Annotated in this window: 68 protein-coding genes, 3 tRNA genes, 2 rRNA genes and 1 other annotated feature (2 of these 74 only partly in view); of the genes, 69 read left to right on the top strand and 4 right to left on the bottom strand. The window is 32.6% G+C overall.

Features of this window, described 5'->3' with window-relative positions:
* The 4 genes from MTX53_RS00880 to MTX53_RS00895 form a co-directional block, all read left to right on the top strand.
* Positions 1 to 2,401: ribosomal RNA gene (locus tag MTX53_RS00880) — 23S ribosomal RNA — on the top strand; it begins 507 nt to the left of the window's first position.
* Between the two features lie 62 nt (positions 2,402 to 2,463).
* A 5S ribosomal RNA gene (gene rrf, locus MTX53_RS00885) occupies positions 2,464 to 2,580 on the top strand.
* 6 nt (positions 2,581 to 2,586) lie between these two features.
* Positions 2,587 to 2,662 (top strand) — tRNA-Phe (locus MTX53_RS00890).
* Between the two features lie 9 nt (positions 2,663 to 2,671).
* Positions 2,672 to 2,745 (top strand) — tRNA-Cys (locus MTX53_RS00895).
* A gap of 70 nt (positions 2,746 to 2,815) precedes the next feature.
* Here the strand turns inward: MTX53_RS00895 and MTX53_RS00900 are convergent.
* Complete coding sequence (locus MTX53_RS00900; RefSeq protein ID WP_244834309.1) at positions 2,816 to 3,760, bottom strand: magnesium transporter CorA family protein; 945 nt, start codon at positions 3,758 to 3,760, stop codon at positions 2,816 to 2,818.
* A gap of 249 nt (positions 3,761 to 4,009) precedes the next feature.
* Here MTX53_RS00900 and MTX53_RS00905 point away from each other — a divergent pair, with 249 nt between their 5' ends.
* A complete protein-coding gene (locus tag MTX53_RS00905) occupies positions 4,010 to 4,483 on the top strand; it encodes a hypothetical protein (protein WP_244834311.1) in 474 nt (157 codons plus the stop codon).
* A gap of 28 nt (positions 4,484 to 4,511) precedes the next feature.
* Here the strand turns inward: MTX53_RS00905 and MTX53_RS00910 are convergent, their stop codons facing one another.
* Positions 4,512 to 5,681, bottom strand: a complete 1,170-nt coding sequence (locus MTX53_RS00910; protein WP_244834313.1) for a M20 family peptidase — start codon at positions 5,679 to 5,681, stop codon at positions 4,512 to 4,514.
* A 135-nt stretch (positions 5,682 to 5,816) separates the two neighbouring features.
* Between MTX53_RS00910 and MTX53_RS00915 the strand changes: the two genes are divergently transcribed.
* The 6 genes from MTX53_RS00915 (at position 5,817) to MTX53_RS00940 (ending at position 9,183) form a co-directional block, all read left to right on the top strand.
* Complete coding sequence (locus MTX53_RS00915) at positions 5,817 to 5,990, top strand: sigma factor G inhibitor Gin (protein ID WP_244834315.1); 174 nt, start codon at positions 5,817 to 5,819, stop codon at positions 5,988 to 5,990.
* 22 nt (positions 5,991 to 6,012) lie between these two features.
* Positions 6,013 to 6,657 carry a dTMP kinase gene (gene tmk, locus MTX53_RS00920; RefSeq protein ID WP_244834316.1) on the top strand — a complete coding sequence of 215 codons (645 nt, stop codon included), beginning with the start codon at positions 6,013 to 6,015 and terminating at the stop codon, positions 6,655 to 6,657.
* A gap of 56 nt (positions 6,658 to 6,713) precedes the next feature.
* Positions 6,714 to 7,046, top strand: a complete 333-nt coding sequence (locus MTX53_RS00925) for a cyclic-di-AMP receptor (protein WP_244834318.1) — start codon at positions 6,714 to 6,716, stop codon at positions 7,044 to 7,046.
* A gap of 19 nt (positions 7,047 to 7,065) precedes the next feature.
* Positions 7,066 to 7,995, top strand: a complete 930-nt coding sequence (locus tag MTX53_RS00930) for a DNA polymerase III subunit delta' (protein ID WP_244834319.1) — start codon at positions 7,066 to 7,068, stop codon at positions 7,993 to 7,995.
* 3 nt (positions 7,996 to 7,998) lie between these two features.
* Positions 7,999 to 8,904: a stage 0 sporulation family protein gene (locus MTX53_RS00935; RefSeq protein WP_244834320.1), complete on the top strand. Its 906-nt coding sequence runs from the start codon at positions 7,999 to 8,001 to the stop codon at positions 8,902 to 8,904.
* Between the two features lie 108 nt (positions 8,905 to 9,012).
* Positions 9,013 to 9,183: a 4Fe-4S binding protein gene (locus MTX53_RS00940; RefSeq protein WP_244834321.1), complete on the top strand. Its 171-nt coding sequence runs from the start codon at positions 9,013 to 9,015 to the stop codon at positions 9,181 to 9,183.
* A gap of 55 nt (positions 9,184 to 9,238) precedes the next feature.
* Here MTX53_RS00940 and MTX53_RS00945 read toward each other — a convergent pair whose 3' ends face one another.
* On the bottom strand, positions 9,239 to 9,889 hold the full coding sequence (locus MTX53_RS00945) for an MBL fold metallo-hydrolase (protein ID WP_244834322.1): 651 nt from the start codon (positions 9,887 to 9,889) through the stop codon (positions 9,239 to 9,241).
* Between the two features lie 169 nt (positions 9,890 to 10,058).
* Here MTX53_RS00945 and MTX53_RS00950 point away from each other — a divergent pair, with 169 nt between their 5' ends.
* From MTX53_RS00950 to MTX53_RS00965, 4 genes are read left to right on the top strand one after another with little or no spacing between them, the layout of a single operon-like run.
* Positions 10,059 to 10,514 (top strand): CtsR family transcriptional regulator, encoded by a 456-nt coding sequence (locus tag MTX53_RS00950; RefSeq protein WP_244834323.1) that lies wholly within the window; start codon positions 10,059 to 10,061, stop codon positions 10,512 to 10,514.
* A gap of 13 nt (positions 10,515 to 10,527) precedes the next feature.
* Positions 10,528 to 11,103, top strand: coding sequence for a UvrB/UvrC motif-containing protein (locus MTX53_RS00955; protein ID WP_244834324.1), 576 nt, complete (start codon positions 10,528 to 10,530; stop codon positions 11,101 to 11,103).
* Positions 11,087 to 12,103 (top strand): ATP--guanido phosphotransferase, encoded by a 1,017-nt coding sequence (locus MTX53_RS00960; RefSeq protein ID WP_244834325.1) that lies wholly within the window; start codon positions 11,087 to 11,089, stop codon positions 12,101 to 12,103. Before MTX53_RS00955 ends, MTX53_RS00960 begins: the two co-directional genes overlap by 17 nt.
* A gap of 25 nt (positions 12,104 to 12,128) precedes the next feature.
* Positions 12,129 to 14,567 carry an ATP-dependent Clp protease ATP-binding subunit gene (locus tag MTX53_RS00965; RefSeq protein ID WP_244834326.1) on the top strand — a complete coding sequence of 813 codons (2,439 nt, stop codon included), beginning with the start codon at positions 12,129 to 12,131 and terminating at the stop codon, positions 14,565 to 14,567.
* Between the two features lie 49 nt (positions 14,568 to 14,616).
* On the opposite strand, the gene MTX53_RS00970 is transcribed toward MTX53_RS00965, so the two are convergent.
* Positions 14,617 to 14,775: a hypothetical protein gene (locus MTX53_RS00970; RefSeq protein WP_244834327.1), complete on the bottom strand. Its 159-nt coding sequence runs from the start codon at positions 14,773 to 14,775 to the stop codon at positions 14,617 to 14,619.
* Positions 14,776 to 14,945: 170 nt separating this feature from the next.
* Here MTX53_RS00970 and radA point away from each other — a divergent pair, with 170 nt between their 5' ends.
* The 54 genes from radA to rpsD all read left to right on the top strand — a co-directional run.
* Positions 14,946 to 16,313, top strand: a complete 1,368-nt coding sequence (gene radA, locus MTX53_RS00975; RefSeq protein ID WP_244834328.1) for a DNA repair protein RadA — start codon at positions 14,946 to 14,948, stop codon at positions 16,311 to 16,313.
* Positions 16,314 to 16,329: 16 nt separating this feature from the next.
* Positions 16,330 to 17,394 carry a DNA integrity scanning diadenylate cyclase DisA gene (gene disA, locus MTX53_RS00980; RefSeq protein ID WP_244834329.1) on the top strand — a complete coding sequence of 355 codons (1,065 nt, stop codon included), beginning with the start codon at positions 16,330 to 16,332 and terminating at the stop codon, positions 17,392 to 17,394.
* 59 nt (positions 17,395 to 17,453) lie between these two features.
* Complete coding sequence (locus MTX53_RS00985) at positions 17,454 to 18,572, top strand: PIN/TRAM domain-containing protein (RefSeq protein WP_244834330.1); 1,119 nt, start codon at positions 17,454 to 17,456, stop codon at positions 18,570 to 18,572.
* A 14-nt stretch (positions 18,573 to 18,586) separates the two neighbouring features.
* Positions 18,587 to 19,303: a 2-C-methyl-D-erythritol 4-phosphate cytidylyltransferase gene (gene ispD / locus MTX53_RS00990; protein ID WP_244834331.1), complete on the top strand. Its 717-nt coding sequence runs from the start codon at positions 18,587 to 18,589 to the stop codon at positions 19,301 to 19,303.
* 279 nt (positions 19,304 to 19,582) lie between these two features.
* Positions 19,583 to 21,292, top strand: coding sequence for a proline--tRNA ligase (locus MTX53_RS00995; protein WP_244834332.1), 1,710 nt, complete (start codon positions 19,583 to 19,585; stop codon positions 21,290 to 21,292).
* A 42-nt stretch (positions 21,293 to 21,334) separates the two neighbouring features.
* Positions 21,335 to 22,735 carry a cysteine--tRNA ligase gene (gene cysS, locus MTX53_RS01000; protein ID WP_244834333.1) on the top strand — a complete coding sequence of 467 codons (1,401 nt, stop codon included), beginning with the start codon at positions 21,335 to 21,337 and terminating at the stop codon, positions 22,733 to 22,735.
* A gap of 51 nt (positions 22,736 to 22,786) precedes the next feature.
* Entirely contained in the window at positions 22,787 to 23,203 is a 417-nt protein-coding gene (locus MTX53_RS01005; protein WP_244834334.1) for a ribonuclease III domain-containing protein, read from the top strand.
* 12 nt (positions 23,204 to 23,215) lie between these two features.
* Positions 23,216 to 24,052, top strand: coding sequence for a 23S rRNA (guanosine(2251)-2'-O)-methyltransferase RlmB (gene rlmB / locus MTX53_RS01010; protein WP_244834335.1), 837 nt, complete (start codon positions 23,216 to 23,218; stop codon positions 24,050 to 24,052).
* A 15-nt stretch (positions 24,053 to 24,067) separates the two neighbouring features.
* A complete protein-coding gene (locus tag MTX53_RS01015; RefSeq protein WP_244834336.1) occupies positions 24,068 to 24,577 on the top strand; it encodes an NYN domain-containing protein in 510 nt (169 codons plus the stop codon).
* Positions 24,578 to 24,659: 82 nt separating this feature from the next.
* Positions 24,660 to 25,280 (top strand): RNA polymerase sporulation sigma factor SigH, encoded by a 621-nt coding sequence (gene sigH, locus MTX53_RS01020; protein ID WP_244834337.1) that lies wholly within the window; start codon positions 24,660 to 24,662, stop codon positions 25,278 to 25,280.
* 73 nt (positions 25,281 to 25,353) lie between these two features.
* Positions 25,354 to 25,429: transfer RNA gene (locus MTX53_RS01025), tRNA-Thr, on the top strand.
* A 56-nt stretch (positions 25,430 to 25,485) separates the two neighbouring features.
* Positions 25,486 to 26,679 (top strand): elongation factor Tu, encoded by a 1,194-nt coding sequence (gene tuf, locus MTX53_RS01030; protein WP_244834338.1) that lies wholly within the window; start codon positions 25,486 to 25,488, stop codon positions 26,677 to 26,679.
* Positions 26,680 to 26,866: 187 nt separating this feature from the next.
* A complete protein-coding gene (gene rpmG, locus MTX53_RS01035; RefSeq protein ID WP_244834339.1) occupies positions 26,867 to 27,016 on the top strand; it encodes a 50S ribosomal protein L33 in 150 nt (49 codons plus the stop codon).
* Positions 27,017 to 27,063: 47 nt separating this feature from the next.
* Positions 27,064 to 27,294 (top strand): preprotein translocase subunit SecE, encoded by a 231-nt coding sequence (gene secE, locus MTX53_RS01040; protein WP_244834340.1) that lies wholly within the window; start codon positions 27,064 to 27,066, stop codon positions 27,292 to 27,294.
* Positions 27,295 to 27,329: 35 nt separating this feature from the next.
* A complete protein-coding gene (nusG, locus tag MTX53_RS01045; RefSeq protein ID WP_244834341.1) occupies positions 27,330 to 27,851 on the top strand; it encodes a transcription termination/antitermination protein NusG in 522 nt (173 codons plus the stop codon).
* 70 nt (positions 27,852 to 27,921) lie between these two features.
* Complete coding sequence (rplK, locus tag MTX53_RS01050) at positions 27,922 to 28,347, top strand: 50S ribosomal protein L11 (protein WP_244834342.1); 426 nt, start codon at positions 27,922 to 27,924, stop codon at positions 28,345 to 28,347.
* A 56-nt stretch (positions 28,348 to 28,403) separates the two neighbouring features.
* Entirely contained in the window at positions 28,404 to 29,093 is a 690-nt protein-coding gene (rplA, locus tag MTX53_RS01055) for a 50S ribosomal protein L1 (RefSeq protein WP_244834343.1), read from the top strand.
* A 43-nt stretch (positions 29,094 to 29,136) separates the two neighbouring features.
* Positions 29,137 to 29,265, top strand: a sequence feature (ribosomal protein L10 leader region).
* Positions 29,266 to 29,298: 33 nt separating this feature from the next.
* Positions 29,299 to 29,799 (top strand): 50S ribosomal protein L10, encoded by a 501-nt coding sequence (gene rplJ / locus MTX53_RS01060; protein WP_244834344.1) that lies wholly within the window; start codon positions 29,299 to 29,301, stop codon positions 29,797 to 29,799.
* Between the two features lie 29 nt (positions 29,800 to 29,828).
* Positions 29,829 to 30,194, top strand: coding sequence for a 50S ribosomal protein L7/L12 (gene rplL, locus MTX53_RS01065; RefSeq protein ID WP_244834345.1), 366 nt, complete (start codon positions 29,829 to 29,831; stop codon positions 30,192 to 30,194).
* A gap of 363 nt (positions 30,195 to 30,557) precedes the next feature.
* A complete protein-coding gene (gene rpoB / locus MTX53_RS01070) occupies positions 30,558 to 34,283 on the top strand; it encodes a DNA-directed RNA polymerase subunit beta (RefSeq protein ID WP_244834346.1) in 3,726 nt (1,241 codons plus the stop codon).
* A gap of 21 nt (positions 34,284 to 34,304) precedes the next feature.
* Positions 34,305 to 37,847: a DNA-directed RNA polymerase subunit beta' gene (rpoC, locus tag MTX53_RS01075; protein WP_244834347.1), complete on the top strand. Its 3,543-nt coding sequence runs from the start codon at positions 34,305 to 34,307 to the stop codon at positions 37,845 to 37,847.
* A 233-nt stretch (positions 37,848 to 38,080) separates the two neighbouring features.
* Positions 38,081 to 38,458, top strand: coding sequence for a 30S ribosomal protein S12 (rpsL, locus tag MTX53_RS01080; RefSeq protein WP_244834348.1), 378 nt, complete (start codon positions 38,081 to 38,083; stop codon positions 38,456 to 38,458).
* A 140-nt stretch (positions 38,459 to 38,598) separates the two neighbouring features.
* The gene (gene rpsG, locus MTX53_RS01085) at positions 38,599 to 39,069 is read left to right on the top strand and encodes a 30S ribosomal protein S7 (RefSeq protein WP_244834349.1); all 471 of its coding nucleotides are present in this window, start codon (positions 38,599 to 38,601) and stop codon (positions 39,067 to 39,069) included.
* 134 nt (positions 39,070 to 39,203) lie between these two features.
* Positions 39,204 to 41,234, top strand: coding sequence for an elongation factor G (gene fusA / locus MTX53_RS01090; RefSeq protein ID WP_244835436.1), 2,031 nt, complete (start codon positions 39,204 to 39,206; stop codon positions 41,232 to 41,234).
* A gap of 41 nt (positions 41,235 to 41,275) precedes the next feature.
* Entirely contained in the window at positions 41,276 to 42,469 is a 1,194-nt protein-coding gene (gene tuf / locus MTX53_RS01095; RefSeq protein WP_244834350.1) for an elongation factor Tu, read from the top strand.
* Between the two features lie 326 nt (positions 42,470 to 42,795).
* Positions 42,796 to 43,104 carry a 30S ribosomal protein S10 gene (rpsJ, locus tag MTX53_RS01100; protein ID WP_244834351.1) on the top strand — a complete coding sequence of 103 codons (309 nt, stop codon included), beginning with the start codon at positions 42,796 to 42,798 and terminating at the stop codon, positions 43,102 to 43,104.
* 66 nt (positions 43,105 to 43,170) lie between these two features.
* The gene (rplC, locus tag MTX53_RS01105; RefSeq protein WP_244834352.1) at positions 43,171 to 43,800 is read left to right on the top strand and encodes a 50S ribosomal protein L3; all 630 of its coding nucleotides are present in this window, start codon (positions 43,171 to 43,173) and stop codon (positions 43,798 to 43,800) included.
* A gap of 25 nt (positions 43,801 to 43,825) precedes the next feature.
* Positions 43,826 to 44,446 (top strand): 50S ribosomal protein L4, encoded by a 621-nt coding sequence (gene rplD, locus MTX53_RS01110; RefSeq protein ID WP_244834353.1) that lies wholly within the window; start codon positions 43,826 to 43,828, stop codon positions 44,444 to 44,446.
* Positions 44,446 to 44,742: a 50S ribosomal protein L23 gene (gene rplW / locus MTX53_RS01115; protein WP_244834354.1), complete on the top strand. Its 297-nt coding sequence runs from the start codon at positions 44,446 to 44,448 to the stop codon at positions 44,740 to 44,742. Before rplD ends, rplW begins: the two co-directional genes overlap by 1 nt.
* Positions 44,743 to 44,802: 60 nt before the next feature.
* The gene (gene rplB, locus MTX53_RS01120; RefSeq protein ID WP_244834355.1) at positions 44,803 to 45,636 is read left to right on the top strand and encodes a 50S ribosomal protein L2; all 834 of its coding nucleotides are present in this window, start codon (positions 44,803 to 44,805) and stop codon (positions 45,634 to 45,636) included.
* A gap of 65 nt (positions 45,637 to 45,701) precedes the next feature.
* The gene (gene rpsS, locus MTX53_RS01125) at positions 45,702 to 45,977 is read left to right on the top strand and encodes a 30S ribosomal protein S19 (protein ID WP_244834356.1); all 276 of its coding nucleotides are present in this window, start codon (positions 45,702 to 45,704) and stop codon (positions 45,975 to 45,977) included.
* 20 nt (positions 45,978 to 45,997) lie between these two features.
* Complete coding sequence (gene rplV / locus MTX53_RS01130) at positions 45,998 to 46,333, top strand: 50S ribosomal protein L22 (protein WP_244834357.1); 336 nt, start codon at positions 45,998 to 46,000, stop codon at positions 46,331 to 46,333.
* Between the two features lie 24 nt (positions 46,334 to 46,357).
* A complete protein-coding gene (gene rpsC / locus MTX53_RS01135; RefSeq protein WP_244834358.1) occupies positions 46,358 to 47,026 on the top strand; it encodes a 30S ribosomal protein S3 in 669 nt (222 codons plus the stop codon).
* A gap of 17 nt (positions 47,027 to 47,043) precedes the next feature.
* Complete coding sequence (rplP, locus tag MTX53_RS01140; protein WP_244834359.1) at positions 47,044 to 47,478, top strand: 50S ribosomal protein L16; 435 nt, start codon at positions 47,044 to 47,046, stop codon at positions 47,476 to 47,478.
* Entirely contained in the window at positions 47,478 to 47,690 is a 213-nt protein-coding gene (gene rpmC, locus MTX53_RS01145) for a 50S ribosomal protein L29 (protein ID WP_244834360.1), read from the top strand. The genes rplP and rpmC overlap by 1 nt, the downstream gene beginning before the upstream one ends.
* A gap of 23 nt (positions 47,691 to 47,713) precedes the next feature.
* Positions 47,714 to 47,968: a 30S ribosomal protein S17 gene (gene rpsQ, locus MTX53_RS01150; protein ID WP_244834361.1), complete on the top strand. Its 255-nt coding sequence runs from the start codon at positions 47,714 to 47,716 to the stop codon at positions 47,966 to 47,968.
* Positions 47,969 to 47,996: 28 nt separating this feature from the next.
* Complete coding sequence (rplN, locus tag MTX53_RS01155) at positions 47,997 to 48,365, top strand: 50S ribosomal protein L14 (protein ID WP_244834362.1); 369 nt, start codon at positions 47,997 to 47,999, stop codon at positions 48,363 to 48,365.
* 15 nt (positions 48,366 to 48,380) lie between these two features.
* The gene (gene rplX / locus MTX53_RS01160; RefSeq protein ID WP_244834363.1) at positions 48,381 to 48,695 is read left to right on the top strand and encodes a 50S ribosomal protein L24; all 315 of its coding nucleotides are present in this window, start codon (positions 48,381 to 48,383) and stop codon (positions 48,693 to 48,695) included.
* A 22-nt stretch (positions 48,696 to 48,717) separates the two neighbouring features.
* Positions 48,718 to 49,260, top strand: coding sequence for a 50S ribosomal protein L5 (gene rplE / locus MTX53_RS01165; protein WP_244834364.1), 543 nt, complete (start codon positions 48,718 to 48,720; stop codon positions 49,258 to 49,260).
* A 12-nt stretch (positions 49,261 to 49,272) separates the two neighbouring features.
* Positions 49,273 to 49,458, top strand: coding sequence for a type Z 30S ribosomal protein S14 (locus MTX53_RS01170; RefSeq protein ID WP_244834365.1), 186 nt, complete (start codon positions 49,273 to 49,275; stop codon positions 49,456 to 49,458).
* A gap of 31 nt (positions 49,459 to 49,489) precedes the next feature.
* A complete protein-coding gene (gene rpsH, locus MTX53_RS01175; protein WP_244834366.1) occupies positions 49,490 to 49,888 on the top strand; it encodes a 30S ribosomal protein S8 in 399 nt (132 codons plus the stop codon).
* A 46-nt stretch (positions 49,889 to 49,934) separates the two neighbouring features.
* Positions 49,935 to 50,477 carry a 50S ribosomal protein L6 gene (rplF, locus tag MTX53_RS01180; RefSeq protein ID WP_244834367.1) on the top strand — a complete coding sequence of 181 codons (543 nt, stop codon included), beginning with the start codon at positions 49,935 to 49,937 and terminating at the stop codon, positions 50,475 to 50,477.
* 18 nt (positions 50,478 to 50,495) lie between these two features.
* On the top strand, positions 50,496 to 50,855 hold the full coding sequence (rplR, locus tag MTX53_RS01185) for a 50S ribosomal protein L18 (protein WP_244834368.1): 360 nt from the start codon (positions 50,496 to 50,498) through the stop codon (positions 50,853 to 50,855).
* 16 nt (positions 50,856 to 50,871) lie between these two features.
* Positions 50,872 to 51,369, top strand: coding sequence for a 30S ribosomal protein S5 (gene rpsE / locus MTX53_RS01190; protein ID WP_244834369.1), 498 nt, complete (start codon positions 50,872 to 50,874; stop codon positions 51,367 to 51,369).
* Positions 51,370 to 51,380: 11 nt separating this feature from the next.
* Positions 51,381 to 51,560, top strand: coding sequence for a 50S ribosomal protein L30 (rpmD, locus tag MTX53_RS01195; protein ID WP_244834370.1), 180 nt, complete (start codon positions 51,381 to 51,383; stop codon positions 51,558 to 51,560).
* Positions 51,561 to 51,579: 19 nt separating this feature from the next.
* Positions 51,580 to 52,020 (top strand): 50S ribosomal protein L15, encoded by a 441-nt coding sequence (rplO, locus tag MTX53_RS01200; RefSeq protein ID WP_244834371.1) that lies wholly within the window; start codon positions 51,580 to 51,582, stop codon positions 52,018 to 52,020.
* Between the two features lies 1 nt (position 52,021).
* The gene (secY, locus tag MTX53_RS01205) at positions 52,022 to 53,302 is read left to right on the top strand and encodes a preprotein translocase subunit SecY (protein ID WP_244834372.1); all 1,281 of its coding nucleotides are present in this window, start codon (positions 52,022 to 52,024) and stop codon (positions 53,300 to 53,302) included.
* 26 nt (positions 53,303 to 53,328) lie between these two features.
* A complete protein-coding gene (locus MTX53_RS01210; protein WP_244834373.1) occupies positions 53,329 to 53,979 on the top strand; it encodes an adenylate kinase in 651 nt (216 codons plus the stop codon).
* A gap of 367 nt (positions 53,980 to 54,346) precedes the next feature.
* Complete coding sequence (locus tag MTX53_RS01215) at positions 54,347 to 54,628, top strand: KOW domain-containing RNA-binding protein (RefSeq protein ID WP_244834374.1); 282 nt, start codon at positions 54,347 to 54,349, stop codon at positions 54,626 to 54,628.
* 7 nt (positions 54,629 to 54,635) lie between these two features.
* Positions 54,636 to 54,854, top strand: coding sequence for a translation initiation factor IF-1 (gene infA / locus MTX53_RS01220; protein ID WP_244834375.1), 219 nt, complete (start codon positions 54,636 to 54,638; stop codon positions 54,852 to 54,854).
* Positions 54,855 to 54,884: 30 nt separating this feature from the next.
* On the top strand, positions 54,885 to 54,998 hold the full coding sequence (gene rpmJ, locus MTX53_RS01225) for a 50S ribosomal protein L36 (RefSeq protein WP_068912571.1): 114 nt from the start codon (positions 54,885 to 54,887) through the stop codon (positions 54,996 to 54,998).
* 194 nt (positions 54,999 to 55,192) lie between these two features.
* Positions 55,193 to 55,561: a 30S ribosomal protein S13 gene (gene rpsM / locus MTX53_RS01230; protein ID WP_244834376.1), complete on the top strand. Its 369-nt coding sequence runs from the start codon at positions 55,193 to 55,195 to the stop codon at positions 55,559 to 55,561.
* Positions 55,562 to 55,577: 16 nt separating this feature from the next.
* Positions 55,578 to 55,973 (top strand): 30S ribosomal protein S11, encoded by a 396-nt coding sequence (gene rpsK / locus MTX53_RS01235; RefSeq protein WP_244834377.1) that lies wholly within the window; start codon positions 55,578 to 55,580, stop codon positions 55,971 to 55,973.
* Positions 55,974 to 55,999: 26 nt separating this feature from the next.
* Positions 56,000 to 56,561, top strand: the 5' portion of a protein-coding gene (gene rpsD / locus MTX53_RS01240; RefSeq protein ID WP_244834378.1) for a 30S ribosomal protein S4. Its footprint extends 59 nt past the window's final position; the window shows 562 of its 621 coding nt (coding positions 1-562); its start codon is at positions 56,000 to 56,002; its stop codon lies beyond the right edge, outside the window.

Raw genomic sequence — 56,561 nt, forward strand, 5'->3', positions numbered from 1 at the left:
TGAAAAGAACCCCGGGAGGGGAGTGAAATAGAATCTGAAACCATGTGCCTACAACCGATCAGAGCACCTTATGTGTGTGATGATGTGCTTTTTGTAGAACGAGCCAACGAGTTACGGTATGTAGCAAGGTTAAGTACTTAAGGTACGGAGCCGAAGGGAAACCAAGTCTTAATAGGGCGACTAGTTGCATGCTGTAGACCCGAAACCGGGTGACCTATCCATGGCCAGGTTGAAGCGAGGGTAAAACCTTGTGGAGGACCGAACCACGTTGCTGTTGAAAAAGCATGGGATGAGCTGTGGATAGCGGAGAAATTCCAATCGAACTCGGATATAGCTGGTTCTCCTCGAAATAGCTTTAGGGCTAGCGTCGGAAAATGTGAGTAGTGGAGGTAGAGCACTGAATAGGCTAGGGGGCATAGAGCTTACCGAACCTTATCAAACTCCGAATGCCATATACTATCAGTCCGGCAGTCAGACTATGAAAGATAAGTTCCATGGTCAAAAGGGAAACAGCCCAGATCGTCAGCTAAGGTCCCAAAGTGTAAGTTAAGTGGAAAAGGATGTGGGATTTCTAAGACAACTAGGATGTTGGCTTAGAAGCAGCCACTCATTAAAAGAGTGCGTAATAGCTCACTAGTCAAGAGATCCTGCGCCGAAAATGTCCGGGGCTCAAACTTACCACCGAAGCTACGGGTTCATACTTTAGTATGAGCGGTAGAGGAGCGTCGTAATTGGGTTGAAGTCGTACCGTAAGGAGCGGTGGACTGATTACGAGTGAGAATGTTGGCATTAGTAGCGAGATGTAGGCGAGAATCCTACAGGCCGAATATCTAAGGTTTCCTCAGGAAGGTTTGTCCTCTGAGGGTTAGTCGGGACCTAAGCCGAGGCCGAAAGGCGTAGGTGATGGACAATTGGTTGATATTCCAATACCACTACCATCGTTATTATCGAGGGTGTGACGGAGAAGGATAAGATGTGCTAGCTATTGGACGCTAGTCTAAGCATTTAGGGAGTAGGAACAGGAAAATCCGTTCCTATAATTCTGAGGTGTGATGGGGAAGGTTCCTTGTGAACCGAAGTATCTGATTCCATGCTTCCAAGAAAAGCATCTAGAGAGAGAAGTAGTGCCCGTACCGCAAACCGACACAGGTAGATGAGGAGAGAATCCTAAGGCCGACGGAAGAATTGCAGTTAAGGAACTAGGCAAATTGACCCCGTAACTTCGGAATAAGGGGTGCCTGCGAGAGCAGGTCGCAGAGAATAGGCACAAGCAACTGTTTAACAAAAACACAGGTCTCTGCTAAAGCGTAAGCTGATGTATAGGGGCTGACGCCTGCCCGGTGCTGGAAGGTTAAGGGGAATACTTAGCGCAAGCGAAGGTATGAACTTAAGCCCCAGTAAACGGCGGCCGTAACTATAACGGTCCTAAGGTAGCGAAATTCCTTGTCAGGTAAGTTCTGACCCGCACGAATGGCGTAATGACTTGTGCACTGTCTCAACTGCAAATCCGGCGAAGTTGTAGTACGAGTGAAGATGCTCGTTACCCGCGATTGGACGGAAAGACCCCGTAGAGCTTTACTGTAGCTTAGCATTGAATTTCGGTATTGTCTGTACAGGATAGGTGGGAGACTGGGAATTCAGGTCGCCAGATCTGAATGAGTCGTTGTTGGGATACCACCCCGACAGTACTGAAGTTCTAACTGGATGCCATGAAACTGGTGACAGGACATTGTTAGGTGGGCAGTTTGACTGGGGCGGTCGCCTCCTAAAATGTAACGGAGGCGCCCAAAGGTTCCCTCAGAACGGTCGGAAATCGTTCGAAGAGTGCAAAGGCAGAAGGGAGCCTGACTGCGACACATACAGGTGGAGCAGGGACGAAAGTCGGGCTTAGTGATCCGGTGGTACCTCGTGGGAGGGCCATCGCTCAACGGATAAAAGCTACCTCGGGGATAACAGGCTGATCTCCCCCAAGAGTTCACATCGACGGGGAGGTTTGGCACCTCGATGTCGGCTCGTCGCATCCTGGGGCTGAAGTAGGTCCCAAGGGTTGGGCTGTTCGCCCATTAAAGCGGCACGCGAGCTGGGTTCAGAACGTCGTGAGACAGTTCGGTCCCTATCCGTCGCGGGCGTAGGAAATTTGAGAGGAGCTGTCCTTAGTACGAGAGGACCGGGATGGACTGACCTATGGTGTACCAGTTGTTTCGCCAGAAGCATAGCTGGGTAGCTAAGTCGGGACGGGATAAACACTGAAAGCATCTAAGTGTGAAGCCCACCTCAAGATAAGATTTCCCATAGCGTAAGCTAGTAAGACCCCTTGAAGACGACAAGGTTGATAGGTCAGGGGTGTAAGTATAGTAATATATTTAGCTGACTGATACTAATAGGTCGAGGGCTTGACCAAATTAAAAAAGTTGTAATACATGATTTATATGCAATTTTGAAAGAACAAATCTTTCAAAAATATCTGGTGATGATGGCGTAGAGGTAACACTCCTTTCCATACCGAACAGGACAGTTAAGGTCTATTGCGCTGATGGTACTGCATGGGTGACTGTGTGGAAGAGTAAGACGTCGCCAGGTGAATGTGGCTTGATAGCTCAGTCGGTAGAGCAGAGGACTGAAAATCCTCGTGTCACTGGTTCGATTCCAGTTCAAGCCACCATTATTTTATGGCGCTATAGCCAAGTGGTAAGGCAGAGGTCTGCAAAACCTTTATCCCCAGTTCAAATCTGGGTGGCGCCTCCAGATTAAAGATGATTTATCTTAACCCAAGATAGATTGTCTTTTTTTTGTTTTAAATTAAAAAAGATATGTTTTATTTGAACATATCTTTTTTGTATAATATAAATGCTGTAAATGCACATATACCTACTGTTATTAATGCAACTTTTATGAATGCATTTGGATCTGTGGCTGTAAATGGAAGTATAATATTCATTCCAAAAATACCACTCATTATTGTCGGAATTGACATTAATATTGTAACAGAAGCAAGAACTTTCATTACTATATTTAAATTATTAGAAATTACTGATGCAAAAAAGTCCATTGTACTAGCTAAAATATTACTATATATATCAGTCATTTCTATTGCTTGTTTATTTTCTATAATAACATCTTCTAGTACATCTTTATCTTCTTCATATTTCTGCATTAGATCAAGTTTTAACATTTTTTCAAGAGTCAGTTCATTAGATTTTAATGAAGTAGAAAAGTATACTAATGATTTTTCTAATGAATGAAGCTGGATAAGCTCTCTATTTTTCATAGATTTATGAAGTCTTTTTTCTATCATTAGGCTTTTCTTATCAATTTGCCTTAAATATATTAAATAATAAGTTGAAATTTTACTTAATATCTGCAATATAAATCTTGATTTTTTAAAAGTAAAAAATGATTTCACTTTTGAATGTATAAAATCAGTTAAAATTTTACTGTTTTTTAAACATACAGTTATTATTTGCTTTTCTGTATGAATTATAGCTAAAGGATAAGTATCGTATGTAAGTGAATTCTCTTCCATTTCTGTAAAGGGAATATCTACTATTAACAGTGTTACATTATCTTCTGATTCAATACGAGAAGTTTCCTCATCATCTAATGCAGCATTTAAAAAATCTAACGATACTCCTGTTTTTTTGGATATGAGGATTAACTCTTCATCTGATGGTGCAATAATGTTAATCCACGATCCATTTTCAATTGTATCAAGTACTTTAAGTTTATTATTATCAATTTCATTTTTATAAATTCGTATCAATATAAACACCTCTGAATTAAATTACTATACTATACTATATATTATACTATAATAAATTTATCGTAAATTAATATTTTTAAATAAATACATGCAAAAATTAAAGAAAAACAGATAAATAACTAGATATTTCAAAATAAATTGACTATATCGGTGCTTAATACGAAATATTATAAAATTTAAGAATGGATAAAAGAATAAAGAATGAGTATAATCAATAGTATTGGAAAGAAATAGTTGGGGGATACGATAGTGCATAAAGAAATAGTTACTAGAAAAACAACTCCTGTAGTTGTTGCAGTTTTATTTGTAATTGTTGCCTTACTTTACGTATATGAGGGAGTATGCTATCTTAAATTTACACATGTTACTATGCTCAAGATTACTATATACTTTATGATTTCAGTTTTAATTATATTTGAAACTTTGAAATCACGAATATATTATAAATATGCTGTTATTGCTAATAAACTCATCATAAATAGAGTATTTTGTAATAAACAAAAAAATATTGAGAGCATAAATTTTTCAGATATAATTTATGTTGGTACAGATATTTCATCGTGCAAAAAGTTTTCAGCAAAAAATAAAGGTAAATATTCTTTTTTACTTGATAGAAATAAAAGATACTACTGTGTATATGAAAGCAATAATGGATATTATAGCTTTGAATTTACACCAAGCACAGAACTATTAAAATACATAAAGATTGACAAAATAAAATAATACAAATAAGAGTGCATTTAATGCACTCTTATTTTTTTATTGTATTATAAAATTCTGTTTCAACTTCCGATAAAAGATTCTTATTTTCTATCAAATCTATTGATGTGCATACAAGTGCAAGAGCTGCTCTATTACATCTTTCAAAAGCAAAATCGGTTATTGTACTTTTAGCAAAATCTAAGCTTCCATATTTTACAGTACTATTATCTTCTATAATACCTATATATGGATGAATACATGGAACTTTATGACTTACTGTACCTATACTTAGCCCTGCATAAATATCTTTAGGAGGTTTAATGTCTATAATGCCACTTTGCTTAAGATTATGACTAAATAGACGATTTAAAGTCCTATTGCTTATAAGCTCTTCATTCGGACATTCATATAGAGAAAATTCTGATCTCAGATTTGTTATAGATGATATAAATGTACTTATTTTTCTTATAAGATTATTACCATATTCTGCGCTTTCTGTGTCTTTGGCACGAATATAGAATTTTGCTTCTGCACTGCATGGAAGCAGAAGTGGAGTATATCCTCCATTTGATAAAATTGTGTTTATTTCAAGACCTTTTGGATAAGTTTTTTCTAAAGATTTTACTGTTGTTAAAAGAAGTAAAATAGCATCTAATGAAGTATATTTATTTTTATTCATAAAGCTTAAACCACAATCACTTTTAAATTTTACTGATAAAGGTATAATTGCAGAACATGAACCACTTTCACATGTTTCAACATCTGGATGAACAGCCATTACAACATCTATATCATCAAATACACCTTGTTTTGCAAGGACTTCTTTAGTACCTCCTAAATATTCTCCAGGACATCCAATTAGTATTACAGAACCATTCTTTATTATATTTTCAATGCTATATCCAAGAGTTAAAGTAGCAAGCAGAGAGATTGAAGTAAGCATATTATGGCCTGTAATGTGTCCCATATTATCTACTGCGTCATATTCACAGAGAAAACATATTTTAGGATGACCATTTCCCTTCGTTGCAACAAAAGAATTATCAATATCTAAATAATTCTTTTTTATATTAAAATTATATTTCTCTAAAAGAGAGCATATATAGTTACATGATTTTTCTTCCTTGTAGCTGTGTTCAGGATTATTATATAAAAATTTACATAAGTCTTTTATATCATCACCACAAGTTGTCAAAAATGATATTATTTCTTGCCTCATAATTTGCCTCCCAGAATAGAATGTTTAAAATTATTTTCTCCATTTTTTAAGAATTTATGCTTTTTTAGATTAAAGTATTTTTTTATGGTAATAATATATTATGTAAGATTAGTAAAGGATGGTGGGAATTAGAATATGAAAAAGACTGGTAATTTATGTTTTATATGTAGAAAGAAAAAAAGTAATGGTATAATAATAAATGGAGATTTTATCTGTAGAGATTGTGAGAAAGATTTAATTTCTAAAACGCCATATGATGATGGCTACGATAAAAATAAAGATAAAATAAAAGTGATTTTATATAACTAAAAGAAAATGAGGTAATATTTATATGAGTAATGGTTTTTTTATAGTTTTTGAAGGTGGAGAAGGTTCAGGAAAAACTACTGCCATTGAAAAAGTTGAAAAGTGGCTTAGTCAAGAGCAAGGATATGATGTTATTGTTACGAGAGAACCTGGAGGGATAAAAATTTCAGAAAGTATAAGAAATATTATTTTAGATAAAAATAATACTTTAATGGATCCTAAAACAGAAGCTCTTTTATATGCAGCTGCAAGAAGGCAGCATTTAGTAGAAAAAATAATTCCAGCACTTAAGATGGGAAAAATTGTTTTATGTGATCGATTTATAGATTCTTCTCTTGCGTATCAGGGTTTTGCAAGAAATATAGGAATAGCGGAAGTTTATAATATAAATAAATTTGCAATAGGAAGTTTTATGCCTGATATATCAATATTATTTGATATTGATCCAAAAGAAGGATTAAGCAGGATAAAATCTAACTCTGAAAGAGAAGTAAATAGACTTGACTTAGAAAAAATTGAATTTCATAAAAAAGTAAGACAAGGCTACGATATTATTTATCAGAATAATAAAGACAGAATGGTAAAAATAGACGCTTCGAAGTCGCCTTTAGAAATAGTATCAGAAATAAAAGGTATAATAGAATCTAAATTATTTAAAGATAGAAAATAGCTTTTATTTTATGGTAAAATAGTATAAATGAAATTTATATTTAAGGGGCGTAATTTATGAAATTAATAATAGCTATAGTTCAGGATGATGATGCAAGCGATGTTATTGAAACATTAACAGATGAAAATTATAGAGTTACTAAGCTTTCTACAACAGGAGGATTTTTAAAATCTGGAAATACTACACTTATGACTGGTGTTAAAGAGGACGAGGTTAAAAATGTTCTTAAAATAATAAAAGATATATGTAAAGAAAGAAAGGAAATGATGATAACTCCTTCTTCGCTTTCATCAAATGAAGGGGCATTTATGAATCAATATCCTGTGCAAATAAATGTAGGTGGAGCTACAATATTTATATTAGATGTAGATCAGTTTATAAAAATATGATTTTTAGGAGATTAGAATATTGAGGGAAATAATTGGTCATAAATCCATTATAGAACTTATAAATATAAGAAAGCAGACAGATTCTTTTTCTCATGCTGCTCTTATAACAGGGGTTGATGGTATAGGAAAGAGCATTATTGCTACGAAAATGGCATCGGCTATCTTAAATCGTGATGTGGAAGAATGTGCAGATTTAATTAAATATTATCCAAAATCTAAATCTTTTGGAGTCTCTAATGTTAGAAGTGTGCTTGAAGAAACAAATAAAAAGCCTTATGAAGGCGATAGAAAAGTTATTATTTTATATAAATGTGAGCTTATGACAGTAGAAGCACAGAATGCGTTATTAAAAACAATTGAAGAGCCGCCATATGGAATTTTCCTTATTTTGCTTACTGATTCACTAGAGAGCATTTTAGATACAATAAAGTCACGATGTGAGATTTATAAATTAACTCCTCTTTCAAAAAGTGATATTCAAGAATATATTAATATAATGTATAAAGAAACTGAAATCTCTGAGAAAAAAGCGGCAATAGCATATAGCATGGGTGTGCCTGGAAAAGTTGATAGGTTTCTAAATGATAATAATTTAAAAATACTTAGAGATTTTACAATAGATATGTTTTATGACATAATACAAAAGAAAAATGATTTCGCAGTTGTTTATACGAAGAAAATAGAAGAACTCAATGATAAGAAAATGGAATTATTAGATATTGTATTGAGTTTTTCACGAGATATAATATTTTGTAAAGAAGTAAATGATGATGATTTACTAATTAATTCTGATAAGTTTGATAGTATAAAAGATATTTCGAGAAAAATATCATTAAAAAAGATGAATGGAATTTTAAAAAGTATAGAACAAGCAAGGGATAATTTTAAGAATAATACAAATTATTTAGTTACGTTAAATGTACTGTTTATTAAATTTGCGGAGGTATAATTAATGGTAAAAGTAATTGGAGTACGATTTAAAAAAGTTGGAAAAATTTATTACTTTAGTCCAAATCACTTAGATGTGAAAAAAGGAGACAATGTAATAGTAGAGACAGCTAGAGGAGTAGAATTTGGTGAATGCGTTATTGGCCAAAAGGAAATTGATGAATCATCTATAGTAGCATCTTTGAAATGTGTTATGAGAATAGCTGATAAAAATGATTTCAAAAAACATAAGGAAAACATAGCAAAAGAAAAAGATGCAATGGAGATATGTATAAAGAAAATAAAGCAACATAAGCTTTTGATGAAACTTATTGATGTTGAATATACATTTGATAATCATAAAGTTATTTTTTATTTTACAGCAGATGGTAGAATAGATTTTAGAGAACTTGTAAAAGATCTTGCTACAATATTCAAGACAAGAATTGAGTTAAGACAGATAGGAGTACGAGACGAAGCCAAGATGGTAGGAGGAATAGGACCATGTGGAAGGAGAATGTGCTGCTCATTATTTTTAGGAGATTTTGCATCAGTATCCATAAAGATGGCGAAAGAACAGAATCTATCATTAAATCCTACTAAAATATCAGGTATCTGTGGAAGACTTATGTGTTGCTTAAATTATGAACAAAGTACATATGAAAGCATAAGAAAAAAGATGCCAAGGGTAGACTCAATAGTAAAGACTCCAGATGGAACAGGTCAGGTAGTTTCAAATTCAATTGTTAAAGAACAAGTTAAAGTTAAAATAACTGTAAAAAATGAAGAACTATTAAAGGAATATAGTTTAAAAGATATAGAGCTTGTATCAGGCAAATATGAAGATCAGGTAGCTGATTCAAAAATAAAGCTTGAGGTTGATAGTGAAGAAGATAAAAAACTTATAAAACAACTTATTAAAAACGAATAAACATAAATTTTATTATTTAAAATTTTAATAGTATTTAGGCTTTAAAAATATTGAAATACATGATAAAATAGGAATGGTTAAATATAAATTTTAGGAGGTGTTTTTAGAATGGCATATAAGATTAATGATTCATGTATAAGCTGTGGTTCATGTGCTGCAGAATGTCCAGTAGGAGCAATCAGCCAAGGAGATACTCAATACGTTATTGATGCAGATGCTTGTATTGATTGTGGAACATGCGCTACTACTTGTCCAGTTGGAGCACCAGAACAGGCATAGTATAGCAGAAATATGAAATATTTCTATGTGAAGCACAGGATAAATTCCTGTGCTTTTACTTTTTATTAATATTAAATAGAAGAACTACAGGTTCAGATAAAGATTTTATGTCTTCAAAAGTAATATCTACTGAATTTGAGTTTATTTTTTTTATATTTTTCATATTTATTATAAAATCCTTTATTGGATTTAAAAATGAAGGACCTATTTCTGTTTTATAATTCATAGGAATTATAAATTTAGCATTTATAATGCTGCACAGAATAGAAGCTTTAAAACCATCAAGAGTAAACTGACCGCCTATTGGAATAAAAAGAATATCAGTATTTTTAATACTTTTAAGTATTTTTTCATTTGGAATGCAGCCAGTATCACTCAAATGACATAAAGTTATGTTATCAATAGTATATTTATAAATAATAACTGAACCTCTCTTTAATCCGTTATTTTGATCGTGATATGTACTGTATCCTGAAATTTCACAAAAACTGTTAGAAAAAGTTTCAGGCTGGTTTATTATTTTTGTTGTTTTATTTATTTCGTTTATATATGAATTATAAATATGATTATGACTTATGGTTATTAGATCACATTTTGGATATAAATAATTATAATTAGGTTCAGGAGGAAATGGATCTATGAGGATTCTTTTACCATATAAATTTTTTATTAAAAAACATGAATGCCCATACCATGTAATCTGCATATAGCACCTCGTACTTTAATTTTATTTATTAATAGTATTAACAATAGTTCTTGAAAATAATCAAGAATTAAGTATAATTGAATATAATATTTAAAGATTATAAAAAATGTAGTATAATATAACAAAGGTCAAAGTAAGTCAAAAACAAAAATGATAGGTGGTTAATATTATGGCAAGACTTTCAGATATTATTGAAGAATTTATAAAAGAGATGTTTAATGAAAGTAATGAGAACACTGTTTTCATTCAAAGAAATGAGCTTGCTGACCAATTTCAGTGTGCACCATCTCAGATTAATTATGTTCTTACTACAAGATTCAGTTATGATAAAGGATATCTTATAGAAAGTAAAAGAGGTGGAGGAGGACACATTGCAATAAAGCAACTTGAATATGATAATTCAAATGAACGTGAGAAGATAATAAGTGAGAGCATAGGCGATACCATAACGTATCATAATGGACTTGCAATTCTTAATAGTCTTCTTGAATCTCAAATTATTAAAGAAAATGAATATAATATTATGAAGATAGCAATAAATGATAGAAGCCTCTGCAATGCTGGAGACAGAAACAAAGTGCGTGCAGACATACTAAAAGGAATGATAATGGTAATTTTATCGTAAAGGTGGGATAGAAATGTTATGTGAAAAATGCAAAAAAAGAGAAGCTAGAATAAATATAGTTAAAATAGTAAATGGAAAGAAACAGGAAACATGGCTTTGTGAAGAATGTGCAAAAGAAATTTATGGGATACCTTCATTAGATGCAATGATATCAGGAGAAGGCTCTCCTTTATCTAATATTCTAACAGGATTTATATCTGGCAGCAGCAAAGAGAGTATGCCTGAAAGCAGGACTCTTATATGTCCTAAGTGTGGACTTACGTATGATGAATACAAAAATACGAAAAAGCTTGGATGCAGCACTTGTTATAGAGTATTTAAAAACGAAATTGAATCTGAAATTAATAAACAAAGAGGTACATCACATATAGGCAAAGTCCCCAAATATGCTAAAAAAACAATTTCAAGAAGAGAAAATCTTCAGCAGCTTAGAAAGAAAATGCAGGAATATGTAGTATCAGAAGAATATGAAAAAGCAGCTGTTGTACGTGATGAGATAAAAGAACTTGAAACAGCAATTATAAAACAAGTACAGTTAGATGAAAGTTTAGGTCAAAGAGAGGATGATCAGGATGGAAAATTGGATTGATTTTAATGGAGATACAAGAAGTCTGATTTTAAATAGTAAAGTGACACTTTCTAGAAATTTTGAAAAAAACTCTTTTCCAACTAAAATGAATAGTTTAGAATGTAAGAAAATAGTCAATAATGTATATTGTACTATAAATAATAATTTTCAAAATCAGGATTTTCAATTAGTAGATCTTTCAACTGAAGATCCTTATAAAATAGATGAATATTTAAGAAAACAGATTATCACAGAAAATTCTTTAAGAAATAGAGAAAAAACATCAATTATAGTAAATGAAGATGAAACTTTAAGCATAATTTTAAATGAACAAGATAATGTAAAAATTCAGATTGCGACAGCTGGATTAAATTTTGAAGAAATTTATAATAATGCAGATAATATTGATAATATTATTGAAAGAGATTATTCATATGCTTTTGATTCAAAACTTGGATATTTAACTGCTTCTGCTAATGATGTTGGAACTGGAATGCATATATCTGCTCTTATGCATCTGCCATGTATTGTTTTAAACAAAAAGACATCAGAAATAAAAAATTCACTTGTAAGAAAAGGAATAATATTTAGAAGTAAATATCAAAAGGATAATAAGCCATATGGAGATTTATTTGAGATTTCTAATAGATATACATTAGGAATAAAAGAAAATGATATAATAGGTAATTTAAAAGAGAGCATTATTGAGATTTTGGCACTGGAGCAGACAATGCGTGAAGAACTTTTTTTGAAGACGAAGTATGAACTGCAAGATAAAATAATGCGTGCATATGCAGTTCTTTCAAGCGCTATTATGCTTGAAGAAGAAGAAACAGTAAAACTTTTATCTGCAGTAAGATTTGGTGTAGAAGTTTCTCTTTTGGATATAGATAAAAGCAAGATTAATAAAATTCTTCTAAGTACAGATGATAAGTCTGTTCAAAGCAATTTTGATGAAAAACTTGATAAAAGAAGAATGAATTATGAAAGAGCGCAGATTGTAAAAAAAATGCTCATATAATTATTATAAACAAGGAGGTATTTATATGGAGGAAAGTAGATTAACCGAGAGAGCACGAGATGTAATACTTAAAGCAGAAGAGGAGTCTGAAGCTTTTAAGCATGGATATGTAGGTACTGAACATATACTTATTGGAATTTTGAGGGAAAAAGGTTATTCTGCAAAACTTTTAAATAAATATGGCGTTACAATAGAGAATATTCGAGAAATGATCGAGAAGTATCTTGGATATGGGGAGATAATGAGTAGCCAAGACAGCATTCTTCTCACACCAAGAACAAAAAGATTATTAGATGAAAGCTATGGTGAAGCTAAAAAATTGAAACACAATTTTGTAAGCCCAGAACATATTCTTTTAGCTTTGTTTAAGCAGAATGAAGGAATGGGATATACAATTTTAAAGAATCTTCAATTTGATTTTTATGAGGCTATTGATGAATTGCACATCTTTTTGTCTAAGAATTATGAAGATAAAGAAGAAGATTTAGAAAACTCTGACAGCAAAAAGAAAGATAATACTCCTCTTTTAGATAAATATGGATGCGATTTAACTGATATGGCAGAGAAAGAAATGCTTGATCCGGTTATTGGTAGAGAAAAGGAGAATGAAAGAGTACTTGAAATACTTCTTAGAAGAATAAAAAATAATCCGTGTTTAATTGGAGAGGCTGGAGTTGGAAAAACAGCAGTCGTTGAAGGACTCGCACAGAGAATAGTTCAGGGAGATATTCCTGAAAGTTTGAGGAATAAAAGAGTAATATCCCTTGATATGACGTCAATTATAGCAGGAGCAAAATACAGAGGAGAGTTCGAAGAAAGACTTAAAAAAATAATGGATGAACTCATAAAGAATAAAGATATAATAATATTTATTGATGAAATCCATACTATAATTGGAGCTGGAAATGCAGAAGGTGCTATAGATGCATCTAATATATTAAAACCTGCTCTTGCAAGAGGAGAAATTCAGTGCATAGGAGCAACAACAATTGAAGAATATAGAAAATATATAGAAAAAGATCCAGCACTTGAAAGAAGATTTCAACAGGTCATGGTAGGGGAGCCTACAAAGGAAGAGACATTAGAAATTCTTAGAGGATTAAAAGAAAAATATGAAGAACATCATAAAGTAAAGATTACAGAAGAGTCTTTAAAGACAGCTGTTGATTTATCAGAAAGATATATTCAAGATAGATTTATGCCAGATAAGGCAATTGACCTTATTGATGAAGGGTGTGCTATGGTAAGAATAAAAAATCTTACAATGCCTCCTGATCTTAAAAACATAGAAGAATCTATAATAGATATTTCTAAAGAAAAAGAAGAAGCTGTTAATATGCAGGATTTTGAAAAGGCAGCAGCTCTTAGAGATAAACAGAATAATTTAAAGCAAAAGCTTGCAGATTTAAAAAAGGAATGGAATACAAAAAATCAAGCAAAAACACTTATGGTTACAGAAGACAGCATAGCTTCTGTTGTGTCAAACTGGACTGGAATACCTGTTCAAAAGTTAACAGAAAAAGAAAGTGAGAAACTTTTAAAACTTGAAGAAATTCTTCACAAGAGAGTTATAGGACAGGATGAAGCTGTAGAGTCTATATCAAGAGCAGTAAGAAGAGCAAGAGTAGGAATAAAAGATCCATCAAGACCAATTGGAAGTTTTATATTCCTAGGACCTACAGGTGTTGGAAAGACAGAACTTTCAAAAGCACTTGCAGAAGCAATGTTTGGCAGCGAAGATAATATAATAAGAATTGATATGTCAGAATATATGGAGAGTCATTCTGTTGCAAAACTTATAGGGGCGCCTCCTGGATACGTAGGATATGATGAAGGCGGACAGCTCACAGAAGCAGTAAGAAGAAAACCATATTCGATTGTTCTTCTTGATGAAATAGAAAAAGCACATTCAGATATATTCAATATACTCCTTCAGATTATGGATGATGGAAGACTTACAGATGGTAAAGGTAAAATGGTAAGTTTCAAAAATACTATTATAATAATGACATCAAATATAGGTGCACATGATATAAGAAGACAAAATACATTAGGTTTTAGTGCAGCAGAAAATAGCAAAGCTGACTATGAAAAGATGAAAGAAAATGTTATTGGAGAATTGAAAAAGAAATTCAAACCAGAATTCATTAATAGAATTGATGACACTATAGTATTTCACAAACTTACTTCTGATAATATGACGAAGATAGTAGAGCTTATGCTTTCATCAGTTAAGGAAAGACTTAAAAAGAGAAATATTTATCTTAATTTTAAAGATGATAGCAAAAAGTTCCTTTTAAATAAGGGAATAGATCTTGATTATGGTGCAAGACCTTTAAGAAGAATAATAATAAAAGAAGTAGAAGATAGACTTAGCGAAGAAATACTTGAAGGAAATATTAGACTTGGTGATAATGTTAATGTAACCGAATCAGATAGTAAACTCGTTTTTGAAAAAGTATAGATAAAATAAAGTGGAACAAGAGATAAAATCTTATTCCACTTTTATGTTTTTATTTTATAACTTTTGGATTATTTATATTTGAATTGTAAATAAAATTATCAACTACGTTTTCTGAATAAAGATTTGAATATAAACTGCTTAGAGCGGTTACATTATTATCATGAAGAACGTTGTGAAATGTTATATCTGTATCTTTTCTATTTGACAAGTTAATCACCCCTTTCAGAACATATAATTTAGTCTTTGCAGAAAAATAAAATATATTCATTAATAATTTATTAAAAAAAAATAATATTTCAAAAATATAATATTATAGGAGTATTTTTTATGTTATTATAAAATATAGTAGATATCATACTTTATAAGGAAGGATTATGTATGGCAAAAAAAAGTACGTTATTTGTATGCCAAAATTGTGGATATGAATCAATAAAATGGCTCGGAAGATGCCCTGAATGCAAAGAGTGGAATACGTTTAACGAAGAAGCAATACAGGATAATAAACAAGATAAAAAACTTAATTATGATACTATTTCAAACATTAATAAACCAAAAAGTATCGTAGATATAGAATCTGGAGATAAACAAAGATATGATACTGGGATAGAGGAACTTAACAGGGTACTTGGAGGAGGACTTGTCAGGGGGTCTCTTACTCTTATATCGGGAGAACCAGGTATCGGAAAATCAACTATTTTGCTTCAGACTGCAGATAATATAGCTTCAAAATATGGCACAGTATTATATGTATCTGGAGAGGAATCAGAGGAACAGATAAAAATTAGAGGCGACAGATTAAAGACGATGAGCAGTGAACTGTTTATTGTATCTGAAACAAACCTTGATATAGTTGCATCTCATATAAGTAATATAAATCCAAAGTTTGTAATTGTAGATTCTGTTCAGACAATGTATAAAGAAACGCTTACTTCTGCACCAGGCAGTGTTTCACAGGTAAAAGAATGTGTTAACACGATAATGCGAATATGTAAAAGAAATAATATCCCAATTTTTCTTGTTGCACACGTTACTAAAAATGGAGAGCTTGCAGGTCCAAGAGTTCTTGAACATATGGTAGATACAGTTCTTTATTTCGAAGGAGAAAGAAGTGGAGAATATAGAATATTAAGAACTATGAAAAACAGATTTGGAACTACGAGTGAAATAGGTGTTTTTGAGATGAAGGAAAATGGACTTAATGAAGTAAAAGATCCATCTGCTTATTTTATTGAAGATGTAGAGTGTAATAAGGATGGTTCAGCGGTTATTGGAATTATGGAAGGAACAAGGCCTATTTTAATAGAACTTCAGGCACTTGTTACTGAAACAAATATGGCTATTCCAAGAAGAACTTCAATAGGTGTAGATAATCACAGATTAAGTCTTATTTTAGCTGTACTTGAGAAAAAATTAAGAATTCACTTCTTTAACAAGGATGTTTATGTAAATGCTGTAGGTGGAATGAATATAGACGGAACAGCAGCAGACCTTGGTATAGCGGTTTCTCTTATTTCGAGTGCAAGAAATAAACTTTTTTCTATTGATAAAACTATATTTATAGGTGAAATAGGTCTTACAGGTGAAATACGTCCTGTACCGTTTTCGGAAAGGCTTATTAAAGAAGCTGTAAAGATGGGTTTTGAAAATGTAGTTATTTCTAAAAGAAATGCTGCTAAATTGAAATGCTCAGATATAAATATCATAGGAGTATCTGATATAAGAGAAGCTGTAAATAAAATTTTTTAAAGAATGGTGAGTGGTGATGAGACTAGAAAAAAGTATTAATATCAAAAACATGCTCAAAATACTTTGTCCTGGAACCATTTTGAGGGAAGGACTTGAAAATATTTTAAGGGCAAAGACTGGAGGACTTATTGTAATTGGAGCCAGCGAAGAAGTAATGAATATGGTTGATGGTGGATTTAGTTTAAATATAGATTATTCGCCTTCATATATTTATGAATTAGCCAAAATGGATGGAGCAATTATAATAACTGAAGATTTAAGAAAAATAGTTTGTGCAAATGTTCAGCTTCTTCCAAGTCAATCAATTTCTACAACAGAAACAGGAACAAGACATAGAACAGCGAGCCGTGTGGCTAAGCAGACAAATAATATGGTTATAGCAATATCTCAAAGAAGAAACATAATAACGGTTTATAAAGGAGATATTAAATATGTTTTAAAAGATATAAGCATAATTCTTGCAAAAGCCAATCAGGCTATACAAACACTTGAAAAGTATGTTACCGTACTTGACAGGGTAATAGACAATTTAAATGTTCTTGAATTTCAGGATCTTACAACTTTATTTGATGTAACTACAGCGATACAGAGAACAGAGATGGTATTAAGAATAGTTGAAGAAATAGAAATGTATATAATTGAACTTGGAAATGAAGGAAGATTAATTTCAATGCAGCTTAATGAACTTATAAAGCATGTTGAGAGAGATGGACTTCTTTTAATAAGAGATTATTGTTCAAGAGATCTTGATTACAATGATATATATGTACAAATACAGAAGTTATCATATAATGAACTTTTAGAGCTTGATACTATTTCTAAACTTCTTGGTTTTTCAGTTACTTCGGTAATGGATACGCTTATTTCTCCAAGAGGATATAGAATACTAAGTAAAGTACCTAGAATTCCAGGGGCAGTAATAGATAATCTTATAAATGAATTCCAAGAACTTTCAAATATATTAGAAGCTGATATAGAAGATCTTGATAAAGTAGAAGGAATTGGAGAAGCAAGAGCGAAAGCTATTAGAAATGGACTTAAAAGAATAAAGGAACAGGCAAATTTAAAAAGAGATATGTAAACTTAAAGTGATTAAAAATTTTATAACATGTAGATAATTTAATAAGGAGGTGAAAGTACATGTTAAAAAGAGTATTTACAGGACTATTTACAGTTATCGGTTTAGGAATCGGTTATCTTATAGCGTATATATTATTGAGTATACCAAGGATAAACGAAATAAATTATATACAAACAGCAACAGGATCGCTATTATTTTATATTATTGTTAGTTTAATTTTTGGAATTATAATGTTTTTATTATCACCTATGATCTATAAATCAGTAAGAAAACTCATAGAGTATATTGAAAAAATAGTACAGAAAATGAGTGTGGCAGAAATATTATATGGTACATTTGGAGCAATAGTTGCTTTAATACTTGCAACATTTATAGCAGGACCAATTGGGAAAATATCGTTTATAGGACCATTTCTTTATATCATAATAAATATTATTTCAGCAATGGCTGGAGCAGCAGTTATGATAAAGAAGAAAGATGATATAACAGCATTTTTAGTTTATTTAAAAAAGTCTCCAGCAAGAGAGAAAAAAGTTAGAGACAAAGAAACATCAAAAGATGAATCTAAGATTGATAATAGAGGAATACCTAAGGTTCTTGATACATCTGTTATAATTGATGGAAGAATATTTGATATATGCGAGACTGGTTTTGTTGAAGGACCACTTGTAATTCCTAATTTTGTTCTTGATGAATTAAGACATATATCAGATTCTTCTGATTCTTTAAAGAGAAATAGAGGTAGAAGAGGTCTTGATATATTAAACAAGATACAGAAAGAATTAAAAATAGAAACAAGAATAGTTGATGATGATTTTAAAGATATTGCAGAAGTTGATAGTAAGTTATTAAAACTTGCTCAAAAAATGAATGGAAAAGTTGTTACTAATGACTACAATCTAAATAAAGTAGCAGAATTTCAAGGCGTGCCTGTTTTAAATATAAATGAACTTTCAAATGCTATAAAACAGGTTGTACTTCCTGGAGAAGAAATGGATATTACAGTAATAAAAGACGGAAAAGAATTAAGTCAGGGAGTAGGCTATCTAGATGATGGTACTATGATTGTAATAGAAGAGGGAAGAAAATTCATAGGAAAAACTATTAAAGTTATTGTTACATCAGTACTTCAGACAGCAGCAGGAAGAATGATATTTGCAAAACCAAAAGAAAGTTAGGAGTTAATTAACTTATGATTAGTGCAGTAGTACTTGCTGGAGGAAAAGGCAGGAGGATGCATTCAGATATAAGCAAGCAATTTATTTTACTTGATGATAAGCCGATTTTATTTTATACAATTAAAAAATTTATTGATTCTGGAATTATTGATAAAATAGTAGTTGTAGCGGCTAAAGATGAATTAGAATTCTGCAAAAAAGAGGTTATAGAAAAATATAATCTTGATGTTTATAAAGTTATATGCGGAGGAAAAGAGAGACAGGATTCTGTATATAATGCACTTTTAGAACTTAAAAATACGGATACTGATATTGTTCTTATCCATGATGGAGCACGTCCTTTTGTTTCAGAAAGAATAATAGAAAATGCTGCAGCGTATGCAAAAAAGTATAAATGTGCAGCACCAGGAGTAATGCCAAAAGATACAATAAAATTAATAGACAATTCAAATTTTTCTGTTTCAACTTTTGATAGAAATAGCCTTGTGGCAGTACAGACTCCGCAGGCATTTGATTATAATCTTATATTAAAATGTCATACAGAAGTAAATAAAAGAGGAATAAATGTTACAGATGATACTATGGTAGCTGAAATATTTAACAATGATGTTTATATTTTTAAAGGTGATTATAAGAATATAAAGATAACAACAGATGAAGATCTTATACTTGCTAAGTATTTTATAGGACATAGTGATACTGTTGACATAAAGGATAAAAGAAGTTTATAATATGCTATATGTACTAAAATTTTATATGAAAGTACAATGAAAAAGAATAGTAGAGGTCGATTTAAGAGAAGAAATCCATGGTTGAAAGATTTCTACAGACTTTGAACCAGCTTTTGAGTAATAGGGAAAAACTATCGGTTTAATACCGTTATCATTATATAGAGTATAAATTTAGGTGGTACCGCGGTAAAAGCCGCCCTAATAGAAATATTAGGGTGGCTTTTATTAACATATGAAATAATAAAGAATAAATATTATAATTGCAGGAGGCATAAAATAATGAAAATGTCAAAAATGTTAGTATCAACTTTGAGAGAAGTTCCAGCTGAAGCTGAAATTGACAGTCATAAGTTGATGCTCAGAGCAGGTCTTATGAGGAAAATGGCTGCAGGAGTATATAACTATCTTCCTCTAGGTCTTAAAGTATTAAAAAATGTTGAAAATATAATCAGAGAAGAAATGAATAATGCAGGAGCACAAGAATTTTTAGCATCAGCTCTTATTCCATCTGAACTTTGGAAGGAATCAGGCAGATGGGGTGCATACGGTCCAGAAATGTTTAGAGTTACAGACAGAGGAGAAAGAGAATTTTGTCTTGGACCTACTCATGAAGAAGTTTTTACTGACATAGCAAGAAATGAAATAAAATCATATAAACAGCTTCCAGTAAATCTTTATCAGATACAGACTAAATATAGAGATGAAAGAAGACCAAGATTTGGAGTTATGCGTTCAAGAGAATTTATAATGAAAGATGCGTATAGCTTTGATAAGGATACAAATGGATTAGATGAAACATATAATAAAATGCATGATGCATATGTTAAAATATTTAATAAATGTGGACTTGATGCAAAATGTGTTGCTGCTGATTCTGGTGCAATTGGTGGAAATAATTCAGCTGAATTTATGGTAAAATCTGAAGTTGGAGAAGATGATGTTGTATTCTGTACAAAATGTAATTATGCAGCGAACATAGAAAAAGCAGAAGCAAAACCTGAAAAGCAGGGAAAAGAAGAATTAAAAGAATTACATAAAATAGAAACACCTAATACAAAGACAATAGAAGAATTAGTGAAATTCTTTAAAACATCTGAAAAGAAATTTGCAAAGACAATGATATATAATGCAGATGGAAAAATAGTTGCTGTCATGGTAAGAGGCGACAGAGATGTAAATGAAGTAAAGGTTCAAAATGCAGTCGGAAGTGTTGTTGACATGGGATTAGCTTCGAAAGAAGAAGTAAAAGAAGCAACTAATGCAGTAACAGGATTTGCAGGACCGATCGGATTAAAAGCTGATATGCTTTTAGTTGATGAAGAGGTAGCTAATATGTACAATTTCATAGTTGGAGCAAATGAAACAGGATATCATTATGAAAATGTTAACTATGAAAGAGATTTTAAAGGAACTGTCGGTGATTTCAGAAATGTATGTGAAGGAGAAGTTTGTCCTTGTTGCAAAGAAAAAGTAACAATAGCAAAAGGAACAGAAGTTGGTCATATATTTAAATTAGGAACTAAATATTCTGAAACAATGAATGCAAACTTTATCGATGAAAATGGAAAAGAAAAGCCATTTATTATGGGATGTTATGGAATAGGTGTTACAAGAACATTAGCTTCAATAATAGAACAACATCATGATGAAAATGGAATAGTTTGGCCATTATCTGTTGCTCCATATCATGTATCTGTTATACCAGTTAATATAAAGAAACAGGAACAGATGGATATAGCTGAAAAATTATATAAAGAACTTGAAGATCTTCATATAGAAGTACTTTTAGATGATAGAAATGAAAGAGCAGGAGTTAAATTTAAAGATTCTGAACTCATGGGTGTTCCAATGAGAATAACTGTCGGAAAGAAAATTACAGATGGTGAAGTAGAATTTAAGTTAAGAAACGGAGAAATGGAAACAATAAAAATTGAGGATGCTATAGAAAGAGTAAAACAAGAATTTAGCGAAAATAATATAGCACTTTAAGAACCTTAAGAATAAAAAATATAACTTAGGGAGGGTTTAAATATGAAAGTTTATAATAGTCTTACGAGAAAAAAAGAAGAATTTGTTCCTATTGTACCAGGAGAAGTAAAGATGTATGTCTGTGGACCTACAGTTTATGATTATTTTCATATAGGAAATGCGAGAACATTTATTGTTTTTGATACAATAAGAAAATATTTTGAATACAGAGGATATAAAGTCAAATTTGTTCAGAATTTTACTGATATTGATGATAAAATGATAAATAGAGCTAATAAAGAATCAATAACAGTAAGAGAACTAGGCGATAGATTTATAAAAGAATATTATAAAGATGCAGATGCTCTTAATATTGAAAGAGCAACAGTTAATCCAAGAGCTACTGAGTATATTAATGAAATAATTAAATTTGTTGAAAAATTAATAGAAAAGGGATATGCATATGAAGTTGATGGTGATGTATATTACAGTACAAAATCATTTAAACAGTATGGTAGACTTTGTGGTCAGAATTTAGATGATCTTCAAGCTGGAGCAAGAATTAGAGTCGATGAGAGAAAGAAAGATCCAATGGATTTTGCTGTATGGAAAGCGCAAAAAGAAGGAGAACCTGGATGGAAGAGCCCATGGGGAATGGGAAGACCAGGATGGCATATTGAATGTTCATGTATGGCAAAAAAAGAACTTGGAGATACAATTGATATTCATGCAGGTGGTATGGATTTAAAATTCCCACATCATGAAAATGAAATAGCACAGAGTGAAGCTGTGACAGGAAAGAAATTTGCAAATTATTGGCTACATTCTGCATTTGTAAATATAAATAATGTGAAAATGTCAAAATCATTAAATAATTTCTTTACAGCAAGAGAGATACTTGAAAAGTATGATGTTGATTGCGTAAGATTCTTAATGCTTTCAGGTCATTATAGAACTCAGATTAATTTTACAGGAGAACTTTTAGATTCTGCAAAATCTTCAATTGAACGTTTATACAATTGTATAAATAATCTTGAAAATCTTATGAGCGAAGTAAAGATTGAGGATATGACTGAAGATGAGAAGAAATATCTTGAATCATTGAACGGATATAGAGAAAAGTATATTGAAAAAATGGATGATGATTTTAATACAGCAGATGCTATTTCTGTTATGTTTGACCTTGTTAAGGACATAAATAATAATATAAATTCAGAGTCATCTAAAAATATATGCATCGAGGCAGAAAAATTATTAAGAGAGCTTGGAAAACCACTAGGACTTCTTGAAAAACAGGAAGATAAGACTATAGAATCTGAAATAGAAGAGCTTATAGAAAAGAGAGAACAGGCAAGAAAGAATAAAGACTTTGCTCTTTCTGATAAAATAAGAGATGAGTTAAAAGCACGAAATATTGTTCTTGAAGACACAAAACAAGGAGTCAGATGGAAAAAAATCAATTAATAAAAAAAGGGGCTGCGTAGGTTCGCGGCCCTTATTTAAAAGGAGATTCAAATGTTAAGTGATTTAAGAATTAAAGAATTTGAAGAGGCAGAACTTAGAAGTTTAAATTCTCTTCAGCTTGCATTAATAGGCGATGGCGTATTTGAGGTATATATAAGAAATTATATATTCACAAAAAATACTGAACTTTCAGCTAATAAGATACATGTTAAAGCTATAAAATATGTAAAAGCTAAAAGCCAGGCAATAATAATACACGAATTAGAAGAATTTCTTACACCTGAAGAGGATAGGGTATATAAAAGAGGAAGAAATGCAAAATCGCCTACAGTACCTAAAAATGCAGATGTAAGAGATTATAGAATGGCAACAGGATTTGAAGCACTTCTAGGATATCTTTATTTGTCTGGCAATAAAGAAAGACTAGAGTTTGTATTAAATAAAAGTACAGAAATAATAAAAGAGTAGAGGAGAATTTTTATGCAAGATAAATTTAATAATAGAAAAAATCCAGTAAAAGATAACAAACAGGATAAATTTAATAATAGAAAAAATCCAGTGAAGGATAATAAATATGAAGAGAGAGAAGATATAATAATAGGTAGAAATGCTGTAATAGAAGCATTAAAAAGCAAAAAAACTATTGAAACATTATATATTTCAAATACAAAACTTGAAGGTTCAATTAATAAAATTATAGGTTTGGCAAAAGAAAAGAAAATAGTTATAAAAGAAGTTGATAGAAGAAAACTTGATATGATGTGCGGTGGAGAAGTTCATCAAGGAGTAATTGCTAAGATAACTCCATTTAAATATTCAGAAGTAAAAGATATATTGGATTATGCTAAAAAAAGAAATGAAGATCCATTTGTAATAGTTCTTGATGAAATTGAAGATCCACATAATTTAGGTTCAATAATAAGAACAGCAGAACTTGCTGGAGTTCATGGAATAATAATTCCTAAAAGAAGAAGTGCATCAGTTACATCAACTGTATATAAAACATCAGCTGGAGCTGTACAATATGTTAAAGTTGCAAAAGTTGCAAACCTTAATAATGCAATTGAAGAGCTTAAGGATAATGGAGTATGGATATACGGTGCTGATATGAATGGTGAAGAATTCAGCTATCAAAATGATTTTTCAGGAGCATGTGCATTAGTTATAGGAAATGAAGGAAGAGGAATATCAAAACTTACAGCACAAAAATGTGATAAGCTTGTTAAAATTCCTATGGTTGGAAAAATAAATTCATTAAATGCTTCAGTAGCTGCTGGAATTTTAATGTATGAAGTTATGAAAGTTCGTTTAAAGTAGACAGGAGAGAGCATTATGAAAACTATTTTTGTTGATGGATATAATGTTGTAAATAGCTGGCCTAATCTTAACTATAGAAAGAATTTCAGTTTTGAAGCTGCAAGACAGATGCTTATTGATCTTCTTCATAATTATGCAGTATATAAATCATGCAAAATAATATTAGTTTTTGATGCACATAAAGTTCCTGGAAGTATAGAAAAAAAAGAAGAAATGAATAAAAATGTATCTATCGTTTTTACAAAAGATGGGGAAACTGCAGATAGCTATATAGAAAAGCATGTAAATTTAGCAGGAAGACGTTGCGATATAACAGTTGTCTCATCAGATAATCTTGTCCAGCAAACTACATTTCAAAGAGGCGCTGTTAGAATGTCTTCAATTGAATTCTATAATGAAATAACTTCAATGGAAAAAAGTATAAGAAAGAATACGGAAAAAAATACATTAAATAAGAAGAATCCAATAATGGACAATATACCAAATAATATATTAGAAAAATTAGAAAAAATAAGAAGAAGCTAGTATAATTATTGACTTCAATAATTTTTTAAGAGTATAATTTATTATAAATGGGATTACCAGTTAAAGAAAGTTGAGATTTATAGTGAAGGATTTTTTAGAGTTTAATGGCAAAAAAGATGAAGAGATAGTATTAGAAGCTAAAAATAGTAATAAAAGGGCACAGGAATATTTAATATCAAAGTATGATGGCTTTATAAAAATTAAAGCAAAATCATACTTTTTAATAGGTGCTGATAAAGAAGATATATATCAAGAGGGAATGATAGGTCTTTATAAAGCTATAAGAGATTTTAATAGTGAAAAAGCAACATCATTTAAGTCTTTTGCAGAGATATGCATTATGAGACAGATACTTACAGCAATAAAAACTGCGACACGCCAGAAACATATTCCTTTAAATACATATGTTTCATTAAACAAACCAATGTTTGAAGACGAGTCTGATAGAACACTGCTTGATGTAATATCAGGATTAAGGATAACTGATCCAGAAGAGTTATTAATAAGTAAAGAACAGATGGATTATATAAAAGAAAAAATAAAAAAGGAACTTTCGGGACTCGAACTTGAAGTTGTAAATTTGTATCTTGACGGTAAATCATATCAGGAAATTGCAAAAAAATTACAAAGAGAACCAAAATCGATAGATAATGCTCTTCAGAGAGTTAAGAGAAAGCTTGAAAAATGCTTTAAAAATCAATAATTTTGGTTGACAAATAAATTAATTAATAGTAAACTTTATAATTGGTATATCAAGAAATTAGCAAGGACTGTGCGCTCATATAGCTCAGTCGGTAGAGCGTCGCCTTGGTAAGGCGGAGGTCGTCGGTTCAATCCCGATTATGAGCTCCACATAAAGATAAAACGCTAGGCAAAGTTTATTACAAATAGTGAGGAGGAAATTTAAAATGGCAAAAGCAAAATATGAAAGAACAAAACCCCATGTTAACATTGGAACAATAGGACACGTAGATCACGGTAAGACAACATTAACAGCAGCTATTACAACAGTATTAGCAAATAAGGGATATGCAGAAGCATTTGATTATGCAGCAATCGATAAGGCACCAGAAGAAAAAGAAAGAGGAATCACAATCAATACAGCACACGTTGAGTATGAAACAGATAATAGACATTACGCTCACGTAGACTGCCCAGGACATGCTGATTATGTAAAGAACATGATTACAGGAGCAGCACAGATGGATGGAGCAATCTTAGTTGTATCAGCAGCAGATGGTCCGATGCCACAGACAAGAGAACATATCTTATTAGCATCAAGAGTTGGAGTTGACTACATCGTAGTATTCTTAAACAAAGCTGATATGGTAGACGATCCAGAATTAATCGAATTAGTTGAAATGGAAGTAAGAGAATTATTAAATGAATATAACTTCCCAGGAGACGATATTCCAATAATCGTAGGATCAGCATTAAAAGCATTAGAAAACCCAACAGATCCAGAAGCAACAAAATGCATAATGGAATTAATGGATGCAGTAGATAGCTATATTCCAACTCCACAGAGAGCAACAGATAAGCCATTCATCATGCCAGTAGAAGATGTAATGACAATCACAGGAAGAGGAACAGTAGCAACAGGAAGAGTTGAAGCTGGAGAAATCAAAGTAGGAAACGAAGTAGAAATCGTTGGATTAAGCCCAGATAAGAAGAAGACAGTAATAACAGGACTTGAAATGTTCAGAAAGACATTAGACGAAGCAGAAGCTGGAGATAATATCGGAGCATTATTAAGAGGAATCCAGAGAGATGAAATTGAAAGAGGTCAGGTATTAGCTGCACCAGGATCAGTACATCCACATACAAAATTTGTAGGTCAGGTATATGTACTTAAGAAAGAAGAAGGCGGAAGACATACACCATTCTTCGATGGATATAGACCACAATTCTATTTCAGAACAACAGATGTTACAGGATCAATTAAATTACCAGACGGAATGGAAATGGTAATGCCAGGAGATCACATCGATATGAAGGTTGAATTAATCACACCAGTAGCAATGGATGAAGGATTAAGATTTGCCATCAGAGAAGGTGGAAGAACAGTAGGATCTGGAGTTGTTACTAAGATAGAAGAATAATTCTTAGATAGTATAAAAAAGGACTGAGCAAATACTGCTTAGTCCTAATTCAAGATTATTTGACAATTTGCATATTATATGCTAATGTGTAAAAGTGTCATTTAAGATTTATGATACAAATAGTACAAGAAAAATAAGAGGCAAGGCCTTTTGTTAATAATAGAATATATAAACTGGAGGTGCAGTGATGAGAACTAAAGTAACTTTAGCATGCACAGAGTGTAAACAGAGAAATTACGATACAATGAAAAATAAAAAGAATAACCCAGATAGAATCGAAATGAAAAAATATTGTAAGTTCTGTAAAAAGCACACTCTTCATAGAGAAACAAAATAGTTTCTGTTAAGGAAAGACATATACTTGAATTATAAGGATGTGAAGATATGTCAGTAAAAAGCAATATACAACCTGAGAAGGCATCTAAAAAAAACATGTTATTCGATTTTTTTAGAGGGGTTAAATCAGAATTAAAAATAATAATTTGGCCTTCAAAAGATGAGACAAAAAAAGCATTTATTGCAGTTTTAGTATTCTCACTAATATTTATAATATTAGTAGGAGGGTTCGATTTTGTTTTCAAACACCTCTTTCAACTATTATTGAAATTAAAATAAAGGAGGTCCAGGCAAAACAGTTTGCCTAACAAAACATGAGTGATGTAGCAAAATGGTATGTAGTTCATACATACTCTGGATATGAAAATAAGGTTAAAGCGAATCTTGAAAAAGCAATTGAGAATAGAAATCTTGAATCACTAATTTTTGACGTTCAAGTGCCAATGGAAGAAGTAGTGGAAGAAAAAGATGGGAAACAGAAAGTCTCATTAAAAAAGAAGTTCCCCGGTTATGTACTTATAAAGATGATAATGGGAGACGAAGCATGGTATGTAGTTAGAAATACACGTGGAGTAACAGGCTTTGTAGGGCCAGGATCAAAACCAGTTCCTCTTTCAGAGGAAGAAGTTGAATCAATGGGAGTTTTAGAAGCTCCAGTAGATATTGATCTTGAAGTAGGCGAAAGCATAAGAATTACTTCTGGTCCACTAAAGGATTCAGTGGCTACAATTCAAGAAATAATTAACGAAAAAAGAAAAATAAAGGCACTAGTTGAAATGTTTGGCAGAGAGACTCTTGCCGAATTAGATTTTAATCAAGTTGAAAAATTAGTTTAATTAACTAATTTTAATTAAGTGGGAGAACTAAAAAATGTTCGCTATACCACATAAATAGGAGGAATAACAAATGGCTAAGAAAGTAACTGGAATGATTAAGCTTCAACTTCAAGCTGGTAAAGCAACACCAGCACCACCAGTAGGTCCAGCTTTAGGTCAACATGGTGTAAATATTATGGGATTCTGTAAGGAGTTTAATGCAAAAACTGCAGATAAGGCTGGATTAATAATACCAGTAGTAATCACAGTTTATCAAGATAGATCTTTTAGCTTTATATTAAAGACTCCACCAGCAGCAGTTCTAATTAAGAAAGAATTAGGATTAAAGAGTGGTTCAGGAGTACCTAATAAGACAAAAGTAGGTAAGCTTAACAAGGATCAGCTTAAAAAGATTGCAGAAATGAAGATGCCAGACTTAAATGCTGCTAATGTTGAATCAGCTATGTCAATGGTTGCAGGAACAGCAAGAAGTATGGGAATAACTATTGAAGAGTAATTTCGAAAAATAAGTGGGAGGTCAAAACCGCTAAAACCACAGAGGAGGCAGAAAAAATGGGAAAAAAATATATTGAAAGTGTTAAACTTATAGATAGAAATACATTATATACTCCAGCAGAAGCTTTAGAATTAGTTGAAAAGACTGCTAAAGCAAACTTTGATGAAACAGTTGAATTACATGTAAGATTAGGAGTAGATCCTAGACATGCAGATCAGCAGGTTAGAGGAGCAATAGTTCTTCCAAACGGAACTGGTAAGAAAGTAAGAGTATTAGTATTTGCTAAAGGCGCAAAAGCTGACGAAGCTACAGCAGCTGGAGCAGACTTTGTAGGTGGAGAAGAATTAGTTCATAAGATTCAGAGCGAAAACTGGTTCGATTATGATGTTGTAGTTGCAACACCAGATATGATGGGAGTAGTTGGTAGAATAGGTAGAATCTTAGGACCTAAGGGCTTAATGCCAAACCCTAAGTCTGGAACAGTTACATTTGATGTAACAAAAGCAATTGAAGAGATTAAAGCTGGTAAGGTTGAATATAGAGTTGATAAAACAGCTATTATTCATTGCCCAATCGGAAAGAAATCTTTTGGAACAGACAAATTAAAACAGAACTTTAATGTATTAATGGATGCTATCGTAAAAGCTAAACCAGCATCAGCAAAGGGACAGTATTTAAAATCAGTTTCAGTTTCTAGTACAATGGGACCTGGAGCTAAAGTTAATCCATCAAAAGTTTTAGACTAGAGTTGACAAAATTAATAATTTCTTATATAATTATTAATGTTTTGAAAAGAAAATATGTTTTCCGTAGACGGCGGGTGCAAATGCATAAAGGATACTTACCTGCTTAGGAGATTTTATGATGTGATTTTATAGATCTTCTCTGTTTACGGGAAGATCTTTTTTAATAAAATGAGCAGTTTAAAACTGTGAGGAGGTGGATTAAGAAATGAACAAAAATAGAGAATTCAAAGAAGCAAAGGTAGCTGAAATTAAGGAAAAGCTAGAAAAGGCAACATCCGTAGTTGTTTCTAAGTATCAGGGCTTAACAGTTGAAGAAGATACTTCTTTAAGAAAACAGTTAAGAGAAGCTGGAATTGAATATAAAGTATATAAAAATTCTTTAGTATCTTTAGCAGCTAAACAACTTGGAATCGAAGGATTAGGCGAATGTCTACAAGGACCAATCTCAATTGCATTTGGTTATGAAGATGTTACAGCTGCTCCAAGAGTTTTAAATACTTTTGCAGCTGACCATAAGAAGCTTGAATTACAGGCTGGCTTAATCAACGGTAAAATGTATGATGCTGAAGAGATCAAGTATCTTGCTACAATACCACCAAGAGACGTTCTTATTGCAAAGTTCCTTGGAAGTATCAAAGCCCCAGTATCAAAATTTGCATGCGTTGTTAATGCAATAAAAGAAAAGAAAGAAAATGAAGCAGAATAATATAAAAAAAATTTGGAGGTGCTATTAAAATGACAAAGGAAGATATAATACAAGCAATTAAAGAAATGAGCGTTTTAGACTTAAATGAATTAGTAAAGGCTTGCGAAGAAGAATTCGGAGTAAGCGCAGCTGCACCAGTAGCTGCAGGAGCTGCTACAGGAGCTGCTGCAGGAGCTGCAGAAAAGAGTGAATTCGATGTAGTATTAACTGCAGCCGGAGCTAACAAGATTAAGGTTATCAAAGCAGTAAGAGAAATCACTGGATTAGGATTAAAGGATGCCAAAGATATGGTAGACGGAGCTCCTAAGACATTAAAAGAAGGCGTAGAAAAAGCTGCTGCTGAAGAAATGAAGACTAAATTAGAAGAAGTTGGAGCTTCAGTAGAACTTAAATAGTTTCTAAAACATAATAGGAAAAAAGGTGCTTTATGCACCTTTTTTGCTCTATAAAAAATTATTTAATAAAAATCAAATATAAAGCTATATAAAATGTTTATTTTAAATAAATTTTGAGTAAATATTTTATATAGCGTTTATACATAATAATTAAAAACATATGTTGACATAAAAAAAAACATATGTTATCATAATATAATGTATTATTCATCATGGATAATTATGATTAGATGTTATTGGCAAAAATAAGAATAAAATGGTGGATAATGGGTAAAATATATTATATTAAGACGTTGCCTGAAAGCTAAAGTCCTTAGGGAAGTTACGCTTTTGGTTATTTTATTTTTTAAGGGGTGAAAATTCATGGTACATCCTGTCCAAGTTGGGAAAAGAACAAGAATGAGTTTTGGTAAGGTCCCAGATGTTACCAAAATGCCAAATCTAATTGAAGTTCAGTTAGATTCGTATAATTGGTTTTTAAGAGAAGGGTTAAATGAAGTTTTCGACGACATTAATCCTATTACTAATTTTACTGGAAACTTAGTGTTAGAATTTGTAGATTTTAATCTTGATAAAGATAATATTAAGTATTCTGTAGAAGAATGCAAAGAAAGAGATACTACTTATGCAGCACCTTTAAAAGTGTCAGTAAGACTGCAGAATAATGAAACTGGTGAAATTAAAGAGCAAGAAGTCTTTATGGGAGATTTTCCATTAATGACAGAGCAAGGTACATTTATTATAAATGGAGCAGAAAGAGTTATAGTAAGTCAGCTTGTAAGATCACCAGGTGTTTATTACAGCCGTTCTTTTGATAAGAGTGGAAAGAAGTTATATGCATCAACAGTTATACCAAACAGAGGTGCATGGCTTGAATATGAAACTGATTCTAATGATATTATCTATGTAAGAATAGATAAAACAAGAAAATTACCAATTTCGATACTTGCAAGAGCATTAGAATTTGGATCAGATCAGGAACTTATAGATTACTTTGGTGAAGATGAAAGATTAGTTGCTACTATTGAAAAAGATAATACAAAGACTAAGGAAGAAGCACTTTTAGAAATTTATAAGAGGTTAAGACCAGGTGAGCCTCCAACAGTAGATAGTGCTGTATCTTTAATAGATTCATTATTTTTTGATGCTAAGAGATATGATTTATCAAGAGTTGGAAGATACAAGTTTAATAAGAAACTTGCTTTAAGTTTAAGAATTGCTAATCAGATAGCTGCAACAGATGTTGTTAATTCTTCAACTGGAGAAATAATGGTATCTAAAGGTGAAAAAATATCTAAAGAAGTTGCAGATGATATTCAAAATGCAGGAATTTCATTTGTAGATGTATTAATAGATGAAAAAGTAGTAAGAGTAATTGGTAATAATTTTGTCGATATTAAGAAACAACTATCATTTGACGTATCAGATCTTGGAATAAAAGAAATGGTACATTATCCAACATTAAAGAATATATTAGATAATTTTTCTGATGAAGAGAGCATAAGAGCTGAAATAAAGAAAAATGTATCAAAGCTTGTTCCAAAACATATTCTTAAAGACGATATTTTCGCCACAATAAGTTATGAATTAGGATTAGCTCATGGTATCGGTAATGTTGATGATATAGATCATTTAGGCAATAGAAGAGTAAGATCAGTAGGCGAATTACTTCAAAATCAGTTCAGAATTGGACTCTCAAGAATGGAAAGAGTAGTTAAAGAAAGAATGACTATTCAAGACCAGGAAGCAATTACCCCACAAATGCTTATTAACATAAGACCGGTTGCAGCAGCTATAAAAGAATTTTTTGGAAGTTCACAGCTTTCACAATTCATGGATCAGATAAATCCGTTATCAGAACTTACACATAAGAGAAGATTATCAGCTTTAGGACCAGGAGGACTTTCAAGAGAAAGAGCCGGTTTTGAAGTAAGAGATGTTCACCATTCACATTATGGAAGAATGTGTCCTATAGAAACACCAGAAGGACCAAATATAGGACTTATAAACTCACTTGCAACATTTGCACGTGTTAATGAGTATGGATTTATAGAAACACCATATCAGATTGTAGATAAAGAAAAAGGTAGAATTACCGATGAAATAAGATACTTTACTGCAGATGAAGAAGATAGATGTTTAATAGCACAGGCTAAAGAGCCAGTTGATGAAAACGGATATTTCATAGATAAGAAGATAGCAGTAAGATATCTTGAAGATGTTTTATTTGTATCTCCAAATCAAGTTGATTTAGTGGATGTATCAGCAAGACAGATAGTGTCTGTTGCCACAGCAATGATTCCATTCCTTGAAAATGATGATGCATCAAGAGCACTTATGGGTTCTAACATGCAGCGTCAGGCGGTTCCATTATTGAAGACTCAGGCTCCAATAGTTGGTACAGGAATAGAATATAAAGCAGCATACGACTTAGGAGTACTTCCTAAAGCACGTCATGCAGGAGTTGTTGAATATGTTTCTGCTAATGAAATTAGAATAAGAAGAGACTCTGATAAAGGACTTGATGTATATAAACTTCTTAAATTTAAGAGAAGTAACCAAGGTACATGTATTAATCAGAGACCAATCGTTGATAAAGGTGAGATTGTTTTTGAAAACCAGATTATTGCGGATGGACCTTCTACAGATTTAGGAGAAATATCATTAGGAAAGAATATAAGAATGGGATTCATCACATGGGAAGGCTATAATTACGAAGATGCCATGCTTATATCTGAAGAATTAGTTCGAGAAGATGTATTTACTTCTATACATATTGAAGAATATGAATGTGAAGCAAGAGATACTAAGCTTGGACCTGAAGAGATAACAAGAGATATTCCTAATGTAAGTGATGATACTTTAAAAGATATAGATGATAGAGGTATTATAAGAATAGGAGCTGAAGTAAGATCAGGAGATATTCTTGTTGGAAAAGTAACTCCAAAAGGAGAAACTGAACTTACAGCAGAAGAAAGACTTCTTAGAGCAATTTTCGGAGAAAAAGCAAGAGAAGTTAGAGATACTTCATTAAGAGTTCCACACGGAGAAGCTGGTATTATAGTAGACATTAAGGTATTTACAAGAGAAAATGGAGACGAATTAAATCCAGGAGTAAATGAACTTGTAAGATGCTATATAGCTCAGAAGAGAAAGATATCAGTTGGAGATAAAATGTCTGGACGTCATGGTAATAAGGGTGTTGTTTCAAGAGTATTACCAGAAGAAGATATGCCATTTTTACCAGATGGAAGACCACTTCAGATATGCTTAAATCCATTAGGAGTACCTTCACGTATGAATATAGGTCAGGTACTTGAAGTACATTTAGGATGGGCAGCTAGCCATTTAGGTTGGCATATTGCTACACCAGTATTTGATGGTGCAACAGAAAATGAAATTAGAGACTGTTTACTTAAAGCAGGATTTAATGCAAATGGTAAGACAATACTTTATGATGGAAGAACAGGAGAACCATTTGACAGTCCTGTAACAGTTGGAATAATGTACATCTTAAAACTTGCGCATTTAGTTGATGATAAGATTCATGCTAGATCAACAGGACCTTATTCATTAGTTACACAGCAGCCATTAGGTGGTAAAGCTCAATTCGGTGGACAGAGATTCGGAGAAATGGAAGTATGGGCACTTGAAGCATACGGTGCAGCTCATACATTACAAGAAATATTAACTGTTAAATCCGATGATGTTGTTGGAAGAGTTAAAACATATGAGGCCATTGTTAAAGGCGAAAATATTCCTGAACCAGGAGTTCCAGAATCATTTAAGGTACTTATTAAAGAACTTCAAGCATTATGCTTAGATGTCAAGGTATTAAATGAAAATCATGAAGAAGTTAAATTAAAAGAATGTCTTGATGATGAGGTTGAAGATTTAGATGTTAATATCGAAGGAACTGAAGAAGGAAAGAATACAGAACATAACGAATCTGCGTCAGAAAAAGATGGTTATACTGAACATGATCAAGAAAAAAATGATGAAGAAGATAATAATATAAAAATTGATGAGAATGTGGAATTGGATGATATAAATCCATTAGATTTAAATGATTTTAATGATGAACACTAATTTTGAAGGGAGGATTTACCCTTGTTTGAATTAAATAATTTTGATGCCATGCAAATTGGTTTAGCATCTCCAGAGCAAATCAGAGAGTGGTCAAGGGGAGAAGTAAAGAAGCCAGAAACTATAAATTATAGAACATTAAAGCCAGAAAGGGACGGACTTTTTTGCGAAAGAATTTTTGGACCTATTAAAGACTGGGAATGTCATTGCGGAAAATATAAGAGGATAAGATACAAAGGAATAGTTTGTGACAGATGTGGTGTTGAAGTCACAAAAGCAAAAGTAAGAAGAGAGAGAATGGGGCACATTGAACTTGCTGCTCCAGTCTCACATATATGGTATTTCAAAGGAATTCCATCAAGAATGGGATTAATGCTTGATGTATCACCAAGAGCACTTGAAAAAGTATTATATTTTGCATCTTATATAGTAACTGATCCCAAAGAGACACCATTATTAAAGAAACAGCTTTTAAGCGAAAAAGAATATAGAGAATCTGTTGATAAATTTGGTGAAGACAGTTTTGAAGCTAGAATGGGTGCAGAAGCCATAAAAGACTTATTATCAGAAATAGATCTTGATAGTACTGCAGAAGAATTAAAAACTGAATTAAAACAGAGTACAGGACAAAAGAAAGTTAGAGTTATAAGAAGACTTGAAGTTGTAGAATCATTTAGACAATCAGGAAACAAACCTGAATGGATGATTATATCAGTCATTCCAGTAATACCTCCAGATTTAAGACCTATGGTACAACTAGATGGAGGAAGATTTGCTACATCTGATTTAAATGATTTATATAGAAGAGTTATAAACAGAAATAATAGACTTAAAAAACTTTTGGATTTAGGTGCACCAGATATCATAGTAAGAAACGAAAAGAGAATGCTTCAAGAAGCAGTTGATGCACTTATTGATAATGGTAGAAGAGGAAGACCTGTAACAGGACCTGGAAATAGACCATTAAAATCACTATCTGATATGTTAAAAGGAAAACAAGGAAGATTCAGACAGAACTTACTTGGAAAAAGAGTTGACTATTCTGGAAGATCAGTTATAGTTGTTGGACCAGAACTTAAGATGTATCAGTGTGGATTACCAAAAGAAATGGCATTAGAGTTATTTAAACCTTTTGTTATGAAAAAATTAGTAAAAGACGGAATTGCACACAATATAAAGAGCGCAAAGAGAATGGTTGAAAGAGTTCAATCACAGGTTTGGGACGTTCTTGAAGATGTAATTCAGGATCATCCTGTTTTATTAAACCGTGCACCGACTCTTCATAGATTAGGAATTCAGGCATTCCAGCCAGTATTAGTTGAAGGAAGAGCAATAAAGCTTCATCCTCTTGCATGTACAGCATATAATGCCGATTTCGATGGTGACCAGATGGCCGTCCATTTACCATTATCTGTAGAAGCACAGGCAGAATCAAGATTTTTAATGCTTGCAGCAGGTAATATATTAAAACCATCAGATGGTAAACCAGTATGTGTTCCTACACAGGATATGGTACTTGGTTCATACTATTTAACAATCGATAAAGATAAGGTTAAAGGAGAAGGAAAATATTTCTCAAGTAAAGATGAAGCTGTAATGGCATATCAACTTAATGAAATAGATATTCATGCTCTCGTTAATGTTAAACTCTTTAAAGAATTTGATGGAAAAGTTGAATCAAGAATAATAAAGACAACAGTAGGAAAACTTATTTACAACGAATCAATTCCTCAAGACTTAGGATTTGTAGATAGAAGTAAAGATGAAAATAAATTTGATCTTGAAATAGATTTCTTAGTAACTAAGAAGACATTAGGAAATATAATAGATAAATGTTATACAAAACATGGTCCTATTAATACATCAATTATGCTTGATCATATTAAAGCTTTAGGATATCATTATTCAACTATAGGTGCGGTAACAGTATCTGCAGCTGATATGATAGTACCAAAAGAAAAGTATACTTTATTAAAACAAGCAGAAGACACTGTTGAAAAAATAGAAAAGATGTATAAAAGAGGATTCATATCAGACGATGAAAGATATGAAAGAGTAATTGAAAAATGGACCAAGACAACAGAAGATGTTGCGAATGCATTGATGGACAGTCTTGACAGATTCAACCCAATTTATATGATGGCAGATTCAGGAGCCAGAGGTTCTAAATCTCAGATTAAGCAGTTAGCAGGTATGAGAGGACTTATGGCCAGCCCATCAGGTAAGATAGTTGAGTTACCAATCAAGGCATCATTTAAAGAAGGATTATCAATGCTTGAATATTTCATATCAACTCATGGAGCTAGAAAAGGTAATGCCGATACAGCTTTAAAGACAGCCGATTCAGGATATCTTACAAGAAGACTTGTTGATGTATCTCAGGATGTTATCGTAAGAGAAGAAGACTGTGGTACTGATGAAGGAATGTATGTAAGTGAAATAAAAGAAGGTAATGAAGTAATTGAAAGCCTTAAAGAAAGACTTACAGGAAGATATTCAGCAGAAGATATAACTAATCCAGAAACTGGAGAAGTAGTTGTTAAAAAAGATGAGTATATGAATCCTGCATTAGCAGAAAAAGCAGTAGAAACAGGACGTAAAAAGATAAAGATAAGATCTGTATTTACATGTAAATGTAAAGTAGGGGTTTGTGCTAAATGTTACGGAATGAATATGGCTACTGCAAAGAAGATTGATATTGGAGAAGCAGTAGGAATTATTGCAGCTCAGTCAATCGGAGAACCAGGTACACAGCTTACAATGAGAACATTCCATACAGGAGGAGTTGCAGGTTCAGATATCACTCAAGGTCTTCCTAGAGTTGAAGAATTATTTGAAGCTAGAAAACCAAAAGGTCTTGCAATAGTAAGTGAAATAGCTGGAACAATTAGAATTGAAGAAACTAAAAAGAAGAGAACTGTTGTAGTTGTTGGAGCAGATGGAGAAGAATCATCATACGATATACCATTTGGATCAAGACTTAAGGTTTCAGATGGAGACAGTATTGAAGCTGGAGACGAAATTACTGAAGGATCAGTAAACCCACATGATATCATGGATATCAAGGGAATTGAAGGCGCTAGAAGATATCTTTTATCAGAAGTTCAGAAAGTTTATAGATTACAAGGTGTTGATATAAATGATAAGCATCTTGAAGTTGTAATAAGACAGATGACAAGAAAGATTAAAGTAATAGAAGCTGGAGACACAGATTTATTACCAGGAACAATGATTGATGTATTTGATTTTGAATCTGAAAACGAAAGAGTAAGAGGATTTGGAGGAGAAGAAGCTAAAGGAGAAAAGACACTTTTAGGAATTACAAAAGCGGCTCTTGCTACAGACAGCTTCCTATCAGCAGCATCATTCCAGGAAACTACAAGAGTATTAACTGAAGCAGCTATTAAAGGAAAGATTGATCCATTATTAGGATTAAAAGAAAATGTAATAATAGGTAAATTAATCCCAGCTGGAACAGGAATGATGAAATATAGAAACTTAAAAGTTTCTCCAAAAGAAGATGAAAATCAGTCTGAAGAGGAAATTGTTAAAGAAGAGGATAAATAGTCTTAATTAGTTGACAGTTCAATATTAAAATGATAAAATACAGTTTGTGTGATTATCTTTAGATAGTCATACAGACTGTTCTTAATGTTTAAGATACAGGATTTTCATTAACAATTGTATTATTAATGAAAAAATGTAAAGAATACTAATTATATAGATATTTAGTATTAAATTATTTAATTTCTATATGTTTATCTTAATAAATAGATAAATAAATTTTGGGAGGTGAAAAAATGCCAACTATAAGCCAATTAGTAAGAAAAGGCAGAAAAACAACAATGTATAAATCAACTGCACCAGCACTTAAAGAGTGTCCACAGAAAAGAGGAGTATGTACAGTAGTTAAAACAACAACTCCTAAAAAACCGAACTCAGCTTTAAGAAAAATTGCCAGAGTAAGATTAACTAACGGATATGAAGTTACTTCATATATCGGAGGGGTAGGACATAACTTACAGGAACATAGTGTTGTACTTATCAGAGGAGGAAGAGTTAAAGATCTTCCCGGTGTAAGATACCACATAGTAAGAGGTACATTAGACTGTGCTGGAGTTGCTGACAGAATGCAAGCAAGATCAAAGTACGGTGCTAAGAAACCAAAACAGAAATAGTTTTGATTAAATAGTGCTAGTCTTAACATAGATTGTAGATTATTTTAGTTTATTATAGATGTAGAAGATTCGCACTTTACGGTAGAAATACTACCGAGTACCAATGAACTTAAATTAAAATTGTTAAGGAGGGAAGAAAAGTGCCAAGAAAAGGACATATCGCAAAAAGAGACGTATTACCAGATCCAGTTTATAATTCAAAGGTTGTAACTAAGTTTATAAACGGAATAATGTTAGATGGGAAAAAAGGTGTAGCTCAAAAAATATGCTATGATGCATTTAGTGTTATAGCAGAGAAATCTGGAAAAGAAGCTTTAGAAGTATTTGAAGAAGCTATGAACAACGTAATGCCATTACTAGAAGTAAAAGCTAGAAGAATAGGTGGTGCTACTTACCAGGTTCCAATAGAAGTTAGACCTGAAAGAAGACAGACATTAGGTATCAGATGGATGCTTATGGCAGCTAGAAAAAGAGGAGAAAAGCTTATGAGTCAGAGAGTAGCTGGTGAATTACTAGATGCTTCTAACAACACAGGCGCAGCTGTTAAAAAGAGAGAAGATACTCATAAGATGGCAGAAGCTAATAAGGCATTTGCTCATTACAGATATTAATATTTACCAAAACTGTTTTGCATGATCAAAACAGTTTTGTCAAATTTTAAATGATTTAAAATAACCCGTTGAGAGGAGGAATAAAATTGGCAAAAAGACAATTCCCGTTAGAAAAGTTCCGTAATATAGGAATAATGGCGCATATAGATGCAGGAAAAACTACAACAACAGAACGTATTCTATTTTATACAGGAAGAACCCACAAAATAGGTGAAACACATGATGGTGAATCTCAAATGGACTGGATGGTTCAGGAACAAGAAAGAGGTATAACTATCACATCAGCAGCAACTTTCTGTAAGTGGAATGGATATGCTATTAATATAATAGACACACCAGGACACGTAGATTTTACAGTTGAAGTTGAAAGATCATTAAGATGTCTTGATGGTGCTGTTACTGTATTAGATGCAAAAAGTGGTGTTGAACCTCAGACTGAGACAGTATGGAGACAGGCAAATACCTATGGAGTACCAATAGTTGTTTATGTAAACAAAATGGATGCTACAGGTGCTGACTTCTTTAATTGTATTCAAACTGTACATGATAGATTAAAAGCAAATGCAGTAGCTATACAGATTCCAATAGGTAAAGAAGATGTATTCAAAGGAATGGTTGACTTAGTTACAATGCAAGCAATCATCCATAATAACGATTTAGGAACAGAAATAATTAAAGGCGAAATTCCAGCTGACTTAAAAGATAAGGCAGAAGAATATAGAGGAAAGATGCTTGAAGCTATTGCTGAAACTGATGAAGACTTCATGATGAAATATCTTGAAGGTGAAGAAATTTCAGTTGATGAAATAAAGAAATGCATAAGAAAAGCAACAATCGCTAATGAAATGGTTCCAGTAATATGCGGTTCATCATATAAAAACAAAGGTGTTCAGGAAATGATAGATGCAGTAGTCGATTATTTACCATCACCAGTTGATATTCCACCAGTAAAAGGAACAGACATTGACGATCCAGAAAAGACTCTTGAAAGACCAGCAGATGATGATGCACCAATGTCAGCATTAGCATTTAAGATCGCTACAGATCCATTTGTAGGTAGATTATCATTTACAAGAGTTTACTCAGGAGTTATGGAAAGCGGTACTTATGTACTTAATTCAACAAAGGGTAAAAAAGAAAGAGTCGGAAGACTTGTTAAGATGCATGCAAATCATAGAGAAGAAGTTACTGAATTAAGAGCTGGAGATTTAGGCGCAGTAGTTGGATTAAAGAATACAACAACTGGAGATACTTTATGTTGCGAAGATGAACCAATCATCTTAGAGAACATGGAATTCCCAGATCCAGTTATTAATGAAGCAATTGAACCAAACACAAAAGCTGACCAGGAAAAGATGGGCATAGCTTTATCTAAACTTGCAGAAGAAGATCCAACATTTAAGACTTGGACTGATGAAGAAACAGGTCAGACAATCATCGCAGGAATGGGAGAACTTCACTTAGACGTTCTTGTTGATAGATTAAAGAGAGAATTCAAGGTTGAATGTAACGTTGGAGCTCCACAAGTTGCTTATAAAGAAACAATTAAGAAGGAAGTTAACCACGTACAAGGTAAGTTTGTTAGACAGTCAGGTGGTAGAGGTCAATATGGAGACTGTGTTATCGACTTAATCCCATGCGAAGGTGAATATACATTCGAAAATGCTATCGTAGGAGGAGCTATTCCTAAGGAATATATCCCATCTGTTGACGCAGGTATTAAAGAAGCAGCACAGAATGGTATAATTGCAGGATATCCTACAATCAACTTCAAAGCTAAGTTAGTTGACGGTTCTTATCATGATGTCGATTCATCAGAAATGGCATTTAAGATTGCTGGATCAATGGCATTTAAGAATGCTATGGCAAAAGCACATCCAGTTATATTAGAACCAACAATGAAAGTTGAAGTAACAGTACCAGAAGAATATATGGGAGATGTTATTGGAGACCTTAACTCAAGAAGAGGAAGAATTGAAGGAATGGAATTAAGAAATGGTGCTGAAATAATCAGATCATTTGTTCCATTATCTGAAATGTTTGGATATGCAACAGCATTAAGATCTAGAACTCAAGGAAGAGGAAACCACATCATGACATTTGATCATTATGAAGAAGTACCAAAGAGTATTCAAGAAACTATTGCTGGTAAGAAAGAAAAATAATATAATTAAATAAATATCTTTTATTGAGGAGGAAATTTAAAATGGCAAAAGCAAAATATGAAAGAACAAAACCCCATGTTAACATTGGAACAATAGGACACGTAGATCACGGTAAGACAACATTAACAGCAGCTATTACAACAGTATTAGCAAATAAGGGATATGCAGAAGCATTTGATTATGCAGCAATCGATAAGGCACCAGAAGAAAAAGAAAGAGGAATCACAATCAATACAGCACACGTTGAGTATGAAACAGACAATAGACATTATGCTCACGTAGACTGCCCAGGACATGCTGATTATGTAAAGAACATGATTACAGGAGCAGCACAGATGGATGGAGCAATCTTAGTTGTATCAGCAGCAGACGGTCCAATGCCACAGACAAGAGAACATATCTTATTAGCATCAAGAGTTGGAGTTGACTATATCGTAGTATTCTTAAATAAGGCAGATATGGTAGATGATCCAGAATTAATCGAATTAGTTGAAATGGAAGTAAGAGAATTATTAAATGAATATAACTTCCCAGGAGACGACATTCCAATAATCGTAGGATCAGCATTAAAAGCATTAGAAAACCCAACAGATCCAGAAGCAACAAAATGCATAATGGAATTAATGGATGCAGTAGATAGCTATATTCCAACTCCACAGAGAGCAACAGATAAGCCATTCATCATGCCAGTAGAAGATGTAATGACAATCACAGGAAGAGGAACAGTAGCAACAGGAAGAGTTGAAGCTGGAGAAATCAAAGTAGGAAACGAAGTAGAAATCGTTGGATTAAGCCCAGATAAGAAGAAGACAGTAATTACAGGACTTGAAATGTTCAGAAAGACATTAGACGAAGCAGAAGCAGGAGATAATATCGGAGCATTATTAAGAGGAATCCAGAGAGACGAAATCGAAAGAGGTCAGGTATTAGCTGCACCAGGATCAGTACATCCACATACAAAATTTGTAGGTCAGGTATATGTACTTAAGAAAGAAGAAGGCGGAAGACATACACCATTCTTCGATGGATATAGACCACAGTTCTACTTCAGAACAACAGACGTTACAGGAACAATTAAATTACCAGACGGAATGGAAATGGTAATGCCAGGAGACCACATCGACATGAAGGTTGACTTAATCACACCAGTAGCAATGGATGAAGGATTAAGATTTGCCATCAGAGAAGGTGGAAGAACAGTAGGATCTGGAGTTGTTACTAAGATAGAAGAATAATTCTTAGATAATATACATGTAGGATGAATGTCAAATTCATCCTACTTTTTTTGTAAAACAAAAAAAGTGTAGAGAATAAAATAAAAATGAAAAAAAACTTGAAAATAATATAGGAACATAGTATAATAAAGAAGTTGCATAGCATACAGCGTTGAATCAAGAGGTTGCCGGGCTTCCGGGTAATTTTTGAGGAGTAAATAGAATCTAGAATTCTATGACAGGATTGTGTAGCTGAGAGTTTTTTTAAGAAACACCTGGAACAGTTTACAATAAGATCGCTGTTGTGCGTTAGAAGTAAAACGTACATGAAAAGGAGGGAAACTGAAATGTCAAAACAAAAAATAAGAATCAGATTAAAAGCATTTGATCATACAATATTAGATCAATCAGCTGAAAAGATTGTTGAAACTGCAAAAACTTCAGGAGCTAAGGTAGTAGGACCAGTTCCATTACCAACTGAAAAAGATGTAGTTACAATATTAAGAGCGGTACACAAGTACAAAGACTCTAGAGAACAATTTGAAATCAGAACTCACAAGAGATTAGTAGATATAGTTAATCCATCACCAAAGACTGTTGATGCATTAATGAGATTAAATCTACCAGCTGGAGTAGACATAGAAATCAAATTATAATTATTATAAAATAACGGCTATTTATGATTGCATTGCAGTCCGCTAAGTAGTTTGGAGGTGCAGAAAATGAAAAAAGCTATATTAGGAAAGAAAGTCGGAATGACTCAGATCTTTGACGAAAAAGGTAAAGTTGTTCCTGTAACAGTAGTAGAAGCAGGTCCATGTGTTGTTGTTCAGAAGAAAACAGTTGAAAAAGATGGATACAATGCTATTCAGGTTGGATTTGAAGAAATAAGAGAAAAATTAGTTAATAATCCTAAAAAAGGTCATTTTGCAAAAGCAAGAGCTTCTGTTAGAAGAACTTTAAAAGAATTAAGATTAGAAGACGTAAGTGCTTATAATTTAAATGATGAAATTAAAGCTGACGTATTTGAAGCTGGAGATAAGATTGATGTATCTGCAGTATCAAAAGGAAAGGGATTCCAAGGAGCTATTAAGAGATGGGGACACCAGAGAGGACCTATGACTCATGGTTCTAAGTTTAAGAGAGCACCAGGATCACAGGGTGCATGTTCTGATCCATCTAGAACATTCAAGAACATGAAGATGCCAGGACAAATGGGATCAAAGAACACAACTGTTCTTAACTTAGAAGTAGTTAAGGTAATAGCTGAAAAGAACTTAATTTTAATTAAAGGCGGTATTCCAGGAGCAAACAGAAGTACTGTAGTAATTAGAAATACAGTTAGAGCTTAAATTTATTTAGGAAGGAGGAAATGAAATGCCTAAAGTTGCAGTATATAACAAAGAAGGAAGCAAAGTTGCAGATATGGATTTAAACGAAAATGTATTTGCAGCAGAAATAAATGAATATGCATTACACCAAGTTGTAGTTGCATTATTAGCAAATAAGAGACAGGGAACTCAGTCAACTAAAACTAGATCTGAAGTCAGAGGAGGCGGAATTAAGCCTTGGAGACAAAAGGGTACTGGTAGAGCAAGACAAGGATCTATAAGATCACCACAGTGGATCAAAGGAGGAATTGTTTTCGCACCAAAGCCTAGAGATTATAGAGTATCAGTTCCAAAGAGTATGAGAAAGGTTGCTATGAAATCAGCATTATCAAGCAAGGTTAATGACAATGATTTATTAGTACTTGAATCATTAGAATATGATGCACCAAAAACTAAAAGTATGGTAGCATTATTAAATGCTTTAGAAGCTAAGAAAGCATTAATTGTTACAGCAGAATCAAATGAAGCTGTTTACAAATCAGCAAGAAACATCGAAGGAGTTAATGTAATTCCTGCTAACAACATCAACGTATATGATATTTTAAAATATGAAAAATTAATCATTACTAAAGATGCTGTATCAAAAATTGAGGAGGTGTACGCATAATGAAGTTAACAAGCCATGATATTATAAGAAAGCCAGTTATCACAGAAAAGACTATGGCAACTATGGCAGACAAGAAGTACACTTTTACAGTTCATGTTGATGCAAACAAATCACAAATAAAGAAAGCTGTAGAAGAAGTTTTTGGTGTTAAGGTACAAGACGTTAAAACAATAAATTGTATCGGAAAAACAAAAAGAGTAGGCGTACATGTAGGAAAGAGAGCAGACTACAAGAAAGCTATAGTTAAACTTACTGAAGATAGTAAGACAATTGAATTCTTTGACGGAATGCAATAATTAATACAGCCATTATTGGTGATAAACACCAGAGAAGCTTAAAGAAGGAGGGAATTATAAATGGCAGTAAAAAAGTATAATCCTATTACACCATCAACAAGACATATGACTATGCCAACATTTGAAGAAATAACATCTTCAACACCTGAAAAGTCATTACTTGTTGCTTTAAAGAGTACTGCAGGAAGAAATTCACAAGGTAGAATTACTGTAAGACATCGTGGTGGTGTAGTAAAGAGAAAATATAGAATAATAGATTTTAAGAGAAATAAGGATGGTATCCCAGCAAAGGTTGTTTCAATTGAGTACGATCCAAACAGAACAGCTTACATAGCATTAGTTGTTTATGCTGATGGAGAAAAGAGATATATTCTTGCTCCAGTAGGATTAAATGTTGGAGACACAGTTGAATCAGGTGCAGAAGCTGATATCAAACCAGGTAATGCATTACAACTTAAGAACATCCCAGTAGGTACAATTGTTCATAATGTAGAATTACAGAGTGGAAAAGGCGGACAGTTAGTTAGATCAGCAGGAAGTGCAGCACAGTTAATGGCCAAAGAAGGAGAGTATGCAACTCTTAGATTACCTTCAGGCGAAATGAGATATGTTAGAATTGAATGCAGAGCAACAATTGGAACATTATCAAATACAACAAACGACATCGTTAACTTAGGAAAAGCTGGAAGAAAGAGACATATGGGATGGAGACCATCAGTAAGAGGATCTGTCATGAACCCTAACGATCACCCTCATGGTGGTGGAGAAGGTAAAGCTCCAGTCGGAAGACCAAGTCCAGTTACTCCTTGGGGTAAACCAACACTTGGATATAAGACTAGAAAAGCAAGAAAATATTCAGATAGATTTATCGTTAAAGATAGAAGAACTAAATAGAGTGAGGAGAATGGAAGATTCTCTTCACAATATACTTTTTCTAAATTATGAAGGGAGGCATATTAGTGAGTAGATCAACAAAGAAAGCGCCTTTTGTACATGAAGGACTTTTTAAGAAGATAGAAGAAATGAATGCCAATGGAGAAAAGAAAGTTGTAAAAACTTGGTCAAGAAGTTCAACAATTTTCCCACAGATGATTGGTCATACAATAGCTATTCATGATGGAAGAAAGCATGTTCCTGTATATATTTCAGAAGATATGGTAGGACATAAGCTTGGTGAGTTCGTTTTAACAAGAACTTATAGAGGTCATGATTCTAATAAAACAACAACAAGATAGCCTGGAAAGGAGGATCATAAATGGAAGCTAAAGCTGTAGCAAAATATATTAGAATGTCACCAATAAAAGTTGGTACTGTTCTTAATTTAATAAGAGGAAAGCAAGTTAAAGAAGCTTTCGCAATACTACAATTTACACCAAGAGAAGCAGCAGTAGTAATTAATAAAGCATTAAAATCAGCTGTTGCAAACGCAGAAAATAACTTAGAATTAAATGCAGATAATTTATATGTATCTGAAGCATTTGTAGGTCAGGGATCAACATTAAAGAGATTTCAACCTCATGCACAAGGAAGAGCATTTAAAATATTAAAGAAAACAAGCAACATAACAATAGTTGTTAAAGAAAGAGCTTAATTTATTATAAGGAGGGAAACGCAAGTGGGTCAAAAAGTAAATCCTCATGGCATAAGAGTCGGAGTTATCAAAGACTGGAATGCAAAATGGTACGCTAATAAGAAAGATTTTGCAGATAACTTAGTTGAAGATAATTTAATAAGAAAATTTGTTAAAAAAGAACTTTTCTCAGCAGGTGTTTCAAAGATCGAAATCGAAAGAGCAGCAAAGAGAGTTAAGTTAAACATATATACTGCAAAGCCTGGAGTTGTAATAGGAAAAGGCGGTTCAGGAATTACAGCATTAAAATCTAAATTATCAGGATTCGTTAAAAACAGAAACATATTAATTAATATTGTTGAAGTTAAGAATTCTGAAACAAATTCTCAGTTAATGGCAGAAAATATTGCTGCACAACTTGAGAAAAGAATTTCGTTCAGAAGAGCTATGAAACAGACAATGCAAAGAGCTATGAGACATGGAATTAAAGGAGTTAAAACTTCTTGTTCTGGTAGATTAGGCGGAGCTGAAATAGCAAGAACTGAACAGTATCATGATGGAACAATACCTTTACAGACTTTAAGAGCTGATATTGATTATGGATTTGCAGAAGCAAATACAACATATGGAAAAATTGGAGTTAAAGTATGGATATATAATGGGGAAGTTCTTCCTACAAAGAAAGTAGAAGAAAAGGAAGAGGCTAACGCATAAGAAAGGAGGAATTAATTATGTTAATGCCTAAAAGAGTTAAACATCGTAAGACTCAACGTGGTAGAATGAAAGGTAAAGCAACAAGAGGAAACTTCTTAGCTTATGGAGACTATGGTATTCAAGCATTAGAATGTGGTTGGATTACTAGTAACCAGATAGAAGCAGCCAGAGTTGCTATTAATAGATATATAAAAAGAGGAGGAAAACTTTGGATAAAGATTTTCCCAGATAAGCCAGTTACACAAAAACCAGCTGAAACAAGAATGGGTTCTGGAAAAGGAGCTCCAGAGTATTGGGTGGCTGTAGTTAAGCCTGGTAGAGTATTATTTGAATTATCAGGAGTAACAGAAGATATTGCAAGAGAAGCAATGAGACTTGCAAAACATAAGCTTCCTATAAAGACTAAATTTGTTTCAAAGAGTGATTTTGAGGAAATGGGTGGTGAACAATAATGAAGGCTAGAGAATTAAAAGAGTTAAGAGCAGGAAACCCACAAGATTTAGAAGCAAAATTAGGAGATCTTAAAGCTGAATTATTCAACTTAAGATTCCAGTTAGCTACAGGTCAATTAGAAAATCCAATGAGAATTAGAGAAGTAAAGAAATCTATAGCCCAAATAAAAACCATCTTAAGATTAGAGGAAATTAGTGCATTGGAACAATAATAGTTGGAAGGAGGTAAGCCCTGATGGAAAGAGGATTAAGAAAGAAGAGAATAGGCAAGGTTGTTTCTGATAAAATGGATAAGACAATCGTAGTCGCTGTTGAAACTAAGGTTAAACATCCACTATACGGAAAAATTATTAATAGAACTACTAAGTTCAAAGCTCATGATGAAAATAATGAAGCAAAAATTAATGATAAAGTATCAATTATGGAAACTAGACCATTATCTAAAGATAAGAGATGGAGACTTGTTGAGATAGTAGAAAAGGCTAAATAGGCTTTAATACTGAAAGGAGGTAAATTCAATGATACAACAACAAACCTTATTAAAGGTTGCTGACAATTCCGGTGCAAAAGAAATAATGTGCATCAGAGTATTAGGCGGATCAAAAAGAAAGTTTGGTAATATTGGTGATGTAATAGTAGCCAGCGTAAAAAGTGCAACACCAGGTGGAGTTGTTAAAAAGGGAGAAGTTGTAAAAGCAGTTATAGTAAGATCAGCTAAAGGCGTAAGAAGAGATGATGGATCTTACATTAAATTTGACGAAAATGCAGCGGTTTTAATAAAAGATGACAAACAACCAAGAGGAACACGTGTATTTGGACCTGTTGCAAGGGAGCTAAGAGATAAGGAATTCAATAAAATATTATCATTAGCACCAGAAGTTCTATAAGAGGAGGTGGCTAATTTGAAGATACATGTAAGAAAGAATGACACAGTTATCGTTATATCTGGAAAAGATAAAGGAAAGACTGGAGAAGTTTTAAAAACATATCCTAAAGCAGGAAGAGTTCTTGTTCAAGGAGTTAATATAGTAAAGAAACATCAAAAAGCTAACAGAGCTAATGTTGAGAGTGCAATCGTAGAAAAAGAAGCTCCAATAAATAGTTCAAAAGTTATGTTATATTGTACTAAATGTAAATCAGCTACTAGAATTAGCAATAAGATTTTAAATGACGGTGCTAAGGTAAGAGTATGCAAAAAATGTGGAGAACAATTCTAAGATCTGAAAGGAGGTAACCAGTATGACAAGACTTCAGGAGAAATATGAAAAAGAAGTAGTACCAGCTTTAGTTGAAAAGTTTGGTTATAAAAATATGATGGAAGTTCCAAAGCTTGAAAAGATAGTAATTAATATGGGTGTTGGAGAAGCAAAAGAAAATCATAAGGTACTAGAAAGTGCTGTTAGCGATTTAACTTTAATTTCAGGACAGAAGCCTGTATTAACTAGAGCAAGAAAATCAGTTGCGAACTTCAAAATAAGAGAAAACATGCCAATAGGCTGTAAAGTAACATTAAGAAGAGCTAAAATGTTTGAATTTGCTGACAAATTAATGAGTATCGCATTACCAAGAGTAAGAGATTTCAGAGGTGTTTCAAGCAAAGCATTTGATGGAAGAGGAAACTATTCATTAGGAATTAAAGAACAATTAATATTCCCAGAAATTGAATATGACAAGATTGATAAAGTAAGAGGAATGGATATTATCTTTGTTACATCAGCTAACACAGATGAAGAAGCTAGAGAACTTCTTAGATTCTTAGGTATGCCATTCTCTCAAAAATAAGGAGGAAATCATATGGCACGTAAAGCTATAATTGAAAAATGGAGCAAAACTCCTAAATATAAAACTAGAGCTTATTCAAGATGTAGAATATGTGGAAGACCACATGCTGTACTTAAAAAATATGGAATTTGCCGTATTTGTTTTAGAGAACTTGCATATAAGGGTGAAATTCCAGGATGCAAGAAAGCAAGTTGGTAAACTTATAAAGTAACGAAAGGAGGCACATTAAATGGTTATGACAGATCCTATAGCAGATTTACTAACTCGTGTAAGAAATGCTAATGCTGTAAAACATGAAGTGGTAGAAATCCCTTCTTCTAACGTAAAGAAGGAAATTGCTAATATATTATTACAAGAGGGATATATTAAGGAAATTAATGAATATAACGACGGAGTTGTACCAATGTTAAGAGTATCTCTTAAATATGGTGCTAACAAAGAAAGAGTTATAACAGGAATAAAGAGAATATCTAAACCAGGTTTAAGAGTTTATTGTAAAAAAGATGAGGTACCAAAGGTACTTAATGGTTTAGGAATTGCTGTTGTTTCTACTTCTAAAGGAATCATGGTAGATAGAGAAGCTAGAAAGAACGGTTTAGGCGGAGAAGTTCTTTGCTACGTTTGGTAGTTTTAAATAAAGTTAATATACAAAAATAAATACAGGAGGTGCAGTTATGTCAAGAATAGGTAAATTACCAGTTGCTATCCCAAATGGAGTAACTGTTGCAGTAACACCAGACAATGTTGTTACTGTAAAAGGACCTAAGGGTGAATTAGTAAAAGCTATGCATAAAGACATGAGCATAGCAGTTGAAAACAACGAAGTAATTGTTACTAGACATAGTGAACAAAAAGACCACAGAGCTCTTCACGGATTAACAAGAGCATTAATTAACAATATGGTAATCGGAGTTACAGAAGGCTATCAGAAGACTTTAGAATTAGTTGGTGTTGGTTATAGAGCTCAGCTAAAAGGTAAGAAACTCGTAATGAACCTTGGATATTCACATCCAGTTGAAGTTGAACCTATAGACGGAATCACATTTGAAACTCCAAATCAGATAACAGTTGTTGTAAAAGGAATCGATAAAGAAAAAGTTGGATTTGCAGCTGCTGATATAAGAAAGTGGAGAGTACCAGAACCATATAAGGGTAAAGGTATTAAGTATCAAGATGAGGTTATAAGACGTAAAGAAGGTAAAACTGGTAAGAAGTAATAGAAAGGAGTGAATTTTATGTTCAAGAAGGTAGACAAAAAAGCTAATAGAGAAAAGCGTCACCTAAGAGTTCGTAAAAAAGTTTTTGGAACTACTGAAAGACCAAGACTTTCAGTTTATAAAAGTGAAAAAAATATATATGCACAAGTAATTGATGATATAAATGGAAAAACTTTAGTTGCTGCTTCAACTTTAGACAAAGATGCTTCTGTAAAAGGTGGAAACAAAGAAGGAGCTAAATTTGTTGGAGAAACTGTAGCAAAGAAAGCATTAGAAAATGGAATTAAAGAAGTGGTATTCGACAGAGGCGGATATGTATATCACGGAAGAATTCAAGAATTAGCAGAAGCTGCAAGAGAAGCAGGGTTAAAATTCTAATAGAGGAGGGAAATAAATGAGAATCGATCCTAGTACACTAGACCTTAAAGAAAAAGTTGTATTCATAAACAGAGTAACTAAGGTTGTTAAAGGTGGTAGAAACTTCAGATTCAGCGCTTTAGTAGTTGTTGGAGACGAAAACGGACACGTAGGCGTAGGAATGGGCAAGTCAATCGAAATCCCAGAAGCAATTAAAAAAGGAATAGAAGACGCTAAGAAAAATTTAGTATGTGTTTCTATGGTAGGAACTACAGTTCCTCATGAAATCCATGGAAGATTTGGAACAGCTGACGTATTAATTAAGCCAGCTAAAGAAGGTACAGGAATTATAGCTGGAGGTCCAGCAAGATCAGTACTTGAATTAGCAGGATTAAAGGACGTAAGAGCAAAATCTTTAGGATCAAACAATCCTAACAACATGGTCAATGCAACAATTAATGGATTAGCAAGCTTAAGAACAGCTGAAGATATAGCTAAATTAAGAGGCAAATCTGTAGAAGAAATATTAGGTTAGGAGGCAGAGCAATGGCAAAAGTAAAGATTACATTAGTAAAAAGCTTAATTGGTAGAAAAAAGGACCATATCGCTACTGCAAATGCCCTTGGACTTAGAAAAATTGGTGTTACAGTAGAACCTGAGATGACTCCTCAAGTTAAGGGTATGATCAATAAAATAGATTATTTATTAAAGGTTGAAGAATTATAGAATAAGGAGGTGCAAAAACATGAAACTTCATGAATTAAAGCCAGCAGAAGGAAGTAAACACTCTCCTAAAAGAGTAGGAAGAGGAACTGGTTCTGGATTAGGAAGAAATGCAGGAAAAGGTGAAAAAGGCCAAAATGCAAGATCAGGTGGAGGAGTAAGACCTGGATTTGAAGGAGGTCAGATGCCATTATTCAGAAGACTTCCTAAGAGAGGATTTACTAATATTTTTGCTAAGAAGATCGTAAGCATTAATGTTGACAGATTAAACATTTTTGATAATGGAACAGAAGTTACACCAGAGTTATTACTTGAAAAGAAAGTTGTAAGCAAAGTTCTTGATGGAATAAAAATACTTGGTAATGGAAGTTTAGAAAAGAGCTTAACTGTAAAAGGATGTAAATTCTCTAAGTCTGCAATTGAAAAGATAGAAGCAGCTGGGGGAAAAGTTGAGGTGATGTAAAATGCTTCAGACTTTACGTAATGCATTTAAGATACCCGAACTAAGGAAAAAATTCTTATGGATGATATTTTTAGTAGCTGTTTTCAGGTTGGGAAGTCATATTCCCCTTCCTGGAATAAATTCAAACTATTTACAAGAAATATCGCAATCTGGATTATTAGGGATGTATGACTTATTTTCTGGTGGTGCATTTAGTAGATCAAGTATTTTAGCACTAGGCGTTATGCCATATATTAATGCTTCAATTATAATTCAGTTGTTAACTGTAGCAATACCTCAATTAGAGCAGCTATCTAAAGAAGGAGATTCTGGAAGAAAGAAAATACAAGAGATAACAAGATATGTTTCTTTAGTATTATCATTTATTTTAGCATTCGGAACATATTCAATGATAGCAAGCAGTGGTGCAGTATCTGGATTAAGTTTAGTTCAAAGACTTACTATTATATTTGCACTTGTCGTTGGTGCAACATTTTGCATGTGGCTTGGAGATCAGCTTACAGTAAAAGGTATAGGAAATGGTACATCAATTTTAATATTTATAAATATTATTTCTAGAATACCTACAATTGGAGCTTCAATCGCGTCATTACAACAGGCAGGAACAGTAAATATAGTAGAAGTAGTATTATTTGTCGTATTTTTTGTATTCTTACTTGGAGCAACTTTGTTCTTCTCATTATCAGAGAGAAGAATTCCAGTACAATATGCAGGAAAATTTATTGCAGGAACAAATAAGATGATGAAGTCTCAAGCTTCACATATACCATTAAACATTATTGGTTCGGCAGTACTTGCAATAATATTCTCAATGTCAGTAATGGAATTTCCAAGAACAATAGCAAACTTTGTACCTACAAAAGAATGGGCAAAATGGATTTTAACAAATACAAACTGCATATTCAACGAAAAGAGTTGGATGTACGCTGTACTTTATGCAGTTTTAACAATATTCTTTAATTGGTTCTATACACAGATAACATTTAAACCTGATGAGATGGCAGAAAACTTAAACAAATCAGCAGGAATTGTACCAGGTGTAAGACCAGGAACAGAAACAGAAGCATTTTTTGAAAGAGTTCTTAACAGATTATCATTTGTTGGAGGTATATTAGCAGCAATACTTGCTATTACACCATTGTTAATTCAAAATCTAACAGATTTTAAACAAGTATCTTTTACAGGAACAGGAATATTAATAATAATAAGCGTTGCCTTAGATTTTACAAGAAAAGTTGAATCTCAAATGGTAGTTCGTCATTATAAAGGATTCCTTAAGTAATTAAATTATGTATGGAGATGAAGCTAGTGAAAATTGTATTACTAGGACCTCCAGGAGCTGGAAAGGGAACACAGGCAAAATCAATTAGCAGTAAATACTCCATTCCACATATTTCTACAGGCGATATTTTTAGAAAAAATATTTCAGAAAATACGCCTTTAGGAATACAAGCAAAAGGATATATGGATAAAGGACAGCTAGTTCCCGATGAAGTTACAATTAATATGGTAAAAGACAGATTAGTTCAGGATGATTGTAAGAATGGATATTTATTAGACGGTTTTCCAAGAACAGTAAAGCAGGCAGAAGCATTTGAAGCTTTCTTAAAAGATAAAAATGAAGCGCTTGATGTTGCACTATTAATCGATGTACCAAGTGAATACATACTTGATAGAATGACAGGAAGAAGAGTTTGCGAATCATGCGGTGCTAGTTATCATGTTAAGTTTAATCCTCCAGCAACTGAAGGAAAATGTGATTTATGTGGAAGTAAGATCGTTCAGAGAAAAGACGATACTGAAGAGACAGTTAAAGAGAGACTTGAAGTGTATGCAAATGAAACACAACCATTAATAGATTTTTATGAAAAGTTAAATTTATTACAAAAAGTAAATGGTGCAAAACCTATTAATGACGTATTTAAAGCAATATGCGAAGTATTAGGTGAAAATAAGTAGAAATATTTATTGTGATGCTGTTGCTCGAGATATGAACCCGGTGTATTTAGTGAATGTGAAATAAGAATTTATAACTAAGCATGAAGTAACAAAAGTTGCTTCTTCACTATAAATTGGAATAGATATATTTCTATTTTAGTTAAAAGCTACGTAGATCGTTTATTATAATAGAGCGGTCAATATTGTAGGTTGGGGATTAGAGCAAAGTTTAATGATCCTAATACACCTTATGTAAGATGTTTGATAAAATTATCAGATGGCTTTAAATTAAATACTGAGATAGTAGAATGATAGAGTGTTGCTTAGTTATAAATTTGCACAAAGATTAGTGTTAATTTATACTAAGGTAATCATAGAGGTGAAAAATTTGCAAAACAATGACTTGATTGGAAAAGTAGTACTTTCAAGAGCAGGAAGAGATGAAAATCATTTATATGTTGTTATTAGGCAGATTGATAAGGATTATGTTTTAATTGCAAATGGAGATAATAAAACAGTAGGTATGCCTAAAAAGAAGAAAATTAAACATTTAATTTTTTTAGAAAATACAGATAATGAAGTAAAGTCATCAATAGTAAGATGCGATAATAGTACTGATTTAAAAATAAAAAGATTTCTAAAAATTAGAGGCATTGTTAAGGAGGGTTGATTACCTTATGTCAAAAGATGATGTAATAGAAATGCAGGGTACTGTGTTAGAATCATTGCCAAATGCTATGTTTCAGGTTCAGCTTGAAAGTGGGCATACAATTTTAGCACATATATCAGGAAAATTAAGAATGAACTTCATAAGAATTCTACCGGGGGATAAAGTAACAGTAGAGCTTTCGCCTTACGATTTAACCAGAGGAAGAATCACATGGAGAGCAAAATAAATTTTGTAATAGAAATAAGGAGGGTTAGCTATGAAAGTAAGACCATCAGTTAAGCCTATGTGTGAAAAGTGCAAAGTAATAAAAAGAAAAGGAAGAGTAATGGTAATCTGTGAAAATCCTAAGCACAAACAAAGACAGGGCTAATAAAAAAACAATATTATTTACATGAAAATTGTAAATAATATTGACATTTAATCAAAAGTCAAATATGATTATATAGTCGTTAATTAATAGATATGAATTTTTAGGGCGGCTGTCAATAGAAAACTATTGAACCTAAAATTTATTTATATATAATATATATATAATACATTTAGTATTAGGAGGTGTAAACTTTAATGGCAAGAATAGCAGGTATTGACTTACCAAGAGAAAAAAGAGTTGAAATAGGTTTAACTTATATATATGGAATAGGTTTATCTACTTCACAGAAAATTCTAAAAGTTACTGGAATTAATCCAGATACTAGAATTAAAGACTTGACTGAAGAAGAAGTTAATGAAATCAGAACTTACGTCAACAAAAACCTAATGGTTGAAGGAGACTTAAGAAGAGATGTTGCTTTAAATATTAAGAGATTAGTTGAAATAGGATCATATAGAGGAATTAGACATAGAAGAGGTCTTCCAGTAAGAGGACAGAAAACTAAAACTAATGCTAGAACAAGAAAAGGTCCTAAAAAGACTATAGCAAACAGAAAGAAATAAGTAAGGAGGTAAGATAATGGCAGCTCAAAAAGCAAAAAAGACTAGAAGAAGAAAAGAAAGAAAAAATATTGAGCATGGTGCTGCACACATTAAATCAACTTTTAATAACTCAATAGTTACTTTAACAGATGTAGCTGGAAATGCTTTATCATGGTCTAGTGCAGGAGCATTAGGTTTTAAAGGATCTAAGAAGAGTACTCCATTTGCAGCTCAGATGGCAGCAGAAAATGCAGCAAAGTCAGCAATGGAACACGGTTTAAAAAGTATAGAGGTTTATGTAAAAGGACCTGGTTCAGGAAGAGAAGCAGCTATCAGATCCTTACAAGCAGCAGGACTTGAAGTAACTTTAATTAAAGATGTTACTCCAATACCACACAATGGTTGTAGACCACCAAAGAGAAGAAGAGTTTAATTTATTGAAATAGGAGGTGTAATTTAATGGCAAGATATACTGGAGCTACATGCAGATTATGTAGAAGAGAAGGCATGAAACTATTTCTTAAGGGAGATAGATGTTTTACAGATAAATGTGCTTTTGATAGAAGAAGCTATGCACCAGGACAACATGGAGCAGATAGAAAGAAAGTATCAAACTACGGTGTACAGTTAAGAGAAAAGCAGAAAGCTAAGAGAATATACGGCGTATTAGAAAAGCAGTTTAGAGCTTATTATAAGAAAGCTGAAAAGATTAAAGGTATTACAGGTGAAAACTTACTAAAATTATTAGAAATGAGATTAGATAACGTAATATATAAATTAGGTTATGGTGCATCTAGAAGTGAAGCTAGACAGTTAGTTACTCACGGACATTTCTTAGTAAATGGTAAGAAAGTTGACATCTGTTCTTATAAAGTATCAGTTAATGATGTAATCACAGTTTGTGAAAAGAGCAGAGGAACTGAAAGATTTAAGACTTTCATGGAAAATCCAAAGACTTTACCAAAATGGTTAGAAGCTAATGCTGATAATTATGAAGGAAAGGTAATAGCAGAGCCATCAA

The organism is Clostridium sp. BJN0001 (genome assembly GCF_022869825.1).
Classification (GTDB): Bacteria; Bacillota; Clostridia; order Clostridiales; family Clostridiaceae; genus Clostridium.

What these genes read in the sequence shown, in the direction of transcription:
- MTX53_RS00910 (WP_244834313.1), bottom strand. Translation starts at nt 5,681, where the DNA reads ATGAGGCAAGAAATAATATCATTTTTGACAACTTGTGGTGATGATATA.
- MTX53_RS00915 (WP_244834315.1), top strand. Translation starts at nt 5,817, where the DNA reads ATGAAAAAGACTGGTAATTTATGTTTTATATGTAGAAAGAAAAAAAGT.
- tmk (WP_244834316.1), top strand. Translation starts at nt 6,013, where the DNA reads ATGAGTAATGGTTTTTTTATAGTTTTTGAAGGTGGAGAAGGTTCAGGA.
- MTX53_RS00925 (WP_244834318.1), top strand. Translation starts at nt 6,714, where the DNA reads ATGAAATTAATAATAGCTATAGTTCAGGATGATGATGCAAGCGATGTT.
- MTX53_RS00935 (WP_244834320.1), top strand. Translation starts at nt 7,999, where the DNA reads ATGGTAAAAGTAATTGGAGTACGATTTAAAAAAGTTGGAAAAATTTAT.
- MTX53_RS00940 (WP_244834321.1), top strand. Translation starts at nt 9,013, where the DNA reads ATGGCATATAAGATTAATGATTCATGTATAAGCTGTGGTTCATGTGCT.
- MTX53_RS00945 (WP_244834322.1), bottom strand. Translation starts at nt 9,889, where the DNA reads ATGCAGATTACATGGTATGGGCATTCATGTTTTTTAATAAAAAATTTA.
- MTX53_RS00950 (WP_244834323.1), top strand. Translation starts at nt 10,059, where the DNA reads ATGGCAAGACTTTCAGATATTATTGAAGAATTTATAAAAGAGATGTTT.
- MTX53_RS00955 (WP_244834324.1), top strand. Translation starts at nt 10,528, where the DNA reads ATGTTATGTGAAAAATGCAAAAAAAGAGAAGCTAGAATAAATATAGTT.
- MTX53_RS00960 (WP_244834325.1), top strand. Translation starts at nt 11,087, where the DNA reads ATGGAAAATTGGATTGATTTTAATGGAGATACAAGAAGTCTGATTTTA.
- MTX53_RS00965 (WP_244834326.1), top strand. Translation starts at nt 12,129, where the DNA reads ATGGAGGAAAGTAGATTAACCGAGAGAGCACGAGATGTAATACTTAAA.
- radA (WP_244834328.1), top strand. Translation starts at nt 14,946, where the DNA reads ATGGCAAAAAAAAGTACGTTATTTGTATGCCAAAATTGTGGATATGAA.
- disA (WP_244834329.1), top strand. Translation starts at nt 16,330, where the DNA reads ATGAGACTAGAAAAAAGTATTAATATCAAAAACATGCTCAAAATACTT.
- MTX53_RS00985 (WP_244834330.1), top strand. Translation starts at nt 17,454, where the DNA reads ATGTTAAAAAGAGTATTTACAGGACTATTTACAGTTATCGGTTTAGGA.
- ispD (WP_244834331.1), top strand. Translation starts at nt 18,587, where the DNA reads ATGATTAGTGCAGTAGTACTTGCTGGAGGAAAAGGCAGGAGGATGCAT.
- MTX53_RS00995 (WP_244834332.1), top strand. Translation starts at nt 19,583, where the DNA reads ATGAAAATGTCAAAAATGTTAGTATCAACTTTGAGAGAAGTTCCAGCT.
- cysS (WP_244834333.1), top strand. Translation starts at nt 21,335, where the DNA reads ATGAAAGTTTATAATAGTCTTACGAGAAAAAAAGAAGAATTTGTTCCT.
- MTX53_RS01005 (WP_244834334.1), top strand. Translation starts at nt 22,787, where the DNA reads ATGTTAAGTGATTTAAGAATTAAAGAATTTGAAGAGGCAGAACTTAGA.
- rlmB (WP_244834335.1), top strand. Translation starts at nt 23,216, where the DNA reads ATGCAAGATAAATTTAATAATAGAAAAAATCCAGTAAAAGATAACAAA.
- MTX53_RS01015 (WP_244834336.1), top strand. Translation starts at nt 24,068, where the DNA reads ATGAAAACTATTTTTGTTGATGGATATAATGTTGTAAATAGCTGGCCT.
- tuf (WP_244834338.1), top strand. Translation starts at nt 25,486, where the DNA reads ATGGCAAAAGCAAAATATGAAAGAACAAAACCCCATGTTAACATTGGA.
- rpmG (WP_244834339.1), top strand. Translation starts at nt 26,867, where the DNA reads ATGAGAACTAAAGTAACTTTAGCATGCACAGAGTGTAAACAGAGAAAT.
- secE (WP_244834340.1), top strand. Translation starts at nt 27,064, where the DNA reads ATGTCAGTAAAAAGCAATATACAACCTGAGAAGGCATCTAAAAAAAAC.
- nusG (WP_244834341.1), top strand. Translation starts at nt 27,330, where the DNA reads ATGAGTGATGTAGCAAAATGGTATGTAGTTCATACATACTCTGGATAT.
- rplK (WP_244834342.1), top strand. Translation starts at nt 27,922, where the DNA reads ATGGCTAAGAAAGTAACTGGAATGATTAAGCTTCAACTTCAAGCTGGT.
- rplA (WP_244834343.1), top strand. Translation starts at nt 28,404, where the DNA reads ATGGGAAAAAAATATATTGAAAGTGTTAAACTTATAGATAGAAATACA.
- rplJ (WP_244834344.1), top strand. Translation starts at nt 29,299, where the DNA reads ATGAACAAAAATAGAGAATTCAAAGAAGCAAAGGTAGCTGAAATTAAG.
- rplL (WP_244834345.1), top strand. Translation starts at nt 29,829, where the DNA reads ATGACAAAGGAAGATATAATACAAGCAATTAAAGAAATGAGCGTTTTA.
- rpoB (WP_244834346.1), top strand. Translation starts at nt 30,558, where the DNA reads ATGGTACATCCTGTCCAAGTTGGGAAAAGAACAAGAATGAGTTTTGGT.
- rpsL (WP_244834348.1), top strand. Translation starts at nt 38,081, where the DNA reads ATGCCAACTATAAGCCAATTAGTAAGAAAAGGCAGAAAAACAACAATG.
- fusA (WP_244835436.1), top strand. Translation starts at nt 39,204, where the DNA reads ATGGCGCATATAGATGCAGGAAAAACTACAACAACAGAACGTATTCTA.
- tuf (WP_244834350.1), top strand. Translation starts at nt 41,276, where the DNA reads ATGGCAAAAGCAAAATATGAAAGAACAAAACCCCATGTTAACATTGGA.
- rpsJ (WP_244834351.1), top strand. Translation starts at nt 42,796, where the DNA reads ATGTCAAAACAAAAAATAAGAATCAGATTAAAAGCATTTGATCATACA.
- rplC (WP_244834352.1), top strand. Translation starts at nt 43,171, where the DNA reads ATGAAAAAAGCTATATTAGGAAAGAAAGTCGGAATGACTCAGATCTTT.
- rplD (WP_244834353.1), top strand. Translation starts at nt 43,826, where the DNA reads ATGCCTAAAGTTGCAGTATATAACAAAGAAGGAAGCAAAGTTGCAGAT.
- rplW (WP_244834354.1), top strand. Translation starts at nt 44,446, where the DNA reads ATGAAGTTAACAAGCCATGATATTATAAGAAAGCCAGTTATCACAGAA.
- rplB (WP_244834355.1), top strand. Translation starts at nt 44,803, where the DNA reads ATGGCAGTAAAAAAGTATAATCCTATTACACCATCAACAAGACATATG.
- rplV (WP_244834357.1), top strand. Translation starts at nt 45,998, where the DNA reads ATGGAAGCTAAAGCTGTAGCAAAATATATTAGAATGTCACCAATAAAA.
- rplP (WP_244834359.1), top strand. Translation starts at nt 47,044, where the DNA reads ATGTTAATGCCTAAAAGAGTTAAACATCGTAAGACTCAACGTGGTAGA.
- rpmC (WP_244834360.1), top strand. Translation starts at nt 47,478, where the DNA reads ATGAAGGCTAGAGAATTAAAAGAGTTAAGAGCAGGAAACCCACAAGAT.
- rpsQ (WP_244834361.1), top strand. Translation starts at nt 47,714, where the DNA reads ATGGAAAGAGGATTAAGAAAGAAGAGAATAGGCAAGGTTGTTTCTGAT.
- rplN (WP_244834362.1), top strand. Translation starts at nt 47,997, where the DNA reads ATGATACAACAACAAACCTTATTAAAGGTTGCTGACAATTCCGGTGCA.
- rplE (WP_244834364.1), top strand. Translation starts at nt 48,718, where the DNA reads ATGACAAGACTTCAGGAGAAATATGAAAAAGAAGTAGTACCAGCTTTA.
- MTX53_RS01170 (WP_244834365.1), top strand. Translation starts at nt 49,273, where the DNA reads ATGGCACGTAAAGCTATAATTGAAAAATGGAGCAAAACTCCTAAATAT.
- rpsH (WP_244834366.1), top strand. Translation starts at nt 49,490, where the DNA reads ATGGTTATGACAGATCCTATAGCAGATTTACTAACTCGTGTAAGAAAT.
- rplF (WP_244834367.1), top strand. Translation starts at nt 49,935, where the DNA reads ATGTCAAGAATAGGTAAATTACCAGTTGCTATCCCAAATGGAGTAACT.
- rplR (WP_244834368.1), top strand. Translation starts at nt 50,496, where the DNA reads ATGTTCAAGAAGGTAGACAAAAAAGCTAATAGAGAAAAGCGTCACCTA.
- rpsE (WP_244834369.1), top strand. Translation starts at nt 50,872, where the DNA reads ATGAGAATCGATCCTAGTACACTAGACCTTAAAGAAAAAGTTGTATTC.
- rpmD (WP_244834370.1), top strand. Translation starts at nt 51,381, where the DNA reads ATGGCAAAAGTAAAGATTACATTAGTAAAAAGCTTAATTGGTAGAAAA.
- rplO (WP_244834371.1), top strand. Translation starts at nt 51,580, where the DNA reads ATGAAACTTCATGAATTAAAGCCAGCAGAAGGAAGTAAACACTCTCCT.
- secY (WP_244834372.1), top strand. Translation starts at nt 52,022, where the DNA reads ATGCTTCAGACTTTACGTAATGCATTTAAGATACCCGAACTAAGGAAA.
- infA (WP_244834375.1), top strand. Translation starts at nt 54,636, where the DNA reads ATGTCAAAAGATGATGTAATAGAAATGCAGGGTACTGTGTTAGAATCA.
- rpmJ (WP_068912571.1), top strand. Translation starts at nt 54,885, where the DNA reads ATGAAAGTAAGACCATCAGTTAAGCCTATGTGTGAAAAGTGCAAAGTA.
- rpsM (WP_244834376.1), top strand. Translation starts at nt 55,193, where the DNA reads ATGGCAAGAATAGCAGGTATTGACTTACCAAGAGAAAAAAGAGTTGAA.
- rpsK (WP_244834377.1), top strand. Translation starts at nt 55,578, where the DNA reads ATGGCAGCTCAAAAAGCAAAAAAGACTAGAAGAAGAAAAGAAAGAAAA.